Below are 55476 nucleotides of genomic sequence, written 5' to 3' on the forward strand. Positions count from 1 at the left end.
TGGGGTACCGGCCCGACAGGGTCGCCCAGGCCATGGCCTCGCGGCGCACCGACCTCATAGGCATGATCGTGCCGGACGCGCGGCAGCCCTTCTTCGCGGAGATGACGCACGCCGTCGAACAGGCCGCGTCCGAGCGCGGAAAGATGGTCCTCGTCGGCAACTCCGACTACGTGGAGGAGCGCGAGACCCACTATCTCCGCGCCTTCCTCGGCATGCGGGTCTCCGGCCTCATCCTCGTCAGCCACGGCCTGACCGACCAGGCGGCCGCCGAGATAGACGCGTGGGACGCCCGCGTGGTGCTCCTGCACGAGCGGCCCGAGGCCATCGACGACGTCGCGGTCGTCACGGACGACATCGGCGGCGCGCAGCTCGCCACCCGGCACCTGCTCGAGCACGGCCACGAGTTCGTCGCCTGTCTCGGCGGCATGGCCGAGACCCCGACCGTCGGCGACCCCGTCTCCGACCACGTCGAGGGCTGGCGGCGCGCGATGCGGGAGGCCGGGCGCTCGGTGGAGGGCCGGCTCTTCGAAGCGCCGTACAACCGCTACGACGCATATCAGGTCGGCCTGCGGCTGCTCGCCGGGCCCGACAGGCCCACCGCGATCTTCTGCTCCACGGACGACCAGGCCATCGGCATCCTGCGGGCGGCGCGGGAGCTGCGCATCGACGTGCCGGGCGAGCTGGCCGTCGCCGGCTTCGACGACGTCAAGGAGGCGGGCCTCACGGATCCGCCGCTGACGACGGTGGCGTCGGACCGGCCCGCGATGGCGCGCGCCGCGGTGGACCTCGTCCTGGACGACGGCCTGCGGGTCGCGGGGTCGCGGCGGGAGCGGCTGAAGCTGTTCCCCTCGCGGTTGGTCGTGCGGCAGTCCTGCGGCTGCAAGTAGCACCTCGCCGACAGGAGCCGTGCTCGTCCTTATATCGGGCATACGCACTTCTGCCGGGCTTCTCAGGACGTACTCAGGCAGCTCTCATCTACGGCCGCCAATCTCAGTGTCATGACCGAGACCTTCCGCCCCAGCGGCGAGTACCCCCAGCAGCAGTCGTCAGCGCCTGTGCACCACGGCGGTACGCCGGGAGCGTACGCACACGGCGCGTATCCGCCCCCGCCCGCTCACGCGCCGGAGGCACCTCAGGCACCGGACCCCCTGCACGCGCCGGCCCCCGCCCGGCGCCGCCGCGCGAGGGGCCCCGCTGCCCTCCTCGCGGCCGTCGCGATCGCGGCGGCGGCGGTGGGCGGCGGCACCGCGTACGGCGTGCAGACGCTCACCGACAGGAACAGCGGCTCCACCGCCACCAGCACGGACGTCGTGCCGACGAGCAAGAAGGGCACCGTCGCCGGAGTCGCCGAGGCGGTCAGCCCCAGCATCGTCGAGATCAGCGCCACGACCGGGCAGGGCAAGTCGACGGGCTCCGGTGTGATCACCACGAGCGACGGCGAGATCATCACCAACAACCACGTCATCGCGGGCGCCTCGTCGATCAAGGTGCGGACGAACGACGGCAAGACGTACGACGCCGAGGTCGTCGGCACCGACAGCAAGAAGGACCTGGCGCTCATCCAGCTGAAGGACGCCTCCGGGCTCAAGCCCGCGACCCTCGGCAATTCCGAGAACGTCAAGGTCGGCGACGAGGTCGTCGCCATCGGCTCCCCCGAGGGCCTGACCGGCACCGTCACCAGCGGCATCATCTCCGCGCTCGACCGCGACGTCACCGTCTCCACGGGCGACGGGCAGGAGCAGCCGCAGGACCCGCAGGGCGGCTGGCCGTTCGAGTTCGACGGGCGGGAGTTCAACGGCGACACCGGGTCGTCGAAGACCACGTACAAGGCGCTCCAGACCGACGCCTCGCTCAACCCCGGCAACTCCGGCGGCGCCCTCATCGACATGAACGGCAACATCATCGGCATCAACTCGGCGATGTACTCGCCCAGTTCGTCCGGCCAGGGCACGGGCGAGTCCGCGTCCGGCAGCGTCGGCCTCGGCTTCGCCATCCCGATCGACACGGTCAAGGACGACCTCGGCAAGCTGCGGTCCGGCTCGAAGACGTGACGGCAGCCGGACCACACGCCCGCGTGCGAGGCTGATACCGGCAGACCAGCAGTACCGGCCCCGTTCCGCCCCTGACCCGAGGAAGTCCGAAGCCCATGAGCCCCGCCGAAGGCGACCGCACCGGTGACCGCGAGCAGCTGCGCATCCTGATCGTGGACGACGAACCCGCCGTGCGGGAGGCGCTGCGGCGCAGTCTCGCCTTCGAGGGGTACGGCACGGAGGTCGCCGTCGACGGGGCCGACGCGCTGGAGAAGGCCGCGGCGTACCGTCCCGACCTGGTCGTGCTCGACATCCAGATGCCCCGCATGGACGGCCTCACCGCGGCGCGCAGGCTCCGCGCCACTGGCTCGACCACACCGATCCTGATGCTGACCGCGCGCGACACCGTCGGCGACCGCGTCACGGGACTCGACGCGGGCGCCGACGACTACCTGGTCAAGCCGTTCGAGCTGGACGAGCTCTTCGCCCGCATCCGCGCGCTGCTGCGCCGCAGTTCGTACGCGGCGGGGGCCGGGCAGGCCGCCGAGGGCGACACGCTCGCCTTCGCCGACCTGCGGATGGACCTCGCGACGCGCGAGGTCACGCGGGGCGGGCGGACGGTCGAGCTGACCCGCACGGAGTTCACCCTCCTGGAGATGTTCCTCGCCCACCCGCGCCAGGTCCTCACCCGCGAGCAGATCCTCAAGGCGGTCTGGGGCTTCGACTTCGAGCCGACGTCCAACTCCCTCGACGTGTACGTCATGTACTTGCGCCGCAAGACGGAGGCGGCCGGCGAGCCGCGCCTCGTGCACACGGTGCGGGGTGTCGGGTACGTGCTGCGGGGCGGCGAGTGAACAGGGTGCAGCGGCGCTTCCGGGGCCTTCCTCTGCGCTCGCGCTTGGCGTTGCTGGTGACGGTGGCGGTGGCTCTGGCGGTGGCGGCGGCGGCCGTCACCTGCTGGTTCGTGGTGCGCAACGCCCTCATGGACTCACTGGACGACGCACTGAGCAGCAATCGCCCCAAGCCGGGGGACGTGGTCCAGCGGATCGACATCGACCCGGTGGCCGGCGGGGCGCGGTGCCTGCGGGAGATCCCGGGCCGCGACAACCCGGATCTGTACAACCAGACGATCCAGGTCGTGGCCGAGAACGGCACGAACTGCATCATCCTCGGCCGCCAGTCGATCAAGGTCAGCGACGCGGACACCGAGGTCGCCGCCCGCGAGAGGTCGGCGACGTACCACAACACCACCGCGGCGAACGGCGAGAAGTACCGGGTCTACACCTACCCGCTGGACGACTACCCGCAGCTCTCGCTCGCCGTCTCCGTGGCCCGCCCGCTCAGCGAGATGGACGACACCCTCGACAACCTCGCCCTGATCCTGCTCGTCGTCGCCGGCATCGGCGTCCTCGGCGCCGGAGCCGCCGGGCTCTGGGTGGCGCGCACCGGGCTGCGCCCGGTCGACCGGCTCACCGAGGCCGTCGAGCACGTCGCCCGCACCGAGGACCTGAACCTCCGCATCCCGGTCGGCGGCGACGACGAGATCGCCCGCCTCTCGGAGTCCTTCAACTCCATGACCGCCTCACTGGCGTCCTCCCGCGACCTCCAGCAGCAGCTGATCGCCGACGCGGGCCACGAGCTGCGCACGCCGCTGACCTCCCTGCGGACCAACATCGAACTGCTCGCCCGCAGCGAGGAGACGGGCCGCGCCATCCCGCCCGACGACCGCAAGGCGCTCCTCGCCTCGGTCACCGCGCAGATGACCGAGCTGGCCGTCCTCATCGGCGACCTCCAGGAGCTGTCCCGCCCCGACACCGGGGCCGGCGGTGCCAAGGTCCAGGTCGTGGCCCTGCACGACGTCACCAGGACGGCCATCGAACGGGCCAGGCTGCGCGGCCCCGAGCTGACGATCACCGCGGAGCTCGCGCCCTGGTACGTGCGGGTGGAGCCGCCCGCCCTGGAGCGGGCCATCGTCAACATCCTGGACAACGCGGTGAAGTTCAGCCCGCGCGGCGGCACGGTGGAGGTCACCCTCGACCGCGGCCGGCTGACGGTGCGGGACCACGGCCCGGGCATCCCCGAGGACGAACTCCCGCACGTCTTCGACCGGTTCTGGCGCTCCCCGTCCGCGCGCTCCCTGCCGGGTTCGGGCCTCGGCCTGTCGATCGTGGCCCGTACGGTGCGGCAGTCGGGCGGCGAGGTGACGCTGACGGCGGCCGAGGGGGGCGGCACGGTGGCGACGGTGCAGCTGCCGGGAGCGGCGACTCCGCCGCCGGAGACTCCCACCACCTGAACGAGACGGAACGTCTTGCCGGACGCTCCGGAGTGCGCTACATTCTCGGGAGCAGGTGAGACGATACGTCTCGTCGCAGCGAACGGCGACCGTGTGTCGCCGCCCATGCCGCCGAGCAAAGAGGACCTACTTGTTCCCAGTCACCGCCCCCACCGCCGCCCCTGCCACTCCCGCCGTCTCCCAGCTCACCCTCACCGACATCACCAAGCGCTACGAGGACCGCATCGTCCTCGACCGCGTCTCGCTCACCGTCCGGCCCGGCGAGAAGGCGGGCGTCATCGGGGACAACGGAGCCGGCAAGTCCACGCTGCTGCGGCTCATCGCGGGGCAGGAGGAGCCCAACAACGGCAGCCTCACCGTCGTCGCCCCCGGCGGCGTCGGACACCTCGCACAGACCCTCGACCTGCCGGACACCGCGACCGTCGGCGACGCGATCGACCACGCCCTGGCCGAACTGCGGTCCCTGGAGCGGCGGATCAGGGCTGCCGAGGCCTCCCTGGAGGGCGCGGACCCGGCCGCGTACGACCGTTATGCCGCCCTGGTCGCCGAGTTCGAGGCGCGCGGCGGGCACGACGCGGACCGGCGGGTCGAGGTCGGCCTGCGCCGCCTCGGCGAACGCGGCCCGCTGGACCGCACCCGCCAGCTCGGCACGCTCTCCGGCGGCCGGCGCGCCCGCCTCGCCCTCGCCGGGACCCTCGCGGCCGCCCCGGAGCTGCTGCTCCTCGACGAGCCGACGAACGACCTCGACGACGAGGCCGTGCGCTGGCTGGAGGACCGGCTGCGCGCCCACCGCGGCACGCTGGTCGCCGTCACGCACGACAGGGCGTTCCTCGACCGCGTCATGACGACGGTCCTGGAGGTCGACGGCGACACGCGGACCGTACGCCGCTACGGCAACGGATACGCCGGGTTCCTGACCGCCAAGGCCGCCGAACGCGCCCGCCACGAGCGCGAGTACGAGGAGTGGCGCGCCGAGGTGGCCCGGCAGTCCGCGCTCGCCGAGTCCAACATCGGTCTGCTCTCCGCGATCCCCCGCAAGGCCCCGGCCGCGTTCAGCGGCGCCGGTGCCTTCCGTGCCAGGTCGCGGGCGCACGGCGCGATGAGCCGCATCCGCAGCGCACGGGAGCGGTTGCAGCGCCTCGCCGAGAACCCGGTGCCGCCGCCCCCGCGGCCCCTGCGCTTCACCGCGCGGGTCATGGGCGAGGCGTCGGGGGCGGTGGAACTGACCGACGTACGCGTGCCGGGACGCCTCACCGTCGACGGCACACTGCGGATCGGCGCGGGCGAGCGGCTGCTCGTCACCGGGCCCAACGGCGCGGGCAAGTCGACGCTGCTGCGGCTGCTCGCCGGGGAGCTGACGCCCGCGAGCGGGGAGGTCCGGCGGCCCGCGCGGGTCGGCCTGCTGCGGCAGGACAACTCCCTGTGGCAGGAGAGCCGTACGGCACTCGCCGTCTTCGGTGAGGAGCGCCGCGACGAGCTGCTCTCCCTCGGGCTCTTCCGCGAGGCGGACCTCGACCGGCCGGTGCGGGCCCTCTCGGTGGGCCTGCGCCGCCGCCTGGAACTCGCCGAACTCGTCTCCCGCCCGCTGGACCTGCTGCTCCTGGACGAGCCGACGAACCACCTCTCCCCCGCCCTGGTGGAGGACCTGGAGGCGGCGCTCGCCCGGTACCGGGGCACGCTGGTGATCGTCAGCCACGACCGACGGCTGCGGGACCGGTTCGAGGGCGGTGAACTGGCGCTGCGGGACGGCCGATTCGTGTCGTGAGGCCTTCGTGTACCAACGCCTTCGTGCCCTGACGCCTTCGTGCCCTAACCCCCGATGCCGATCCCGGCCCCCGCGATCCGCACCCGGATGCCCTCCTTCTCCACCGTCACGTCGCGCAGCGCCATCGACCCGGCCCCCGGCAGCTTCGGTAGCTGGAAGGCGAGGGTGAGGCGGTCGGCGAGGACGGGGCGGGTGAGCTGGGAGAGCCCGTTCAGGAGGGCGGGGTCGAGGCCCAGCTTCTTGAGGAGCTCGGGGTGGCCCATCGCCACGTCGATGAGGTTCAGGCCCATCACGTCGTTCACGAACCGCGGCGAGCCGGTGAGGTCGTTGAGCTTGGCATCGCTCTTCAGGGCGCCGCGCACCACCTTCTCCGGGACGCCGAGCCGCTCGACGATCGCCGGGACGGAGAGCAGCGCTTTCGCCTTCGCCGTCTCCTCGGCGACGCGGTCGGCGGAGCTCTTCGACAGGTGCAGGCCCTCCTTCTCGCGCGTACCGGGGCGGTAGGTCGCCAGGTCGCCGAGTTGCAGGCTCATGCCGCCGATGTCGGTGGAGATGCCGCGGTCGCCGTTGCGCTGGATGCGGGCGTCGGCGCGCACCTTCAGGTCGTGGCCCGCGACGGGCAGCGTGCCGCGCGCGAGGACCTGGTCGGTGCCACGGCCGGTGAACGTGACCTGGGAGGCGCCGAGTTCGCGGTTGAGGTCCTCGAAGGAGAGCAGCACCTCGCCGTCCATCTGCCCGATGGTGGCGCCCGTGATCGAGGTGGGCCCGTCGCCGTCGATGGTCACGTCCGACGCGGTCGCGGAGACCTTGGCGAGCGAGACCCGGTCGGCCGCGACGTCGGGGACGGTCACCTTCACCTTGTCCACGCGCTTGTCGAAGACCTGCGTGAGGAAGGGGAACCCTTCGATGTCGACCTCGGGGGCCGCGCTCAGGTTCAGCTGGTCCTTGAGCTTGTCCGCGGCCTCGTGCTCGGCGTAGAGCAGGGCCCAGCGGTCGCCGAGCGCGAGGAACGCGGTGGCGACGAGGACGGCGACCAGGGCCTTCGCGGCGAGCGGCAGACCGGCGAAGCGGTTGCGACGACGACGGCTGCGGTTACGGCTGCCGCGGCGGTGGTTGGGCGGAGTCCAGGGGACGTCCGCGTCAAGCCCGGCCTTGCCCTTGTCCTCGTCCTTGTCCTCGTCTTCGTGGAGGAACTCCTCCAGCGGGTTCGGCGCGAGGGCACCAAGTTCTTCATACGGGTTGGTGTACGAGGGGGCCGGCGGCGGAGTTTCCGAAGGTGGCGTGGCTATGCGGTGGGGGGAACGCATCGAGTGATCTCACCATACGTTCACACCCCACCCCAAGCCTTACACCCGGTAAGAACCGATATCGGTCAGTTCTTTAACGCGCTGTTTTCACTTCACTACGGTAATGCGGTCCGCCTTCGGCGGCGCGATCGGCTTGGCCGCCGAGGAGTTGGCGGCCAGATAGTCGTTGAACGCCTTCAGATCATCCGCGCCGACCAACGGCTTCGCGCCCTTGCCCAGCTCGGGGAGGCCGTCGCCGCCGCCCGCGAGGAAGGAGTTCAGGGCGACGCGGTAGGTGGCCGCCGGGTCGAGCGCCTTGCCGTTCAGCTTGATGGAGTCGGTGACGACGCGGTCGGCACCGGCCTTGGTCATGTCGAGGGTGTACGTCAGCCCCTCGGACACCTGAAGGATCTTCGGGGAAGCCTGGTTGGCCCCACTGACCTGCTGCTTCAGGGCGGTGACGAGCTGTGCGCCGGTCAGGTCGACCAGGTTGACGGTGTTGCTGAAGGGTTGCACGGTGAACGCCTCGCCGTACGTGACGACCCCATCCCCCTCACTGCCGCTCGCCTTGTGGACGAGGTCGGAGCGGATGCCGCCGGGGTTCATCAGCGCCAGGTCGGCCTCGGGGTCGAGCGACTTGGCGTGCGCCAGCTGCGCGTCGGCGATGAGGTCGCCGAGCGGGGACTCGGGGGTGGTGGCGCCGCGGCCCGGGATGTCGGCGGAGATGTAGCCGACCGCCTTGTTGGCGACGGGCGCGGCGAGCTTGTCCCAGCGCGAGATGAGCGACGTCATGTCGGGCGCCTTGGCCTGCTCACGGCTGACGACGTGGTTCGCCGACTTCACGCTCGTCCGCACGATGTCCTTGGTCCTGCGGTCGTACGTCAGCGTGGTGTCGGTGTAGAGCTTCCCGAAGGAGGACGCCGAGGTCACCATGCGGGGCTTGCCCGACGGGTCGGGGATCGTACAGACGTACGCGGCGTGCGTGTGCCCGGTGACGAGCGCGTCGACCTTGGGCGTGATGCCCTTGGCGATGGTGGTGATCGGCCCCGAGATCCCGTCACCGGCACCCGGTGAGTCACAGTCGTAGTTGTACGCCTGACTGGCCGGGGCGCCGCCCTCGTGGATGAGGGTGACGATGGACTTCACGCCCTGCTTGTCGAGGATCTTCGCGTACTTGTTGACGGTCTCGATCTCGTCGTGGAACTTCAGCCCCTTGACGCCGTCGGCGGAGACGATGTCCGGAGTGCCTTCCAGGGTCACTCCGATGAATCCCACCTTGACGCCCTTTTCCTTCCACACCCAGTAGGGCTTCAGGATGGGCTTGCCGGACTTCTCGTTCGTGACGTTGGCGGCGAGATAGGGGTAATCCGCGCCCTCGAACTGCTTCGGCTTCCCCTTCCGGTCCTTCTCGAAGCACCCGTCCTTGGGATGACAGCCGCCGTTCTGCATACGGGCCAGCTCCGCGGCCCCCTCATCGAACTCATGATTACCGACGCTGCTGACATCCAGGCCGAGCTTGTTCATCGCCTCGACGGTGGGCTCGTCGTGGAAGAGCCCGGAGAGCAGCGGGCTGCCGCCGATGAGGTCACCGGCGGCGGCGGTGACGCTGTAGGGGTGGCCCTTGCGGGCGGTACGCAACGACGTCGCGAGGTACTCGGCCCCGCCCGCGTCGATCTTCTTCTCGCTCCCGTCGGCCTGCTTCTCCGTGACCTGCCCGGAGGATCCCGCCGGAGGCTGCAAGTTCCCGTGGAAGTCGTTGAACGACAACAACTGCACGTCCACGGTCCGCTTCTTGCCGCCGTCCTTCCCGCCGTCCGCCGCCCCGTCCTGCCCCGCACTGGCGGGCAGCGACGCGGCAAGCGCGCCGACGGTGGCGAGCCCCGCCGCAACGGCGAGGACGCGAGTGGTACGGCGTCTGGGCCTTCGGTGCTTAGCTATGGCGGGCACGCGTTCCCCCGGGGAGGTGTGAGAAGAATGGGACCGCCCGCAGCCTAGAGTCAACGCGCGTAGCGCAACAGAGGGTTCCGGGTCACAGCCTGATTGCTGCTCGACCGATACTCGTCCGACGCTCGAGGGGCCGAGCACCGGGTGGCTTCAGCCGGCCCGGCGCGGGGTGGCTTCAGCCGGCCCGGCGCGGGGTGGCTTCAGCTGGCCCGGCACGGGGTCGTTTCAGCCTGTCCGGCACGGGGTGGTTTCAGCCTGTCCGGCGCTTGAGGACGAGCGCGGAGCGCGACAAACCACCCACCACCCGCGGGTGACGAGGCACGGCAGGGAATTCCAGTCCGTCCGGCGCTTGAGGACGAGCGCGGAGCGCGACAAACCACCCACCCGCCGGCAGGCGACAACCCAGCGCAAGCCAAGGATCAAGCCCGTCCGGCGCTTGAGGACGCGAGCGCGCAGCGCGATGCCCCACCCCAAAGGCGCCCCGCCAGAATACGCTCGGGTGTATGACTGACGACCGCCCCGCCGAGGCCTCCCCCACCCCCCTCCGCAAGATCGAGACCCTCACCGCCCTCACCCCGGCGCAGGCCGACGCCGTGCTCGGGCTGCTCGCCGAGGCCGCCCGTACGGACGGCCAGCAGGCGGTGTCCGAGCAGGGGCGGCTGCAGCTCCGGGGAGGCCCCCGCGACGGCGTCCGGCACCTGCTGCTCACCGTCGGCGACCAGCTCGTCGGGTACGCGCAGCTGGAGGACACCGACCCCGTGGAGGCGCCCGCCGCCGAACTCGTCGTACACCCCTCGCGGCGCGGGCACGGGCACGGCAGGGCGCTCGGCACGGCGCTGCTGCACGAGTCGGGCCGGCGCCTGCGCGTATGGGCGCACGGCGGACACTCCGCGGCCCGCCACCTGGCACAGGTGCTCGGACTCGCGCTCTTCCGCGAACTGCGCCAGATGCGCCGCCCCTTGACGGACCAGGACCCGGCCCAGCCCCAGCCCCAGATCCAGGACCAGTCCCAGACACCGCTGGACCTGTCCGAGCCGCCCCTCCCCGAGGGCATCACCGTGCGTACCTTCGTGCCGGGCCAGGACGACGCGGCCTGGCTCGCGGTGAACGCCGAGGCCTTCGCGCACCACCCCGAGCAGGGCTCCCTCACCCAGCGCGACCTGGACGACCGCAAGGCGCAGCCGTGGTTCGACCCGGCGGGGTTCTTCCTGGCGGTGCGGGAGAGCGACGGCGAGCTGGTCGGCTTCCACTGGACGAAGGTGCACGCGGAGGAGCGCCTCGGCGAGGTGTACGTCCTGGGCGTGCGCCCCGGCGCCCAGGGCGGCGGCCTCGGCAAGGCGCTGACCACGACGGGCCTGCGCCACCTCGCGCAGGCGGGCCTGCCGACCGCGATGCTGTACGTGGACGCGGACAACAAGGCGGCCGTCAGCGTCTACGAACGCCTCGGCTTCGTCACGTACGAGACGGACCTGATGTACCGCACGGAGACCTGACCGACACCCGACCAACAGGGCCGGACCGACGGAGTCACGGGGCGGCGTCGCTTGACGCCGCCCCTCTTTTGCACCACCCTTTCACTACTCAATTAGTGAAAGGGTGGTGCAAGGCAGTGGTCGAATACCGCATCGACCGGCGCAGCGGCGTCGCCACCTACCTCCAGATCGTCCAGCAGACCCACCAGGCCCTCCGCCTCGGCCTGCTGGAACCCGGCGACAAGCTGCCCACGGCCCGTGAGGTCGTCGAGGCCACGGCCATCAACCCGAACACGGTCCTGAAGGCCTACCGCGAGCTGGAGCGCGAAGGCCTGGTGGAGGCCCGCCGCGGCCTCGGCACCTTCGTCCGCCGCACGCTGGGCAGCGCGCCCGCCGACTCACCGCTGCGGGGGGAGCTCGTCGAGTGGACCGCGCGGGCCCGGGCGGCGGGGCTGGAGAAGGACGACGTGGCAGCGCTCTTCAGCGCCGTACTGGAAGAACAGTTCGACTCCCCGGACACGGCACCCGCAACACCCGCAGCACCCGCGACACCCGCAACACCCGCAGCACCCGCGACACCCGCAGCACCCGCAGCAACCAAGGGGGACCCCGCATGACCGACACCGCCATCGAGGCACACACCCTGTCCAGACGCTTCGGCCGCCGCCAGGCCCTGCGCGACTGCTCCTTCCGCCTGCCGGTCGGGCGGATCTGCGCGGTCGTCGGCCCCAACGGCGCCGGCAAGTCCACGCTGCTCTCCCTCGCGGCCGGCCTCGACCGGCCCGGCGGCGGCACGCTGACCGTGCTCGGCACCAGCCCCGCGAAGGCCCGCGCCCGCGTGGCGTACGTGGCCCAGGACAAGCCGCTCCACCCGCGGCTGACCATCACCGACACGCTGCGGCTCGGCGCCGAACTCAACCCGGGCCGCTGGGACATGGCCGTCGCCGAGCGCGTCCTCGCCGGAGGCGCCCTCGATCCGGGCGCCCGCGTCCGCACGCTCTCGGGCGGCCAGCGCACCCGCGTCGCGCTCGCCCTCGCCCTCGGCAAGCGCGCCGAACTGCTGCTCCTGGACGAGCCGATGGCCGACCTCGACCCGCTCGCCCGGCACCAGCTCATGGGCACGCTCATGGCTGAGGCCGCCGAACACGGCACGACTGTCGTCATGTCCTCCCACATCGTCGGCGAACTGGCCGACGCCTGCGACCACTTGCTCCTCGTGTCCGACGGGCGCATCCGGCTCGGCGGCGGCATCGACGACCTCGTCACCGCGCACGCCCTGGTGACGGGCGTCCGCCCGGCCGCCGACCTCGCCCCGCACACCGTCATCGAGTCCCGCGCCACCGGCCGCGGCCTGACGGCCCTGATCCGCCCCGAGGGCCCGGTCGACGACGGCTGGGACGTACAAGAGCCTTCCCTGGAGGAACTGTTGCTCGCCCATCTCCGGTCCCCGGACGCGCCGCCCCTGCTGACGCCGGGCACGACCGCCACGTCCCGGCCGGGGGTGGCGGCATGAGCCTGCTGACTCTGCGAGGCCCGCGCTGGGTGGACGTGCGCGTGCACCGCACCGCGCTCCTGAGCGCCGGTGCCTTCGTCGTCCTCGCGGTCGCCTACTCCGGCTGGCTGCGCTGGGCGGCCGGCGCCTATCCGGTCTCTGACGACAACTGCGTCGTGGGCGAAGCCTGCGACTCCTTCCTCGGCTTCGCCAGCGCCAAGGACCTGCTCGACGCCAGCATGGAGAGCGGGTCCATAGGCCTGCTCCTCGTCCCGCTGCTCATCGGCGCGTTCGTCGCGGGCCCGCTGGTGGCACGCGAGTTGGAGAGCGGCGTCCACAAGGTCTCCTGGACGCAGTCCGTCTCACCCGCGCGCTGGCTCGCCGCCAAGCTGAGCACGGCCGCCGCGCTCGCCGCGCTCGGGACGCTCGTCCTCCTGGTGGCGTTCCGGCTCGGGGCCTCCGACGTGCTCGGCGGCCGTTCGCCCCTCCACTGGGCCGACCGGGGCGTCTACGAGGCGATCGGCCCCGTCCTCGTCGCGTACTCCCTGTTCGCCGTGGCGCTCGGCACGCTCATCGGGTTCGCCGTACGCCGCACGCTGCTCGCGATGGCCGCCACCGGGGCCATCACCGGGCTCGTCCTGTGGAGCCTCGGCAACATCCGCTGGCACCTGGTGCCGGTGGACACCGTCACCGGGCCCGCCACCAAGGGCAACACCTGGCCCACCAGGTTCCCGTGGGGCTCCTTCAGCATGGACCAGGGAGTCACCAACGCCGCAGGCGACCGCTTCAACGAGCACGCGTGCCTCCCGAAGCCGTCCCCCGGCTTCTCCTGCCCCACCGACACGAAGATCACCGGCTGGTACATGGACTACCACCCCCGGTCCCACTTCTGGCACGTCCAGTTGATCGAGACCGGCATCGTCCTCGCCCTCGCCGCCATCGCCACGTACGCGGTCTTCCGCCTCCTGCGCCACCGCACGGCTTGAACCGCACGGCCTGAACCGTACGATCGACGAAGACCCCCGGCCCTGTAGACGCCCGGGGGTCTTCGGCCGATGTCCCGCACGTCATGTCGCCGTAACCACTGATTCAGACAGCCTTGCGACGCTCGCTCAATGACGCCCGCCGCGCCCGACCCCGCCCCGGAGAACGGGAGGCTCCGCCTCACTCCCGCGCTCTCCGACGCGCCCATCGTCGTGCCCGCGCGGAACAATGGATCCATGAGCCAGCAGAACACGCAGGGACGAGTCCAGCACGCCCAGCCTTCCGTGGGTTCCATCGCCGCGCACCGGCCCGCCACCATCGCCGCCACCGTCTCCGACCTGGACCCCGACATCGACGCGGATCTCGACGCGTACGACGAGGACGCCGCGGTCGGCCACGACGGCGCCGAGCTGCCGCAGGGGCGGTTCCTGGACCGTGAACGCAGCTGGCTCGCCTTCAACGAAAGAGTGCTTGAACTCGCCGAGGACCCGCACACCCCCCTCCTCGAACGGGCGAATTTCCTGGCGATCTTCGCCTCGAACCTGGACGAGTTCTTCATGGTCCGCGTCGCCGGCCTCAAGCGCCGCATCGCGACCGGCGTCGCCACCCGTTCGGCCTCGGGCCTGCAGCCCCGCGAGGTCCTCGACCTCATCTGGAACCGCTCCCGCGAGCTCATGGCCCGGCACGCCGCCTGCTACCAGGACGATGTCGCGCCCGGCCTCGCCGAGGAGGGCATCCAGCTGGTGCGCTGGCACGAGCTGACCGAGAAGGAGCAGTCCCGGCTCTTCACGCTGTTCCGGCAGCAGATCTTCCCCGTCCTGACCCCGCTGGCCGTGGACCCCGCGCACCCCTTCCCGTACATCTCGGGGCTCTCCCTGAACCTCGCCGTGGTCGTGCGCAACCCCGTCTCCGGCCACCAGCACTTCGCACGCGTGAAGGTCCCTCCGCTGCTCTCCCGCTTCCTGGAGGCCTCCCCGCAGCGGTACGTCCCCATAGAGGACGTCATCGCCGCGCCCGCGCACCTCCAGGAGCTCTTCCCGGGCATGGAGATCCAGGAGCACCACATGTTCCGGCTCACCAGGAACGAGGACCTGGAGGTCGAGGAGGACGACGCGGAGAACCTGCTCCAGGCCCTGGAGAAGGAGCTCATGCGGCGCCGCTTCGGGCCGCCCGTGCGCCTGGAGGTCGAGGAGACCATCGCTCCGAACGTCCTCAGCCTGCTGGTGCGCGAGCTGAAGATCAGCGAGGCCGAGGTCTACCCGCTGCCGGGACCGCTCGACCTCACCGGCCTCTTCAGCATCGCCAAGCTGGACCGGCCCGAGCTGAAGTACCCGAAGTTCGTGGCCGGCACCCACCGCGACCTCGCCGAGGTCGAGTCGGCGTCCGCCCCCGACATATTCGCCGCCCTTCGCGAACGCGACGTACTCCTGCACCACCCGTACGACTCGTTCTCCACGTCCGTGCAGGCCTTCCTGGAGCAGGCGGCGTCCGACCCCGACGTCCTCGCCATCAAGCAGACGCTGTACCGCACCTCGGGCGACTCCCCGATAGTGGACGCGCTGATCGACGCCGCCGAGTCCGGCAAGCAGGTCCTCGTCCTCGTCGAGATCAAGGCCCGCTTCGACGAGCAGGCCAACATCAAGTGGGCCCGCAAGCTGGAGGAGGCCGGCTGCCACGTGGTCTACGGCATCGTCGGCCTCAAGACCCACTGCAAGCTCTCCCTCGTCGTGCGCCAGGAGGGCGAGACCCTCATCCGCTACTCCCACGTGGGCACCGGCAACTACCACCCGAAGACCGCCCGCCTCTACGAGGACCTGGGCCTCCTCACCTCCAACGCGGAGGTCGGCGCGGACCTGTCCGACCTCTTCAACCGGCTCTCCGGCTACTCCCGCCGCGAGACCTTCCGCCGGCTGCTCGTGGCCCCCAAGTCCCTGCGCGACGGCCTCGTCTCCCGCATCAACAAGGAGACGCAGCACCACCGGGCGGGCCGCCCGGCCTACGTCCGCATCAAGGTCAACTCGATGGTCGACGAGGCGATCATCGACGCGCTCTACCGCGCGTCGCAGGCGGGCGTCGAGGTGGACGTGTGGGTGCGCGGCATCTGCGCGGTGCGCCCCGGCGTCGAGGGCCTCTCGGAGAACATTCGGGTACGTTCCGTCCTCGGCCGCTTCCTGGAACACTCCCGCGTCTTCGCCTTCGGCAACGGCGGCGAACCGGAGGTGTGGATCGGCAGCGCCGACATGATGCACCGCAATCTCGACCGCCGCATCGAGGCGCTGGTCCGGGTCCAGGACCCGGCGCACCGGGCGGCCCTCAGCCGGCTTCTGGAGACCGGCATGTCGGACACCACCGCCTCCTGGCACCTGGGCGCGGACGGCAACTGGACCCGCCACTCGGTGGACCCGGAAGGCCAGCCGCTGCGGAACGTGCAGGAGATGCTCATAGACGCCCGGAGGCGCCGGCGTGGCACAGCAACACCATGAGATGACGGGTACGAAGACGGCCACGGGCACGGGTATTGGCACCGGTGCCGGTGCCCGTGTCAGTGCCGCGGGCGATGCCCTCACGGCCTACCTGCAGGACCAGGCCACCGACTTCCTCCGCTCGCTGCGGCTGCACCGCGAGTCCACGACGGACGCGCAGGGTGCGGAGGAGTCCCTGGAGGCGGCCTGCGCCCTGCGCCGCGCGGCGCGCCGCATCGGCGCCACGCTGCACACGTTCCGCCCTCTCCTCGACCCGGACTGGGCCTCTTCCCTGCGCGCCGAACTGGCCTGGCTCTCCGGCACCTTGGCCCAGGAACACGCCTACGCCACCCGCCTGGACCGCCTCTCCACAGCCCTCCACCGCCTCTCGGGTCCACCACAACTCCCGCCGCCACCTTCACCGGTGGACAACCCCGAGCCCGCTGCCGCTGCGGCGGCTGGCACTGCCGCTCCCGCTGCGGCGACGCCCGGCGCTGCCGCTCCCGCTGTGGGCAGGCGTTCCGCACGGCGGAACGGGTGGGCACAGCCCACGGTGCCGGGTGCGATTGACGGAGGCAGTACCCCGCGAGGCCTGGCAGTAGGCGCAGCCAAAGCCGCCGCGCTACTGGAGCGGCAACTCACCCTCGCCAAGACCCGGGCCCACTCCACCACCCTCCAGGCCTTCGGCTCCTCCCGCTTCCACGCAGTGGCGGACAACGTGGCCGTACTGGCCAGCGAGGTCCCCCTCCGCGACGCCGCGAGGGACGACCTCCAGGCCCTCGCGGAACAGGCCAGGACCACCCTGACCGAAGCCGTCACCGCCCTCCCCCTCGGCCAGGCCGGCCACCCCTACAACGCGGGCGCCCTCTCCCACGGCCTCGCCCCCACGGACACCGCCCCGGACGCCCAGGACGCCCCGTGGCTGAAGGTCCGCTCCCTGCTGCGCCTGCACCGGTACGCCCAGGAAGTCCTGGGCCACCCGCACGCGGAGCCCCGTATCGCGGACGCGAGCCACGCCCTGAACGTCCACCGCGAGGCGGCGGCCGCGGCGGCCGCCGCGGCACACGCGGCGCGGACCCCGCGGATCGCCCCGGCCACGGCGTACGCCCTTGGCGTGCTCCACGCCGACCAGCGCCACGAGGTGGAGGCGGCACGTTTCGCCTTCCATCAGGCGTGGCTGCGCGAGGAGGCGAGGACCCGGTGACGTCCGACGAGAATCCGGTGCCGTACGAGGAGGGCCGGCCCGGCGAGGAGGTCGTCCACGCCGCCGGCTGCGTCCTGTGGCGGCCCGCCCCCACCGCACCGCACGGCATCGAACTCGCCCTGGTCCACCGCCCCAAGTGGTCGGACTGGTCCCACCCGAAGGGCAAGCTGAAGCACGGCGAGACGGCGGACGAGGCGGCCGTGCGGGAAGTCCTCGAAGAGACCGGCATGACGTGCGAGCTCGGCGCGGAGCTCCCCACGGCCCACTACAGGGACGCGCAGGGCCGCCCCAAGGAGGTCCGCTACTGGGCCGCCGAAGCGCGCTCCGGCACCTTCGTCCCCAACTCCGAGGTGTCGCACCTCCGGTGGCTGGACCCCGACGCGGCCCGCCGCCGCCTGACGCGCGAAAGAGACGCGGAACTCGTCACAGATCTGCTCGCGGCACTGACGAAGCGCTAGGCAGCCGTATCCCGCCGCTCGCGCAGAGCCCTGCAGAACTCCAGGCAGATCCAGACGCCCACGCCGGCGACGGTGAGCAGGACAGCCATGCCCAGAAGGAACGGGTAGATCATGCGCTGATCGTATCCGGCGCACTGGACCAGCCGTCTTCACCCTGCGTAGTCTGAGCGCTACTTTTTGTAACGCATCACCTAACCAGGCCGACCGCCGAGGTTCACCCGCCGTTCACTCGCGTCCATCGGCCGCTTCACTTGCCCTGCCTAATTTCGGCCTTACAACACGACGCAAGTCATCGCACGCCGCCAGCAAAGGGTCGGCGGCTCCCGGAAGGAAGACCCGAAAGTGAAGCTTCAGCGCAAGAACCGGCTCCGCGCCCTCTCCCTCGGCGCCCTCGCCGTCTCCGGCGCCCTGGCCCTCACGGCGTGCGGCTCCGACGACACGAGCTCGGGTGATGGCGGCAAGGAGACGAACGCCAACGCCAACATCAAGTGTGACGACGCCAAGGGCCAGCTCGCGGCCTCCGGCTCGTCCGCGCAGAAGAACGCGATCGACGCCTGGCGGAAGGTCTACACGACCAACTGCAAGGACGTGCAGCTGAACTACAACCCGACGGGCTCGGGCGCCGGCATCACCGCGTTCGTGCAGGGCCAGACCGCGTTCGCCGGTTCCGACTCGGCGCTGAAGCCCGAAGAGGTCGAGAAGTCGAAGAAGGTCTGCGAGGGCAGCCAGGCCATCAACCTGCCCATGGTGGGCGGCCCGATCGCCATCGGTTACAACGTCCCGGGCGTCGACAACCTGACCCTGGACGCCAAGACCCTGGCCGACATCTTCAACAACAAGATCAAGAGCTGGGACGACAAGGCGATCGAGAAGCTCAACCCCGACGTCAAGCTCCCCAGCACCAAGATCCAGGCCTTCCACCGCTCCGACGAGTCCGGCACCACGGACAACTTCACCAAGTACCTGAAGGGCGCCGCCCCGAGCGCCTGGCCGTACGAGCCGGGCAAGTCGTGGGAGCCCAAGGGCGGCCAGTCCGCGAACGGCTCCGCCGGTGTCGCGGGACAGGTCAAGCAGACCGCGGGCGCCATCTCGTACTTCGAGCTCTCCTACGCCGGTGAGGGCGTCAAGACCGTCGACCTGAAGACCGGGGCCAAGGAGCCGGTGAAGGCCACCGTCGACAACGCCTCCAAGGCCATCGCCGAGGCGAAGGTCATCGGCAAGGGCAAGGACCTCGCCCTGGAGCTGAACTACAAGCCGACCGCCGAGGGCGCCTACCCGATCACCCTGGTGACGTACGAGGTCGTCTGCGAGAAGGGCAACAAGGCGGAGACGCTCCCCGCCACCAAGTCCTTCCTGACCTACATCGCCAGCGAGGACGGCCAGAACGTCCTCAAGGAGAACGACTACGCGCCGATCCCGGCCGAGATCATCTCCAAGGTCCGCACCACCGTCGCGGGCCTGAGCTAGCTGAACCGAGTGCGGCCGGCCCCGCAAGGCCGGGCCGGCCGCACCGTCCGGTGCACCGCCGCCACGGAGCGCCTGCGACACCCGCACGGCGCCTCCGCAGACCGGAGAACCCCATGGACATACCAAGCAATACGACCGCACCCCCGCCCGTCGGCGACGCGAAGCCGACGGCCCCGGTGAGCAAGGCAGCCGCCCGCGGCGCCACCCGCCCCGGCGACAAGATCTTCCTCGGCCTCTCCCGGGGCTCCGGCATCGCGCTCCTCGTGATCATGGCCGCCATCGCGGCGTTCCTCACGTACCGCACGGTCCTCGCCCTCGCCGACAACACCGGCAACTTCCTCACCACCTTCGAGTGGGACCCGGCCGGCATGAGCACCGGGGGCAAGCCGTACTTCGGCATCGCCGTCCTGGTCTTCGGCACCGTGGTGAGCTCGGTCATCGCCCTCGCGATCGCGGTCCCCGTCGCCATCGGCATCGCGCTGTTCATCTCGCACTACGCGCCGCGCAGGCTCGCCTCCCCCATCGCGTACGTGATCGACCTGCTGGCCGCCGTACCCTCGATCGTGTACGGCCTGTGGGGCGCCCTCGTGGTCGCGCCCAACCTCACCGGCCTCTACAGCTGGCTCGACGACTACTTCGGCTGGACCGGGATCTTCGAGTACGAGGGCGGCGCCCCGCGCTCCCTGATGACCGTCGGCATCCTCCTCGCGATCATGATCCTGCCGATCATCACGAACGTGAGCCGCGAGGTCTTCCTCCAGGTCCCGAAGATGCACGAGGAGGCCGCGCTCGCCCTCGGCGCCACGCGCTGGGAGGTCATCCGCATGTCGGTGCTGCCCTTCGGCCGCTCCGGCATCATCTCCGCCTCGATGCTGGGCCTCGGCCGCGCGCTCGGCGAGACGATCGCCGTCGCCACCGTGCTCTCCCCGAACTTCGTCATCAACGCGTCCGTGCTCGACTACGGCGGCGGCACCTTCGCGCAGAACATCGCCAGCAAGTTCAACGAGGCCAGTGAGTACGGCCAGGACGCGCTCATCGCCTCCGGCCTGGTGCTCTTCGTCATCACCCTGCTGGTCAACGGCGCGGCCCGCCTGATCATCGCGCGCCGCAAGGAGTACTCGGGGGCCAACGCATGAGCACCACGACACCCACCCCGCCCGCGCCGCTCACCAAGCGGCCGTCCACCCTCAAGGCCGCGACACTGCCCCGCTGGTCACCGCTGGCCGTCGCCGCGGGATCGGCCGCCGTCGGCATCGGCATCGGCCTCGCGGCCGGCCTGGACAGCCGCATCCAGTGGGGCCTGATCGCCGCCGTCCTCTTCATCGTCGGGTCGTACGCACTCGCGGTCGCCGTCGAGGGCAGCCGACAGGCCAAGGACCGCCTCGCCACCTCGATGGTGTGGGTCATGTTCCTGCTCGCCGTCGTCCCGCTGGCCTCGCTGATCTACGAGACCGCGAAGCGCGGCATCAAGGTCTTCGACGTCTACTTCCTGACGCACTCCATGGGCGTCGTCGCCGACGAGGAGACGGGCGGCGGCATCTACCACGCGATCATCGGCAGCCTGGAGCAGGTGCTCCTGGCCTCCGTGATCGCCGTGCCGATCGGTCTGCTCACCGCGGTCTACCTCGTGGAGTACGGCCGCGGGAAGCTCGCCAAGACCGTCACGTTCTTCGTGGACGTCATGACCGGCATCCCGTCGATCGTCGCGGGCCTGTTCGTCCTCAGCTTCTGGATCCTGATCCTCGGCTTCGACTTCTCCGGCTGGGCCGGCGCCATGGCGCTCGCCATCCTGATGATGCCGGTGATCGTGCGCTCCACCGAGGAGATGCTCAAGCTCGTCCCGAACGAGCTGCGCGAGGCGTCGCTCGCCCTCGGCGTGCCGAAGTGGCGGACCATCCTCAAGGTCGTCCTGCCCACCGCGATCGGCGGCATCACCACGGGCGTCATGCTCTCGGTGGCCCGCATCGCCGGTGAGACCGCGCCGGTCCTGCTCCTGGTCTGGGTGACCCCCCTGATCAACACGAACCCGTTCGACGGGGCGCAGGGCTCGCTGCCGCTGTACATCTACCAGCAGTACGCGGCGGGCACCGACGCGTCGTACGACCGCGCCTGGGCCGCGGCCCTCGCCCTCATCGGCTTCATCATGATCCTCAACCTGGCGGCCCGCGGCGTAGCCCGCTGGAAGGCCCCCAAGACGGGCCGCTGAGCGGCCATATCAGCGACCTCTCCCGCAGAACTCCGAAAGAAGCAGTGATCCCCATGGCCAAGCGAATCGACGTATCGGGCCTCACCGCCTATTACGGCTCCCACAAGGCGATCGACGACATCTCCATGACCGTGGAGCCGCGCTCCGTGACGGCCTTCATCGGCCCGTCCGGCTGCGGCAAGTCCACGTTCCTGCGCACCCTGAACCGCATGCACGAGGTCACCCCCGGCGGCCGCGTCGAGGGCAAGGTGCTCCTGGACGACGAGGACCTGTACGGCAGCGGCGTCGACCCGGTGAACGTGCGCCGCACGGTCGGCATGGTCTTCCAGCGCCCGAACCCGTTCCCCACGATGTCGATCTTCGACAACGTCGCGGCGGGCCTGAAGCTCAACGGCTCGTACAAGAAGAACGAGCTGAACGACGTCGTCGAGAAGTCCCTCAAGGGCGCCAACCTCTGGAACGAGGTCAAGGACCGCCTCAACAAGCCCGGCTCGGGCCTCTCCGGCGGCCAGCAGCAGCGGCTGTGCATCGCGCGTGCCATCGCCGTCGAGCCCGACGTCCTCCTCATGGACGAGCCCTGCTCGGCCCTCGACCCGATCTCGACCCTCGCCATCGAGGACCTGATCGGCGAGCTGAAGGAGCGCTTCACGATCGTCATCGTGACGCACAACATGCAGCAGGCGGCCCGCGTCTCGGACCGCACCGCGTTCTTCAACCTGGCCGCCGTCGGCCAGCCCGGCAAGCTCGTCGAGATCGACGACACCGAGCGGATCTTCTCCAACCCGTCGGTGCAGGCGACCGAGGACTACATCTCGGGCCGCTTCGGCTAGGCCCCCCGACTCCCCGCGGTGCTGCATGGCGGTGCCACCGCAGGGACAACAAGAGAGGCCCGCCCCTGGCTCCCGGGGGCGGGCCTCTCCTATGTCTTCTTCGGGGCTACAGGAACGCGAGGTTCACGATCCAGAAGCTGACCGCCGCCACCAGCGCGGCCGCCGGCATCGTGATGAACCACCCCAGGATGATGTTCTTGGCGACACCCCACCGCACCGCGTTCACGCGCTTCGTCGCGCCCACACCCATGATCGCCGAAGTGATCACGTGCGTCGTCGAGATCGGCGCGTGGAACATGAACGCGGTGGTGAACATGATGCCCGCGCCGGTCGTCTCGGCGGCGAAGCCCTGCGGCGGGTCCAGCTCGATGATCTTGCGGCCGAGGGTCCGCATGATGCGCCAGCCGCCCGCGTACGTACCGGCGGAGAGCATCAGCGCACAGGCGATCTTGACCCAGATCGGGATGGGCGCGTCCGCGCTCTGCACGTCGGAGATGACGAGGGCCATCACCACGATGCCCATCGTCTTCTGGGCGTCCTGGAGGCCGTGGCCGAGCGCCATGCCCGCCGCGGAGACCGTCTGCGCGATGCGGAAGCCGCGCTTGGCCTTGTGCGGGTTGGACTTGCGGAACATCCACATGATCGCGCACATCACCAGATAACCGGCGACGAGGCCGACCACCGGCGACAGGAACATCGGGATGACGATCTTGTCGAGGACCCCGGACCAGATGACCCCGATCCCGCCGGCGAGCGCGGCGCCGACCATGCCGCCGAACAGCGCGTGCGACGAGGACGAGGGCAGTCCGAAGTACCAGGTGATGAGGTTCCACACGATCGCGCCGATGAGGGCCGCGAAGAGGATCCACATCCCCTTGTCGCCGTGCGGGGTCTCGATGATCCCCTCACTGACGGTCTTGGCGACGCCGCTGCCCATGAAGGCACCGGCGAGGTTCATCACCGCGGCCATGGCGAGCGCCGCGCGAGGCGTCAGCGCACGGGTGGAGACGGAGGTGGCGATGGCGTTCGCCGAGTCGTGAAAGCCGTTCGTATACGTGAAACCGAGCGCGACGCCGATCGTCACGATCAAAGCAAAGGTGTCCATGGCGAGGCCTCAGGACTCCTTGACCGCGATGGTCTCCACAGTGTTCGCCACGTGCTCGAAGGCGTCGGCGGCCTCTTCGAGGACGTCGACGATCTGCTTGAGCTTCAGCACCTCGATGGCGTCGTACTTGCCGTTGAAGAGCTGCGCGAGGAGCTTGCGGTGGATCTGGTCGGCCTGGTTCTCCAGGCGGTTGACCTCGATCCAGTACTCGGTGAGGTTCTCCATGGTCCGCAGGTTCGGCATGGCCTCCGCGGTGAGCTCGGCGGCCCGCGAGAGAACCTCGATCTGCTGCTCGACGCCCTTGGGAAGCTCCTCGACCTGGTACAGGACGACCAGGTCGACGGCCTCCTCCATGAAGTCCATGATGTCGTCGAGGGACGACGCGAGGTTGTAGATGTCCTCGCGGTCGAACGGCGTGATGAACGAGGAGTTCAGCTGGTGGAAGATCGCATGCGTCGCGTCGTCTCCCGCGTGTTCCGCGGCCCGCATACGCTCTGCGATCTCGGCTCGCGCGGAAGAGTCCGCTCCGAGCAGTTCCATGAGGAGCTTCGAGCCCGTGACGATGTTGTCCGCGGATGCGGCGAACATGTCGTAGAAGCTCGTCTCCCTGGGGGTCAGACGAAAGCGCACGTGGGGTCCTCGGGGTGCTTTGGATGCGGTCAGGCTGATGCTAGGCGCATCATCCGGCCACGGCTAACCGGCCGCCCCCCAGTGTCGCCCATCAGGCACAGTGATCAGCACACCCCCCGGGAAATCGGCTATCCTATACCCACCGGGGGTATACGGATCGGGTATATGGATCCCCCGACCGGAACCACCGAGCACAAGGAGGACGCGATGACGACCACCGAGGCGGCCGACGCGGCCGTGCCGACCCCGGGGGCGCCCGAAGCGCCCTCCGGCCACGAGGACCACGAGCACGGGGTGCACGGGTACCACAAGCAGAAGGACGAACACCTCAAGCGCCTGCGCCGCATCGAGGGCCAGATCCGCGGCCTGCAGCGCATGGTCGAGGAGGACGTCTACTGCATCGACATACTCACGCAGGTCTCGGCGAGCACGAAGGCCCTGCAGTCCTTCGCGCTCCAGCTCCTGGAGGAGCACCTGCGGCACTGCGTCGCCGACGCGGCGGTCAAGGGCGGCCAGGAGATCGACGCGAAGGTCGAAGAGGCCACGAAGGCGATCGCACGCATGATGCGCACCTAGGGTCTGGCCGGCCCCGGCCGTCCGGCCCCGCGCCGCCGAGGGCCCTCACGGGACCCTCAGCGGCGGGCGTCGTCGCCGGGGGCCCTGCCGCCCTCCCGCACGTCGGTGACGTTCAGGACCTCGTCGATCCGGTCGAAGCTCAGGCGCTCGGCCGCCGCGCTCGCCGCGATGATGAGTTCGCCGCACAGTTCGATCTCGGCGAGGGCGACGTGGTCCTGAACCGCCGTACCGCCACGCGTCGGAGCCACGTTCATCACCTCTTCCTGATGCCGACTTCCCAGGGTAGGGAGCGGTCCACGCACCGCGCATGGCACGGACGGACCATTTCCACCAGTCGTACGCGACTACTGCCCGGCAATCTTCCCGGCGAAGATGTCCTTGTCGGCCGGAAGTCGCACCTTCGCGGGTACCCCGAAGTCGTAGAGCAACGTGGTCGACGCCACGTTCGCCTCGGCCACGGTGAACTGCTGCCGCAGCTTCCGCACCCGCCCGCTGTCGTCCAGATAGACGTCGAACGGCACGCCCCCCTTGCTGAACCCTTTCGCCGCCGCGACCCCCAGCGCACCGCGCTGACCTGCGGAGGCGGCCCGGGCCGCGGCGCGCAGGTCCGCGACACCGCGGTAGTGCCGCACCTCGGTCCCACCGACCCGCTCCTGCCCCACGAACCCCACCTTCCGCGCCCCGCGCAGCAGTTCCGCCGCGGCGAGGGGATCCGTGGCGCCGCCGGTCACGAGATTGCCGTCGGAGAGCGAACGTGTCTCGATCCGCACCCACTTGTCGGCGGGCACCCCGGCCCCGCGGTTCTTCATGTAGAGCGCGCCCGCGGTCATCAGCTCGGTGATGGGCCGGTGCTCGTCGGCTCCCGCGGGATCGGGCGGCAGCACCACCTCGAACCGCCCGAGCTGCCGCCGGTAGTCGTAGACGCCCTTGCCGCGGATGGTGACGCGCGTACCGCCGCTGGCCATCTCCATGGACGTGTTCGCCTTCGAACTGCCCGCCCTGACCAGCGCGTCGGCGGACCGCCGCACCACGTCGCCGGGATCGCCCGCGCCGCTGCCGTCGGCCGCGGCGCCGAGGTTCGAACACCCGGCGGTGACGGCCATCAGTCCCATCACGGCGACCACGGCGGCCGCTCCGCCCGTGCGCCTGTGCCGCAGCACCATCGCCTGTGTACCCCCAAGCGTTTCCGCGCCTGACCGTTCCCCCGTCGTTCCGATAACGACCAGTACGTTGACCCGTCACGCGAGGTCGGTACGGTGACCGCGTGGCCGATCAGCAAGACCCCGCACCCCACCGCACGACGACGGTCGAGAAGGGGAGGTTCGTCGCGGCGCACTGCACCTGCGGCTGGCGCGGTCCGGCCCGGCGGGCCCGCAGCAAGGCCCGCACGGACGGGGCCGAACACGAGGCGGCTCCCTGAGAGCCCTCTGGTACGGAACCCAGGTGCCCCGCACACCGTCTCGTTCTCCGGGAAGCGACGGGAGGCGTCATGGAACGACGTACGTTCATCGGTACGACGGCGGCCACGCTGGCCGCCGCCACGGTCGCGGGCTGCAGCGGCGGCTCGGGCGGCGGGACGGGCGGCACGGCCTCCCGCAGCGGCAGCGGTGACGCCGCACGCGGCGCCGGCGACTCCGGCGGCACCCCCATCAGAACGTCCAGCGCCGCGGCCTCCGCCCCCGCCACCCTCAAGGCGCTCGCCCGCGACCTGGACGGCACCCTCGTCCAGCCCGGCGAGGCCAAGTGGGCGGCGGCCCGCCAGCTGTACAACACGCGCTACGACAACCTGAAGCCCACCGCGGTGGCGTACGTCGCGCACCCGGACGACATCCGTACCGCCCTCGCGTACGCCCGTGCGCACCGCACGCCCGTCGCGATACGCAACGGCGGCCACTCATACGCGGGTTGGTCCTCCGGCAACGGACGGCTGATCATCGACGTCTCGAAGCTGAGCAAGATACGGGCGAGCGGCGGCACGGCCACCATCGGCGGGGGCGCCAAGCTCATCGACGTCTACCGCTCGCTCGCCGCGAAGGGCGTCACCATACCGGCGGGCTCCTGCCCGACCGTCGGCATCTCCGGACTCACCCTCGGCGGCGGCCACGGCGTCGTCTCGCGAGCGTACGGCCTGACCTGCGACAGCCTCACCTCCGCGAAGATCGTCACGGCGGACGGCAAGGAGCTCACGGTCTCCAAGTCCGAGCACAAGGACCTGTTCTGGGCGCTGCGCGGCGCGGGCAACGGCAACTTCGGCATCGTCACCGAGCTCGGCTTCCGCACGCACGCCGCGCCCCAAGGCGTCTCCGCGTACATGACCTGGCCCTGGTCGAAGGCGGCGGCGGTCATCAAGGCCTGGCAGACGTGGGGCCCCGACCAGCCGGACGAGATCTGGTCGTCCGCCCATCTGGCGAACACCCCGGGCGGCACCCCGACCGTCTCCGTCGCCTGCTTCTCCCTCGGGACGTACGGCGAGCTGCAGAACGCCGTCGACCGCCTCGCCGACAAGATCGGCGCCCCCGCGCGCAGCGTCTCCCTCAAGCGGCGTACGTACGAGCAGGCGATGGAGGTGTACGCGGGCTGCTCGTCCTTCGCGACGGACGCCCAGTGCCACCTGCCCGGCACGACGCCGGGCCGCAGCCCGCAGGGGGCCCTCAACCGCGAGACGTACGCGGCGAGTTCCGACTTCTTCGACCGTTCCCTTTCGGCGGCGGGCATCCGCGCCCTGCTGTCGCAGATCGAGAACGTGACGGGCGCGAGCGCCGGCAGCATCGCGCTCACCGCGCTCGGCGGCGCGATCAACCGCGTCGACCCGACGGCGACGGCCTTCGTGCACCGCCGCTCGCGGATGCTGGCGCAGTACATCGCGTCGTGGCGCGCGGGGACATCGGGAACACCGGCACGCGCGTGGCTGAAAAAGGCGCACGGAGCGATGGGGCGGTACGCGTCCGGGGCGGCGTACCAGAACTACACGGACTCGACGCTGACGAACTGGCGCGAGGCGTACTACGGGGACGCGGCGCCGCGTCTGAAGAAGCTGAAGAAGCAGTACGACCCCGGGCGGTTCTTCGACTTCCCGCAGGCGCTGTAGCCCGCTGCGGGGCGGGCGCCGGGTCCGTGGTCCGGGTCCATGGGCCGGGTCCGTGGGCCGGGTCCGTGGTCCGGGCCTGTTCCCACCCGTTCGGCCCCACCAGCGCGCCCTCAGGTGGCCCGCCTCGCCGGACGGCGCTGCGCTGAGGGAATGACCCCTCTGCGCAGCACCTCGCGAATATCCACCGTGACGGCGACGGTGGCGACCGCTCTGGTCCTCGTCCTGGCGGCCCCGGCCACGGCCACGGCCGCCACACCCCCCGTACAGCGCACACACCCCGTACAGCATCCCCCGCACGTCACGGCCGAGGACGAGCATCCCGAGGCGGGCCCGCTGGCACTGGCTTCCGCGGCCGTGGTCGGGGCGGCGGCGGGCGTCGGGGTCTGGCTGCTGCGCCGCCGGGCACGGGACACGGACGACAGCTGAGGACGCCCGTAGAAGACGAGTGAGCGCTACGCGGCGAGGTCCCGCTCGTCCGGGTCCGCCGAGGCGGCGCCCGACGGCGACGCCGTCCCGTTCAGCGGCGCGGCGACGGGGCCGACTTTCCGGTCCCACACCAGCCGGCCCGCGCGCCCGGACGACCGCCCGATCATCTTGGCGAGCGGCGTGAGCAGCGCCATGGCGAGCGGCGAGAGGAGCAGGGCGACGGCGGTGCCGAGCGCGAAGCCGCCGACGACGTCGGTCGGGTAGTGCACGCCCATGAAGACGCGGCAGAAGCCTTCCAGGGCGGCGAGGCCGAGGCCGACGAGCCCGAACTTCCGGTTGGCGACGAAGAGTCCGGCGCCGACGGCCATGGCGAGCGTGGCGTGGTCGCTGACGAAGGAGTAGTCGTTCTTCCCGTCGACGAGGAGCTCGATGCCGCGGTGGTCACGGAAGGGGCGCGGCCGCTCCACGAAGCTCCGGATGGGGATGTTGACCAGGACGGCGATGCCGGCGGCGAGCGGCGCCCAGACGACGGCGGCGACCGACGACGCGGCCTCGTCGAGGGTGCCGCGCTTGCGCTGGCCCCACCAGCACCACACCACGAGAAGGACGAGGGCGAGCAACAAGCCGTACTCCCCGACGAACGCCAGGGCGCTGTCGAACCAGGACGGGGTGTCCTTCGCGAGGCCGTTGATGTCGTAGAGCAGGCTGACATCGGGGTTCGACCCGGTTTCATCGAGTCCAGCCATGGCGCTGCGGCCCCTTGTCTTCTAGCCCATGGACGCACCTTTCTGTGCGCCCTTTCCATCAACCCCCGTTGTCGGTCCAGTCAAGGGAACGCCCGCTCCCCTGTCCTACGTTCCACCCTCCACCGAAAGATCACTCAGACGTTACCGAAGAGAGATACATCGCCGCAGCTCAGGGGAGTGTTCTGACGGAGGGTTCAAGCCACATCACGCCACGCGCACGCGCCCGCGTACCCCCGCGCGGGGCGCCTCAGACCTCTGACCGCTTGGCCGGCACGGCCTCGGCCCCGTCCTCGGTGACACGAGTCGCGCCAAAATAGTCCGGGGTGTCGATGGGGTCGAACCGAATCACCGCACCGGGCCGCGGGGCGTTGATCATGTACCCCCCGCCCACATAGATCCCGACGTGCCGGATGGCCCGGGAATTGGTGAGGTCGTCGGAGAAGAAGACCAGGTCGCCGGGGAGCAGCTCGTCCCGCTTGGGGTGCGGTCCGGCGTTGTACTGGTCGTTGGCGACGCGGGGCAGGGTGATGTCGACGGAGCGGTAGGCGGCGAGGGTGAGGCCGGAGCAGTCGAACCGGCCGCCCTGGTCGGCGGTGCCGTTGCCACCCCACAGGTACGGGGTGCCGAGCTTCTTCTGCGCGTAGTAGATGGCCCCGGCGGCCTGCCGTGAGGGCTCGACGCGGCCCACGGGCCGGGCGAAGCTCTTCGACAGGTCGGTGATGGTCTTCACGTAGTTCTGGGTCTCGCGGTAGGGCGGCACGCCGCCGTACTTGATGACGGCGTACGCCCCCGCGTTGTACGCGGCGAGCATGTTCTTGGTCGGGTCCCCCGGGGCGTCCTTCACATACTTCGCGAGCTTGCAGTCGTACGAGGCGGCGGACGGGATGGCGTCCTGCGGGTCCCAGACGTCCCGGTCCCCGTCCTTGTCCCCGTCGAGCCCGTGCGCGGCCCAGGTGCCGGGGATGAACTGCGCTATCCCGTGGGCGTTGGCCGGGCTCTTGGCCCGCGGGTTGAACCCGCTCTCCTGATAGAGCTGCGCGGCGAGCAGCGCGGGGTTGATGGCCTTGCAGAGGTTGCCCCACTTCTGCACGAGGGGCTGATAGGTCGCGGGCACGGCGCCCTTGGCGAGCCCCACGGATCCGCCGCTCCCACCGCTCGCGATGCTCCCGGCCGCGATGTACGTCCCGACGACGAGCAGCGCGATGAAACTCAGGGCACCACCGATCCCGACGGACGCGACGAGCCACGCCTTACGCACCGTCAACCACCCCTCACCCGCCGGTAGTCCACCGGCGCTCAGTGTAGAGGCCGCGTACGACATCGAGAGGGGTCACCGCACGATCACCGCACAGTCACCGCACATCGGAGAGGGATCACTGGCAGCCGTTATGAACCCATATAGAACACCATTCGACGAACCTCCCATTGGAGCCGACCAGCACTCCATCGATAGCTTGGTTCACTCCAGCGAACCCTCCCCCCTCAGGAGCCGACCGTGAACCGCCGCCCCGCCCTGCTCGCAGCCGCCGCCCTGACCACGGCAGCGGCCCTGACGCTCTCCGCCTGCGGAGGAGGCGACGGAGGGTCCAAGGACAGCGAGAAGATCGCGGGAGCGGACTCGGACACGCAGAGAGACAAATCCCCGTCCCCGAAAGCCTCGGACGACGGGATCGACCGCCCGGAGATCAAGCTGCCGAAGGACGTGAAGAACGTCTTCGAGGGCGGGAAGACCGGGGATCCGAAGAAGGATGCGGTGCTTGCGGACAATGAGCGGTGGCTCGACGCCCTGATCGAGGCCACCGTCGTCGAGTCCGGCGATCACCCGGCGCTGAAGTTCTACGGGTCGGGCGAAGCCCTGTTGTCGGCGGCGGACTACATCCAAGGATTCCGAAAGAAGAACGCGAGCTTCATCGGGACGATTCGGTACTACGACCGTCAGGTCACCTTCCTGAAGGAGGGTGTCGCGGCGGTGACGTACTGCAAGGACGGCACCAAGACGTATCCCAAGGACTTGAAGACCGGCAAAGTGGACCGGTCGATCGAGGGCTCCGCGAGGGATTACGCATTCGTCAACTCTCGTGTGCAAAAGAATGACAAGGGTGTCTGGCAGACGGATTCGATCACGTCGATCACGGGGTCCAAGAAGTGCATCTCATGAGCGTGCGAACGAAGCAGTCGACCCGCTGGGTTGCCCCTGTCCTCGCCGCTGCTGTGGCTCTGATCCCTGGCACCGCGTACGCCGGAGGCGGCGACACGGTCGGCAATGGGGACGTCGGGAGCGAGCAGCAGTCCCAGGGCACCCGCCAGGGCAAGAACCTCGGCATCCAGACGAGGATCCAGACGAGAGTCGAAGGCAGCCCCCAGTCCGCGAAGACCGGCACGCTGACCCCCGCCAACAGCAACTGGGACCCGCCCGCCTGTTGGTACGAGCCCGCCTACACCCCGAAGCAGATCGAGGCCACGGTCAAGACGATCCGGAAGTTCAAGATGCTCGGGATCGGCGACCTCATCGGCGGGATCTTCGACTCGTACTTCAAGGACGGCAAGCCGTACAAGGACTACAACCTCGACAAGCAGGGCGAGGGAAAGTTCTGGGCGGCGGCCGTCGACGACAAGCGCAAGGACGAACCAGAGGCCAAGGCCTGTAACCGGCTGCCGTTCTGGGTGAAGGACGGCGAGACCCCGAAGGAACCCCTCGCGGTGACGCCGAGGATCCTCGCCGAGTACGCGTACGGCCAGCTCCCCGTCCCGGACACCGAGGTCGAGATGGCGCCGGAGGGCGAGACGAAGGTCAACCTGCCCACGTGGGCGTGGCTGGACAAGGCCAGGTTCAAGAAGATCTCGGTCACCGCGACCCTGCCCGGGACGGGCCTCTCCGCGACAACGACCGCCAAGCCGGTCTCCCTGAAGATCGACCCGGGCACGTCGGACGCCGAGACGTACCCCTCCTCCGGCGAGTGCCCGATCGAGGACGGCCGCATCGGCACGCCCCGGGCCAAGGGCACCCCGGCGGACACGGACCCGCCGTGCGGCGTGCGGTACCTGCGGTCCTCGCGCGACGGCTCGTACGAGCTGAAGGCCACCCTCACCTGGGAGGTCAGCTGGACGAGCACGAACGGCCAGGGCGACGACCTGCCTCCCGGCGAGTTCGGCACGACGCAGGACGTCGTCGTACGCGAGATCCAGTCCGTCAACCGCTGACCGCGCCACGACCACGCACAGAAGGCTGGAACGACACCATGAGCGACCTCCGTCTCGACGGCACGGTCTTCGAGAGCCTCAAGAAGACGTTCTCCTCCGTCAGCGACCGCATGGACGCCGCCCGCCGGACCCTCAAGAACACGGACGGCTCGGTCGTCGGCACGGGCAAACTCGCCGAGGACGTCCAGGAATTCGCCGATGAATGGGGCTACGGCGTCAAGCAGCTCGGCAAGCACACCCAGGGTGCCGTCAAGATGATCGACAAGATCGACGAGGAGTTCAGCAAACTGGACCAGGCCCTCGCCGAATCACTCAAGACGGCGAAGAAGAAGTCCGCGGAGAAGAGGGGCGGGGGCCACTGACGTGGGAACCAAGCGACCCGCGTTCCCCCACATAGGCTGGGACCCCACGCCGGGCGACGTCGAGGACACCCGTGAGCTCGCGAAGAAGCTGGGCGGACTCGCATCGGAACTCGGCACCGCGGTGCGGGACCTGGAGCGGATCGAGTGTGGCGCCTGGAAGGGCAAGGCCGCGCTCGCCTTCACCGAGTACATAGGTGAGGACGTCACCCCGCTCATCCGCAAGAGCCACCAGTCCTTCGACAAGGCATCGCGCGCCCTGCACCGCTGGGCGCGGGAACTCCAGGAATTCCAGAACGAGGCCGACCGCCTGGAGGTCCCGTACTCCTGGACTCCGAGGCCCACCTCGGGAAGTACCGCCACCTGCTCGATGTTGTGGAGGACACCGCCCTCAGCCCGGCGAAGTCACGGGACCTGATCCACAGCATCGCCCAAGACCTGTGAAGGGAACCCCCATGCCCACGCACCAGTGGCAGACCTCCTCCTACTGCCAGGAAGGCGACGCCTGCGTGAACGTCGCCAGCGACCCGACCGGCACGGTCGAACTCACCGAGAGCAGCGACCCCACGGGCGTGATACTCCGCACGACCCCCGAGGCCTTCGCCGCCCTTCTGCGGGACGCCAAGCGGGCGCGCGGGCGCTGAACGGACCCGCCTCACGCCCGAACCCCCCGCGCCCACGCCGGCCCCACCCAGAGAAGCGGACATGACCGAGACACCCCGCCCCGAGATCCCCGCCGACCTCGACTGGATCCGTGCCGCGCCCGAGGACGAACAGGGCCCCGGGCCCTGGATCGAGATCGCCTTCGGCAAGGACGACGCCGTCTACCTCCGGGAGACCAGCGACCCGGGCAACGTCGTCACGACCACGCGGAAGAAGTGGGACGCCTTCGTACTCGGCGTACAGGCGGGCGAGTTCGACCACTTCGTAGAGGGCGTAGGAGGCGTAGAAGGCGTAGAGGGCGGCACGGGCAGCTGAGTCGCCCGTGCCACCGGCCCCGCGCTACAGAGGCATCTCCCCTACGACCTCGCCCCCGCTCATCTCCCCCGTAGGGCGAAACCCGAGCCCGAGATAGAACCCCTCCGGCCCGCCCTCCCCCTGCGTCCACGTCACCGTCGCCACCGACTCCCCCCGCCGCCGCAACTCCTCGCACACAGCCTCCACGGCGAACCGCCCGTACCCCCGCCCCTGCCGCCCCGCCGCCACGTTCAACCGCCAGAGCCCGGAGCGGCGGCGGTCGCCGGGCAGCTCCGGGTTGAACTGGACGCCGAGGAAGGCCATGACGAAGCCCACCGGCTCATCCCCGTCGAGGATGAGCCTGGGCCAGGCGACATCCGGTGAGGCATAGGCCTCGGCCAGCGACTTGGCGACCGGGGAGACGAATTTCTCCTGGTCGGCTCGGACTTTGATCTGGACCGCGGCCTCGACGTTGTCGGGCGTGATCTTCTCCAGGCGGAGGCGGGACGTCGTCATCCGGGCACCCTAAACTCGGCCTGCCGACCCACTGTTACCGTCCGCCCATGTCTGACACAGGAAACCCCGCCGACCGCGAACTCGCCGCCGTCACCGCCGAAGACGTGACCACCGCCGTACGTCTCGCCGTCTCCACCCTCCGCAGCGCTCCCGCCGACGCCGACTGGAGCGCCAAGGCGGGCGGGCTCGACTGGGACTGCTGGGAGACGGTCGAGCACCTCGCCGACGACCTCTTCGCGTACGCCGCCCAACTCGGCCCGGAGCAGCCGCCACTGGACACCGAGGTGCCCTTCCTCTGGTACCGCCGCAGGGACGGCGGCCCCTCCAACGTCACCTTCGCCGACCGCGAGGCCGGCGTCGCGGGCCTGCTGCAGGTCGTGGAGTCGTGCGGCGCCCTGCTCACCGGCATGGTCGCGACCACGCCGCCGACGGCCCGCGCCCACCACGGCTGGGGCGTCTCCGACCCGGAGGGCTTCGCCGCGATGGGCATCGTGGAGACGCTGGTCCACACGTACGACATCACGGGCGGACTCGGCATCCGCGACGCCTGGAACCCGCCCGCGGGCCTCTGCACCCGCGTCCTGGACCGCCTCTTCCCCGACGCCCCGACGGACGACACGGAGCCGTGGCCCACCCTCCTGTGGGCGACAGGCCGCGGTGACCTGCCGGGCCGCCCCCGCCCGGCCAAGTGGCGCTGGTACAGCGCCCCGAAGAGCGAGCGCTGAGTCCCCGGTTCCGCTCGCGTGGCGTCCCATGACGGCGTTCCAGGGAATGGACATTTCCGCAGGTCAGGGGCGCTGGGAGCGTTCCAGCGTCCCTGATCGTCCGGCGCTCCTTGCCCCACCCCGAGGGCAACCGCTTCGCTGTTCACCAGGCCGGACGACACGGCCTCGTACGGCCCAGGCCGCACCGCACACCACGCCTCCACACCACACCTCACGGGGACCCCCATGAAGCACACGCACGCCACCAAGACGCTCCTCGCCGGCCTCGCGCTGATCAGCACCCTCGGCCTGAGCGCGTGCAACGGCGACGACACCGCCGGCTCGGGCACCGGGCCCGCGGACTCCGCGTCCAGCGCCCCGTCGGGCGGCGGCTCGGACCAGGGCACCGGCGGCGGCAGCAGCGGCGGCAATGGAAGCGGCGGCGAAGGCGAGGGCACTGCGGCCGGCACCGGTTCCGGCGCGAACGGCAAGGCCGGGATCTGCCGCAGCGACGAGCTGGAGGTGTCCGCCGTCGACAACTCCACCGACAAGACGGAAGGCGTCGTCACCGTCGTGTTCAAGAACGGCGGCGGCCGCGACTGCACCATCAACGGCTACGCGGGCGTCGACCTGAAGACGGCGTCGGGAGACACGCTGTCGGTGAACCGCAACGGCGAGAAGGCCAGCCCCTCGGTCATCAAGGACGGCGAGTCCGCCGCCTTCAACATCACGTTCCCGGCCAACAACAGCGGCGGCTCCGGCGTGCGCATCGCCAAGATCCTGGTGACGCCGCCGAACGAGACGAAGACCGTCACCATCTCCTGGCCCGCCGGTTCCCTCCCGGTGGACAACCCGGACGCCCCGTCCGGCGCGAAGCTGTCCATCAGCCCGGTCGGCAAGGTCAGCGACTCCCCGGCGGGCTGACCCGCCCCGTTCGACACCGCGTCTACGAGGCCGCTCGCTGCCAGGCCGCTCGCTGCCAGGCCACCTGCTACGAAGCCACCCGCTGCGGTACGACCCTGATCCCGAACTCGTACGACCCGATCGCCCGGGCCACGCCCATGAACAGCAGCGCGAAGTGTTCCTGCCCGCGCGCGGTCCCGATGCCTCCCAGGTCCAACTGGGAGGCATCGGGCCATCCCAGGTCGGCGAGGAGCCCCTTCGTCGTCGCCTTGGCGGCGTCGTCGTCGCCCGACAGGAAGATCGTGGCGGGCCCCTCCAGGCTCTCCGGGGCCGTCATCACGACGGAGTCCACGGTGGCGAGCGTCTTGACCACCCGCGCTTCCGGGAACGCCGCCTGGATCTCCTCGCCGAGGCTGTAGTTGGGGTGCGAGAGGTCCATGTTGTCGGTGAAGCCGACGCCGATGTCGACCAGCACCTTCCCGGCGAGATCGGCCGCGTCGATCTCCCTGAGCACGTCCACGGACGCGGTGCCGGGCGTGGCGTTGACCACCACCTCACCGTGCGCGCCCGCCTCACCGACCCCGACGACCGTGAACCCCTTCAGCTCGTCCGCCTCTCGCCGCTCCTCCGGCGAGCGGGACCCCAGTACGACGTCGTGCCCCGCCTTGCTCCAGCCGGCCCCCAGCGCACGGGCCACATGTCCGGTCCCCACAAGTCCGATTCTCATGCCCAGGACGCTAAGCGCCCGTGCCGGCGAGGGCATCGGTCCCGGGCTCCACTCCGCATGGACCCACCGACGTAGTCCAAAAGCCCGGGCAACGCTCGGCTCCTGCTGCTTCACGCGTGTGAATCCTGCCGAAGTCCCGGTCCCCGTCTGCCTCTGGCGTCACGATGGACGTCGAGCCCGGGACGACAGGGGACCGACCGAAGGCGGGGACAGCAGTGGCCGAGAAGCTCAGAGTCGACGCGGTCGAACTCGAACAGTTCATGAAGCTGCTCGACGGGTCCGTCACGTCGTTGAAGGGCCTGCGCGGCGCCCTGGCCGACGCGACGGTCGGGGGGCTGGGGACGGACGAGCTCGACAAGGCCTGTGAGGACTTCCAGGAGGACTGGAAGTACGGCGCGGAGCAGATCGGTGAACAGACGGAGGATCTCTCCAAAATCATCGAGCAGAACAAGAACGCCTTCATGGAAGTCGAAGAGGCGCTGACAAAAGCCATGAACAAGGCCGGGAAGACCAGGGACGACATCGTGGAGATCCCGAAGTGACGAGCGCCGCGAACTACCCGGACCTCGGCTTCGACCCCACCCCCGGCGACTGCGACACCGTAAAGGACTTACACAAGAAGCTGACCGGCTGCGTCACCGTCCTCCGTGACACCCGCAAGGTGGTCACCAAGCTGATGGACGGCAGTTACTGGGAAGGGGACGCGGCCGTAGCCTTCCGCGAGGCCATCGACGAGGGACCCCTCTCCTTGAACCTCAAGAACGCCGCCCGCTCCATCGAAAAGGCCGCAAAGCAGCTGGAGCGCTGGGAACGCGACCTCGACGACTTCCAGCGCCGCGCGAGGGAGCTGAACGGGAAGGCCAAGGACGCCCGGGAGGCCCTGAAGGCGGCGAAGGGTCACGCCGAGACCGCCGGCGCCGACCCCGACCTGGACAAGAAGGGCAAACATCAGGACGACGCGAAGAAGGCCCTGAAGCTCGCCGACGGAAAGGTCGAGGACGCACAGGCGGAGCTCGACCGGATTCTGGGCAGGGCGCGGAGTCTGCAGAGCGAGCACGAGGAGCGGTCGAAGTACCGCGCGGAAAAGATCCGCGACGCGACGGACAAGCTGGCACCGCATGAGCCGGGCTGGTTCGAGAAGGCGTGCGAGTGGGTCAAGGAGAATCTGCCGGACATTCTCAGTGCGGTGGCCGGGGTGCTCGCTTTGGCAGCGATCATCGCCACCGGTCCATTGGGGCTCGGGGTGGCGGCTGCGCTGATGCTGGCGGCGTCGGCCACGAGCGGTGTGGCGCTGGGACTCCGGTTCTCGGAGCCGACCGTGCGGGCGTCCTTGTGGGACGGGTTCACCAAGGGCGAGTTCGACTCCGACTTCTTCAGTAATCTCGTTTCGGTCGGAGCCGACGCCGTAGGAGTGGTGCCCGGACTCGGGGCCGTCGTGAAGGGTGGTCGCACTGCCACTCAAGCGGTGCGGGCAGGAACTGAGACCTTGAATCTCGGGCAGAAGCTGGCCACCTACGGCACACACACCCTGGATGCGGGCAAGGACATCGCCCAGCTGGGAAACCCTTTGATCAATGCATTCGTCACCAGCGACGTGGCAGCTACCAACGTGGCCGCCACTTCAGGAGCTCTCGGTGCGGGGACCGCCGGCTACGGGCTCATCGACGATGACGAAGGCAGGGCCGAGGCATCGACCAAGGTTGACGGAGGGCGTCTACTGCTCGACGTGCCGGGCATTCCGACCATTGCACGTTTCGCCTTCTCTTAACCCTTCCCTGGAGAAAGAAGCGCCCCCATGAACCCTGCCGACCACCCCACTGCGTGGCAGCATCCGCCGACCCGTCGCGCCTGGTTCCTGCTCATGGTCAAGAACGTGGCCGGACTCATCGGATGGATCGGCGTCTGGATCGCCCTCCTCGGGCTCTCCACCGAGAGTGACTGGGTGCTATGGATCTTTATCCCTTACACCATCTACGGCAGTTGGCGACTGTTCGTCCAGGTATTCGGCTACTTCCCCATCGCCATGCGCAAGCTCCGCGTCTTGCGCACATATCCGTGGCAGGTGCTCCAAGGAGTTCCGCACGGCCTGGACACCTATCCCGATATTCAGGGTGATCAGTACGGTTGGTTCAAGTTCCCCAACCCCGCCCACCGCGAGCAGCAACTCCCACTCGTCATCTCCAACCACCTCAGGGTGGGCTGGTGGCACCGCCGGATGGCACCCCGCGCCAAGCAGGAACTGAAGGCCCAGATCGAGACGATCTGGTTCGCCGGTGACCCCCGCATGATCGGCATCCTCGCCGCGCCGACACCGAGCGGTCAGGCGCCCCGCCGCTTCAAGCTCCTCAGGCAGCGTCTTGCCGGCGCCGAGCACGCCCTCACCACCGAGTGGGGTGCCACCCCCGAGGACGTGCACCTCGGCCGTCAGGCCGGATTCGCCCCCTACGTCGACCCGCGCAGGCCGAAGGCGAAGACCCTGTGACCATCAGGTTCATTCTCGACGAGTCGGCGCACAACCCTGAAGCCGACATGTGGTTCGCCCAGCCCGAGGGCTTCACCACGATCCCCTTCCGTACGTTGCTGAATCCGCCGGGCTCCCCGGGAGCCGAGGCTCTGCGCGAGGCACTCGCCCCCGTCCTGGACTCCCTCAACGACGACCTCGCCCGCCAGCGGTTCCTGGCTCACCTCGGGCAGGGGCAGCACCTGCTGGCCGCCCTGGCCGAGGTAGGCACCACCCGGTGCGCCATCGGCCTGCACCGCGACGACATCTCCGCCCCCGGCGAGGCCAGCGAGGCCGGTGGCGAGTTTCTGTTCTCCCTCTTCACCGTGTCGTGGCGGGACATCGCCCCCGCCGCCCCCACCGTCACCGCCGCCCGAGCCGTCGCGGGTGCCGAGGGCCACAAGCACATCGCGTACCTCGAACTGCCCTGCGGCCCGGCGTCCTTCAGCGAGACCGTCCGCACCCCGAACGCCGACTCCGGCCTCCCCCAGGACCCCGTGCTCCAAGTCTTCGCCCATCTCCCGCACCCGGACGGCAAGCGCCTGGTGGTACTGACGCTCGGCACCACCGCCGTACGTCGGCGCGCCGAGTACCGGAGCCTGCTGCACCAGATCGCCGAGAACGTCAGCTTCGAGGACCCCCTCCTCGAAATGAAGGCACTCGCCGGAGCGGACGGTGGCAGTCGGCCCCCGCGCGGTTGACGGGTGTCCGACTTTCCCCGACCGTGAGGGAATTGGGCGCAATACATCGCCCTGCATGCGGCGGCTGGGGGGAGCCGAAGATGCAACCTGGGGATCAGTACGACGCGGTACCGGGCGACGACGCCGGAGTGGCCGGCGCCCCGCGCGGGGACTCGGAGGGAGCACCGCCGGGAGGGCAGTTCGGGCCTCCGCCCGAGATCCCGCCGAACCCGCCGACCCCGCCGCCTTCTCCTCCCACAATCCCCCTGCCGCCTCTCCCCGCAGGGCCACCCCCAGTCGCAACCCCAGCCTCAGCCCCACCACCAGCACCCCCCAACCCCCTCCACCCCCTCTCCACAGCCCTCCTCAACCTCAGCGGTCTCGGTCTCGGGTACGTCCTGTTGCGGCGGTGGCTGCCGGCCGCGGTCTGCTGGGCCGCGACCGGCGTGCTGCTGTTCATGGCGCTGCCCGCCGACGTGGACGGCGTCCCCGGCGGCGTCGTGATCGGGTACGTGGTCTTCCTGGTGATCGTGGCGGTCGACGGGGCCCGGCGTGCCGTGCGCGAAGGCGCGGCCGGGTACGGCAGGAGGCCACTGCGGGCGCCCCTCGCCCTCGGGCTGGGCGTCGTCCTGCTGGCCGTGCCCGCCGGTGGCGCCTTCGCGTACGAGGCCGCGCAGGACGAGGCGGTCGAGGAGATGCTGCTCGACCGCCTCAACAGCGCCGACCGCATCGTCGCGGGCCTCGACGGCCGCCCCTTCGGCGGCGCGACGGAGGAGCAGTACAGGAGAGCCCTCGGGATCTATCGCGGTCTCGCCGAGGACCACGGGGGATCGCGGGCCGCGGAACGCCTGCCCGACAGCCTCGACGCGTACTACAAATCCGTCGCCGCCCCCTACGCCGCCGAGCGGTACTGCGACGCCGTCACCCCCCTCAAGCACCTGCGGACCGTCCCCGGCACCCTCGGTACCGCCGGCAAGGACCGTCTCGGGACCCTCGCCGGCTGGCCCGACGACCCCCTCGCCACCTCGCTGTACGAGTGCGGCGCCGCCGCGCTCGGCAAGGCCGAAGCGAACGACCCGTTGAGCGAACTCCTCCGTACGTTCCCCGAGTCAGACCAGGCCGCGAAGGTCGAGCCCGCCCTGCGCGCCGCTATCGACACCCGGTCGGCCGCGCTCAAGGGAACCGATCCCTGCGCCGACGTCGCCGCGCTCCGCGCCCTCGGTGCGACCGCCGACGCCCTGCCCGGCGACGAAGTCGACGCCGGGCCGCTGCGCGCCGCCACCGACCGCGCCGTGGAACGCGGCGTCTACGCCTGCGGTGTGGACGAGTTCAAGGACGCCGACTTCGCGCAGGCCGCCAAGACCCTGAACGACTTCGCCCGGCAGTACCCCGGCAACGCCAAGCGGGACCGCGCCAAGGACATCGCCGTCCGCGCGGAGATCGCCGTCGAGCGCCCGAGCGCGGGCCGCGGCCTGCCCCCGGCCCGCTCATCCGGCGGCGGCACGGTCGAGCTGGTCGTCGCCAACCTCGGCCCCGGCGATCTCGAAGTCCTCTACACCGGCCCCACCACCGGCACTGTCAAGCTCAAGGACTGCCCGTCGTGCCGCGTCTACGCCACCAAGTCCCAGGGCGACGCGGCCTGCCGGGCCGGCGTCGGGAAGTACCCCAAGACCACGCTCCGGCTGCCCGCAGGCGAGTACCACTTCCTCTACAAGCGGGCCACCGTACGCAATCGAGCCGACGGTGCGAAGCTCAGCACCGCCTACCGCTACACCGACTGCTCCTTCGTGACCCGCGGCACCGCCGGGCTCGGGCTTACTTAACACCTGGTCAGGGGCACGCCGGGCCGTCATTGCCCGGCGTCGTACCGCGTGATACACAGAGTCACCAGACCTCGCGTCCGAGGAACCGTACGAAGTCGGCCAACGAATGGCGCCAAGGCGACATGCGCTGGCCCGATTGTCGGCGACAATGAGCTGTCCTCTGCACCGAGGTGGGCAGAGGTGGCAGAACAACCCACTAGGGGCGGTGAGTTACACATGCTTATGGCAGCCGAAAAGGGCGATATCACCACCATCATCGGCGGGATCGCCCCCGACTGGGGTCCCTTCGGGAGCCTGGGCAACGAGGCACGCGTGATGATCGAGGTCGTGATGGCGATCGCCATCCTCCTCTGTCTCGGCATTGCGATCTGGGGCGCGGCGAAGCAGCGCATCGGCGCGACGGCGCTGCGCGACACGTTCAGCGCCGAGCAGGGCAAGGGCCTGATCATCGCGGGTCTGACCGGCGTCTTCATCATCGGATCGCTGGGCACACTGTTCACGATCGTCTACGGCATGGCGGTCTAGCGGTCCCACGCTCCGGCCTCCGCCGTTCCCTCCCACGTCCCCTCCCCCACGTCCCCCTTCTCCCCCACCCGTCCCTCTCTCCCTGTCCCCCTTCTCCCCCACCCGTCCGTCGTGCCCACCGGCTGAGGTAGCAACTCCCTGATGTCGAGTCACCACACCGCGCCCGCGCGGGAACCAGCAGGGCTACCGTCATACGTGTCCTACGTGACGGTCCAGCGAGAGGTTGAGGGGGCGTACTCGGCATGAGCCTCGACGACGAGCGGGACGACGGCCTCTTCGGCGGCTCGGGAGAGACCCGGACACGGCTTCCCGAGGGGGAGGGCGGGGGCGACGACGTCTACGGGGCGCGCAGGTCCACCCGTCCGGGGCGGACGTCCCCGCGCAGCCTCGTCACGGTCGTGGGCGTCGTGGTCCTCCTGATCGCGGCGATCGCCTTCGCGAACCGGGGAGGGGACGAGACGTCTTCGACGGGCACGGACGCGAAGAAGCCGGACGCGGCGGCGACCGCCCCTACGGGGGAGAAGCCGGTCGGGGACAAGAGCGGGGGGATCCCTTCGGGGTTCGCCCGTGACGAGCAGGGGGCGCAGAGCGCCGCGTCCAACTACGCGGTGTCCCTGGTCTCGGCCGACATCCTCAAACCCGATCGCCGGGCCGAGATCGTCAAACAGCTCTTCGTCACCGACAAGGTGAGTGAGCTGCAGGGCAAGTTCGACAAGACATATTCCAAGGAGTTCCTGGGCAAGATCGGCCTGGATGACAAGGGCAACGCCGCGCCCGGCCACACGTATGTATCCCGCACCGTGCCCGTGGGCACGAAGACGACGGCGTATTCGAATAGCGCGGCGACCGTCGCGGTCTGGTGCACGGGCGCCTTCGGCACAGCCGGCCAGGACACGACCAACCCGGTCAGCAACGACTGGTTCACGCTGACCCTCAAGCTGCGTTGGGCCGACGGCGACTGGAAGGTCGAGAGCTTCCAGTCGAAGGACGGCCCCGCTCCCGTGAACGGCGACAACAAGGTCTCCACCGCCGACGAGATCGCCAAGGCCGTCCAGGAGTACGGAGGGTTCACGTATGCCCGCTAGTCGTCAGGCACTGAAGCTCACCGCCGCTGTCTCGGCCGTCCAGGTCACGGTGGTCCTGCTGGCCTCACGTGCTTACGCCGCCCCCGACCCGGAGGACGAGCGGTGTGACCTCATCGTCGGACCCGCCAAGAGGTACTGCGAAAAAGGCCAGAAAGCCGAAGAAGACGGCGGCGACAGCAAATACCCCGCCGATAGCCCCTTCGGCGACTCCCCCGACCCCCTGAGCTCCCTGGCCAAGGGCTGTGCCGAAGCCGCGTCCTGGACCGTCGACAAGCTGTCCGACGCCGTGAAGGAGACGGCGAACGTCGACTTCACGAACCCCACGTTCCTCCAGCAGTACGCCGTCGTGTTCGCCGCGTCGACCATCCTGACGCTGCTCCTGTGGCTGCTCGCCGTCGCCAAGCGGGCCGTGCGCGGCGTGCCGTTGACCACCGCGATCTCCGAGGCCATCGGGTTCCTGTGGCTCACCGTGCTCGCCTCCGCCTTCACGCCCCTGATCCTGTACACCGTCGTCTCGGCGACGGACGGCGTCACGGACGTGATCGCGAAGGCGACGGGCGGTGAGACGGACACCTTCTTCGGGAACTTCTCCGGTGCGCTGAAGAAGGGCGAGGACATCGGCGGCGGCCCGATCATGCTGATCGTCGTCTCGCTCGTGTCGATCCTCGCCGCGGGCGTCCTCTGGCTCGAGCTCGTGATCAGGGCGGCGCTCCTCTACGTAGGAGCGCTCCTCGGCACCGTCGTGTACGCCGGCCTCGTCGACAAGAACCTGTGGTCCCACGTCCGCCGCTGGGCGGGCATCATGATCGCGGTGATCCTGGTCAAACCGATCATCGTCATCGTGCTCGGGCTCGCCGGGGCGCTCTCCGCCGACGACGGGCCCGACTCCTTCTCCGCGGTCGTCTCCGGGCTGTCGATCATCCTGCTCGCCATCTTCGCGAGCGCCATGATCTACCGCTTCGTCCCGGGCTTCGGCGACGAGATCGCGGGCTCCCGCAACAACCGCATCATGCGCGGCGCCGAGAACAAGGCCGCCGCCGTGATCAGCTCCCCCGCCTCCCTCGTCTCGCAGGGCATCAAGACCCACAGTGCCCGCGGCAACGGAAACGGCGGAGGCGGAGCGGGAGGCAACAGCCAGGCGCGGCCCGCCAACCCCGCCAGCAGCGGCGTTGCCGCCCACAGCAGCCGCGGCTCCGGCCACGGCGGCGGTTCCTCGAACGGCGGCGGATCCGTCCCCTCCGCCGCCCCCGCGCCACGCAGCAGCAGCGCGACGAACACGCCGCACGCGGGCAACCGCGGCGGGTCCCGCAACATCAGCAACAGCAGTACCAACCGCACGGGAGGTGAAGGGCGTTGACGACCCAGTCCCACGTGTCCCAGCCGGTCGCGCCCCGCCGCACATATCTGATCGGCCGCGCCCGGCCGAACGCGATCGTCGGCAAGAACCGCGAGACGGGGGAGATCGCCCTCATCATCGTGGGGGCGTTCCTCGGCATGATGTGCGGACTCCTCGTCCCCGTCCTCTCCCTGCGCATCGTGCTGCTCACCGGCCTCCCGATGCTCGCCATCGCGGCGGTGTACGTCCCGTACAAGGGCCGGACGTTCTACAAGTGGTTCGAGATCAACCGCAGTTACAAGCGCTCCCTGAAGCGCGGCACCGCCTACCGCTCCGGCGCGCCCGAGGCGGGCATCCGGCTGGACGGCAGGGAGGTCGAGGTCGGGCCGCCGCCCGGCATCGGCCGCATCAGCTGGCTGGCCGCGCCCTTCGGCCCCGACGAGATCGCCGTGCTGCTCCACGCGGACCGGCGCACCGTCACCGCCGCCATCGAGATCGAGGGCCCCGGCGTGGGCCTGCGCGACTCCGAGGACCAGGAGGCCCTCGTCGACCGGTTCGGGACGCTGCTCAAGCACGTCGCGAACGGCGACGGGTTCGTCACCCGCCTCCAGATGCTCGCCCGTACGCTGCCCGCCGACCCGGACGCCCACGCCAAGGACGTCAGCCAGCGCGGCGACGACCGTGCGCTGCCCTGGCTCAAGCAGTCGTACGACCAGCTGCAGTCGATGGTGTCGACCAGCAGCGAGCAGCACCGCGCCTACCTCGTCGCCTGCATGCACTACTCCCGCGACCTGGCCGCCGAGGCGCAGGCGATGGCCCGCGCGGCCCGCCCGGTCGGCGGCAGGAAGCTCGACAAGGACGCCGGTCTCGCCGTCGTCATGGCCCGCGAGCTGACCGACATCTGCTCGCGGCTCCAGGAGGCCGACATCCGGGTCAGGCAGCCGCTCGGCCAGGGCCGGCTCGCTTCCCTCGTGCACTCCATGTACGACCCCGACCACCCCATCGACCACATCCAGGCGATGACGAAGCGCAACGCCTGGCCCGCCGAGCTCGACGCCATGGAGGCCACCTACCTCCAGGCGAAGACCCGCGAGTCCTCCACCCGCGCCCCCTGGTGCCACGCCACGGCCTGGGTGAAGGAGTGGCCGATGACGCCCGTCGGCGTCAACTTCCTCGCACCGCTGCTCGTCCACACCCCGGACGTCATCCGCACGGTGGCCGTGACGATGGACCTCGAACCCACCGAGGTCGCCATCGAGCGGATGCTGACCGAGAAGACCAACGACGAGGCCGAGGCCAGCCGCCAGGCCAAGATGAACCGCACGGTCGACCCCCGCGACATCGCCTCGCACTCCCGCCTCGACCAGCGCGGCGAGGACCTGGCGAGCGGCGCGGCGGGCGTGAACCTCGTCGGGTACATCACGGTCTCGTCCCGTTCCCCGGAGGCACTGGCGCGCGACAAGCGCACCATCCGCGCCTCCGCCGGCAAGTCGTATCTCAAGCTGGAGTGGTGCGACCGCGAGCACCACAGGGCCTTCGTCAACACGCTGCCGTTCGCGACCGGCATCCGACGCTAGAGCGCATAAGTGCGAGCGCGCAATTGCGCTAGACGGTATCGACGTAGAGGCAGGCTGTTGTGATGCGGGATCCGCTGACCGTCCTCACGGACGCCTTCACCTCCTTCCTCTTCGGGAAGGTGGAGACGACCAGGCTTCCGGTGCGCACGTCGACGGGGCAGGCCCAGGCGGTCTACCTCCCGACGGCCGCGCCGGGTCTCGGCGACTCGGGCGTGATCATCGGGCGTGAGGTGTACTCCGGCAAGGGGTACATCTACGACCCCTTCCAGCTGTACGGGCAGCAGCTGCCGGCTCCGCACTGGCTGGTGCTCGGCGAGTCCGGCAACGGCAAGTCGGCGCTGGAGAAGACGTACGTCCTGCGGCAGCTGCGCTTCAAGGACCGCCAGGTCGTCGTCCTCGACGCGCAGGGCGAGGACGGCGTCGGCGAGTGGAACCTCATCGCGCAGGAGCTGGGGATAACTCCCATCCGGCTCGACCCGACGGCCGCCCTCGACATGGGCATCCGGCTGAACCCGCTCGACCCGGCGATCACGACCACGGGTCAGCTCGCGCTGCTCAGGACCATCATCGAGGTCGCGATGGGGCACGGGCTCGACGAGCGGTCGGGCTTCGCGCTCAAGGTCGCGCACGCGTACGTGAACGAGACGATCGTCGACCGGCAGCCGGTCCTCACCGACATCGTCGAGCAGCTGCGCCACCCGGAGCCGGAGTCCGCCGAGGCCATGAACGTCGCCATAGACGACGTACGGGCCTGGGGCCTGGACGTGGCGCTGGTCCTCGACCGGCTGGTCGACGGTGACCTGCGGGGCATGTTCGACGGCCCGACGACGGTCGGCGTCGACCTCGACGCGCCCCTGACCGTCTTCGACCTCTCCCACATCGACCGGAACTCCATCGCCATGCCGATCCTGATGGCGATCGTCGGCGTCTGGCTCGAACATACGTGGATCCGGCCCGACCGCAAGAAGCGCATCTTCCTGGTGGAGGAGGCGTGGCACATCATCAACTCGCCCTTCGTGGCGCAGCTGTTCCAGCGGCTGCTGAAGTTCGGGCGGCGGCTCGGTCTGTCGTTCGTGGCAGTGGTGCACCACCTGAGCGACGTGGTGGACGGCGCGGCGGCGAAGGAGGCCGCGGCGATCCTGAAGATGGCCTCCACGCGGACCATCTACGCCCAGAAGGCCGACGAGGCGCGGGCGACGGGCCGGGTCCTCGGGCTGCCCAGGTGGGCGGTGGAGATCATCCCCACCCTCACCCCGGGCATCGCGGTCTGGGACGTCAACGGCAACGTCCAGGTCGTCAAACACCTGATCACCGAGACGGAACGGCCGCTGGTCTTCACCGACCGCGCCATGACCGAATCGTCGGCCGATCTCTCCGACGACACACCGGCCGACGACGCGCTGCGGGCGGCCGAGCTGGAGGCGGAGCAGCGGGCGGCGTACATGGAGCAGCATGCGGGATGAGTGGGAGGACCGTCGCAGACGCCCCGAACGGGGTGTTCCGGACGGCCTGTTGGTGGGCTTCCTCGGGCTGCTGATCGGCGCCACGGTGCTCGTGTGGTCGGCCACGAACCTCGCGGGCCGCTTCGCGCACGGCTCCTGGCCGGAGGGCGTCTCCTTCGGCCATACGCCTCCGGCGGTACGCCATCTGATCGGTGACCCCCAGGACGTCGCGGGCGCCTGGCCCGAGACCCCACCGGACCAGCTCTCGGGCTACGGCCTGCTCTGGGGCCTGTTCATCGGCCAGCTGCTGGTCCTCATCGTGCTGACCGTCTTCGTGCTGGGGACGGTGACGCGGTGGCGGGCGGTACGGAGGGCGCAGCGGGGGGCGGCGGGGGCGGCGGCCGGGCCGGGTGCCGGGCCGGATGCCGGGCCGGATGCCGGGCCGGATGCCGGAGGCGCGGAGCCGGAGGTAGAGAGGGCGGGTGGGTGGGAAACCCGCGCCGGAGGCGCGGAACACAGCACCCCGGTCCCGGGCGCGACAAACAACACCCCGACGCCGGGCGCGGTGAACAGCACCCCGGCCCCGGGCGCCGAGCACGAGGCACCCCGCGCCGGAGGCGCGGAGAACATCGCCCCGGTGCCTCCGGTGACGCCCCCCGTCCCCACCCCCCGTACCCCCCTGATCCTGGGCAGCCCCACGACCCGCCGCCCCCTCGCCGTGCAGGCCGTCCGGGATGCCGAGGGCGCGGCCCTGGTCCTGACCTCCGACCCCACCCTGTGGGCCGAGACGAAGGACGCCCGGGCCAAGCTCGGGCCCGTCCTGCTCTACGACCCCTCCCACCTCTGCGACACCCCGGCCCGCCTCCACTGGTCCCCCCTCTCCGGCTGCCGGGACAAGGCGACGGCGAACGACCGCGCCACCGCGCTCCTCGCCCCGATAAGACCGGCCGCGAAGCTGGACGCCGCCGTCGCGGACACGGCTCAGACGCTGATGCGCAGCTTCCTGCACGCCGCCGCGGTGGCCGACAAGCCGATGAAGCTCGTGCACCGCTGGGCGCAGGGCACGCAGGTCCAGGAGGCGGTACGCATCCTCCGTACCCACCCCAAGGCCGCGTCCGGCACCGCCGGTGAGCTGGAGGCCGCCCTCACCGCGCACCCCGAACGCCGCGACATCGCCCAGGAGTTGACCGCCCGGGCCCTCTCCGCGCTCTTCACCGTCCATTTGCGCGAATCCTGCACACCAAACCGAACTGATGCGCTCTCGCTGGATTCCTTCGTCGATGAAGGGGGCACGCTTTTTGTGGTGGGTGAGGCGATCGAGGATCCCAAGTCCCGCCAGGGCCCGGGTGCCATGCCCCTGTTGACGGCACTCGCCTCCAGCGTGGTCGAGCACGGCCGGCGCATGGCCGCACGGTCATCCTCCGGTCGGCTCGACCCACCAATGACGCTCGTCCTGGACGACGTCGCCGCGGTGGCTCCGCTGCCCCAGCTGCCGGAGCTGCTCTCCACCGGGGCGGACCGGGGTCTGCCGACCCTGGCCCTGCTCCGGTCGCGGGAGCAGGGCAGAGCGCGCTGGCCGGACAGCGAGCTGCCGGTCCAGTAGGCCGCCCGTCACGGGCGCCTCACCGCTTCCCGCCGTCCACATCGAGCGTCGTCCCCGTGGTGAACGAGTTCTCCATCAGGTACGCCGCCGCGTGCGCGACCTCCTCCGCCGTGCCGGGGCGCCCCACCGGCAGGCGTCCCGCGATCTCCTCGCGGTAGGCGCGGTGTTCGGCGGGGCTCATCAGGTGGGCGTGCGTGTCGGTGGGGCCGGGCGCGACCGCGTTGACGCGGAGCGGCGCGAGCTCCATGGCGAGGGACTTCACGGCGGCCTCGACCGCTCCGTTGACGGCGGCGAAGGCGAAGTAACCCGGGTCGGCCTTCCGGTAGAGGTACCCGGAGACGAGCGTGACCGACCCCGACCTCGACCCCGAATCCGACCCCGGCTTCGGCCCCGGACCGGAATCCGCCGCCGCCCGCCCCCGCGGCATGTACGGCAGCGCCGCCCGCAGGCACCGGTACTGCCCCCACCACTTCACCTCGAAGAACTGCCGGATCTCAGCCTCGGTGAGCTCTTCGAAGGGCGCGACGACGCTGCCGGACGCGCAGGTGAAGAGGTGGTCGATGGTGCCGACCGACGCCATGACCTCCTCGACCGCGTCGCCGTCGGTGACATCGAGCGCGCGGAACTCGGCCTCCGCACCGGTCAGTTTGGCGATGCGCTCGGCGTGCGGGCGCACCACGTCCGCGCTGCGGTCGGTGAGGACGACGCGCGCGCCGCGCCGCGCGACGAGTTCGGCAGTGGCAAGGCCGATACCGCTGCCCGCCCCGGTGATGACGACGGTGCTTCCGGCGAGATCCATAGGAACCACGCTCCCTTACTTCCTTTGATTCCCAAGCCCATGCGGGCTCCTGCTCGCAAGTCTCACAGCGAGAAACCACTCCAACCTGGGAAATGGCGGTGCATAATCGTGCGATGCACGATGACGCACAGGGTCCGGAAGCCGGCTGCCGGTGCACCGACACCGCTCGGGCCCCCTGCGCCGAGGGGCTGAGCCGCTACCGGGCCGCCGTGGTCAAGGGCTGCCTGCCGCGGGGGACGGCGCCCCACTGCCTCGTACACCTCGGTCTGCTGACGCCACCGCCGGACGACCCGGACGTCGTCGTGCCCGTGTCGCCCAACGTCGCGGAGTCCGAACTGCTCCAGCCCGTGCGGGAGTTGCTCGACGCACAGCAGGACCGGCTGCGCTCGATCAGTGCCGGCTTCTCGCCGGTCCACGCGATCTACCGGGCCGCCCGGCGTGAGTCCCAGGACTGGCTGACGGTCGTCGACGGCGCGGACGCCGTCCCCGTACTTTTGGAGCAGGCCGTGCGGGGCTGCCGCTCGGAGCTCATGGCCGTCCAGCCGGCCGGCGGGGTCCCGGTCCCGGCCGGCGTCACGCATCGCGCCCTCTTCCCGCACGCGGCCCGTACGCACGCCGCGCAGCGGCGGCGGATCCAGGACATCGAGCGAGCGGGCGGCAGCGTGCGCACCCTGCAGCAACTGACCGGCCGCCTGCTCCTGTGCGACCGCAGCGTCGCCTACCTCGTCGACCAGGGCGTCGTGGAGATCCGGCAGCCCGCCGTCGTCGCGCACCTCGCCGCGGTCTTCGACGACACGTGGGAGCGGGCCAGGCCGGTCGCCGAGCCGGCCGCCTCCCGCGCACGGGAGCCGCTGATCGTCGACGAGGTCCGCCGCGCGGTCATGAAGCTGCTGGTCTCGGGCCTCACGGACGACGCGATCGCACGCCGCCTCGGGGTGTCGCGGCGTACGGTGGCGGGCCATGTGGCCGCGCTGGCCCGGGACTTGGGCTCACAGTCCCGGGCACAGCTCGGCTACCTCATCGCCCGCGCGGAACCCGACCTTTAGGAGCGCCCTGGATCCACGAGAGGTTCCCTGGATCCACGGGAGGTCCCCTGGATCCAGCAGAGGTCCCCTGGATCCACTAGGAGCCCTCCACTCCGTACAACCGCAGGAAGATCTCCACGCCGTCCCCCACGATCTCCTCGATCTCGGCCTTCTCCAGCGGCAGCGCGCCGAAGTACGACTCGGCGGTCACGCCGCCGCCCACCATGAGCGCGAAGTGCCGTGCCGCCTTGCGGGCGTTCGTCTCGTCGACGGCGATCTTCCCCTGCCGCCCCAGCTCCAGCATCCAGCGCGCCAGCGCCTCCTGGGACGCCCGGGGCCCGACCCGCTGCCACTCCTCCAGGACGTCCGCGGGCAGCCGCCCGCCCTCCGGGATGATCTGGCGTACGACGGAGAAGTGCCCGGGGTGCGCCTCGCTCTGGCCGACCCAGTCGCGGGCGAGGTCGAGGAGGTCCTCCTCGATGTCGCGGACCTTGCGCAGATGCCGCTCGAAGAGGGCCTCCGTCGCCGCCGTCACCGACTCCGCGCTCTCCAGCAGGACGGCGCGGAAGAGACCTTCCTTGTCGCCGAAGTGGTTGTAGATCGTGCGCGTGGAGACGCCGGCCTCGGCGGCGATGGCGTCGATGCTCGCGCGCGTGTAGCCCTCGCGGCCGAAGACGGTCCGGGCGCCGCTCGTAATGGCCCGGCGCTTCTCCAGCATCCCTTTGCGCAGGGGCTTCTGCTCCCCCGGGCCCTGTTCCGTACCGCTCGCCATCTCACCTCTCCAAGAAAAATTACAATGACCGTTGTAATAACTACAACGTACGTTGTACTTTACTCGCATGCCCACCGCGACCGCCCCGCAGGCCCCGCACCCGCGCCCCGATGGCAGGGGCCGCCCCGCCCTGACCCTTCTCGTCGTCCTCCTCGGCATGTTCACGCTGCCGATGGCGATGTCCGGCACCACCGTGGCCCTGCCCCGCATCGGCTCCGACCTCGACGCGTCGGGCGCGGCTCTCCAGTGGGTGGTCGTCGGGTACTTCCTCGCCGCCTCCTCCGTCATGCTCGTCGCCGGCTCGCTCGGCGACATCTTCGGCCGCCGCCGCGTCCTCACCGCGGGCGCCGCCCTCTACTCGGCCGGCACCCTGGCCTCCGCCTCCGCCCACCACATCCTGCTCCTGGACGCCGCCCGCCTGCTCTCGGGCGTGGGCGCGGCGGGCGTCATGGCGAGCGGCGGCTCCCTGCTCGCCGCCACGTTCACCGGGCCCGCGCGGACCAGGGTGTTCGCCGCCCTCGGCACCACGGCGGGCGTCGGCCTCGCCATCGGCCCCACCTTCTCCGGCTGGCTGGTGGACGGTCTCGGCTGGCGCACCACGTTCCTCGCCTTCGCCGCCGCGGGCGCCCTCATCCTCACCGGTACCCGCTTCCTCGCCGAGTCCCGCGCCGACGCCCCGCCGCGCGTCGACAAGGCGGGCGCAGCGACCTTCATCGGCGGCCTCTCCCTGACCCTGTTCGCCGTCACGCAGGGCTCCAAGTCCGGCTGGTCGTCCGGGAGTACGCTGCTGCCGCTCGCCGTGGGCCTGGCGCTCCTGGCCGCCTTCGTACGCGTCGAGAAGCGCCTCGCAGCGACCGGCGGGCAGCCCGTCCTCGACCTCTCCCTGGCCCGCGACCCCGCGTTCCTCGGCTGGTCCCTCGGCTCCTTCGGGCTCGGCGCGGGCACCACCGGCATCCTCGTCTTCCTGCCCACCTACCTCCAGGGCACCAGCGGCACCTCGGCGCGCGAGGCGGGCCTGGTCCTGCTCCTGATGACCGTGCCCGTCCTCGCCCTGCCCCCGCTCGGCGCCCGCCTGGTCAACCGCGGCGCCCCCGCCCGTCACCTGCTCGTCCTCTCCCTGCTCCTGATCGCCGCGGGCAACGCCTGGCTGACCACTCTCCACCCCGGCATCTCCACGGCCGCGCTCGCCGGACCCCTGCTGACCGTCGGCGTCGGCCAGGGCCTGTCCCTCGGCATCATCGACGCCCAGGCGCTCGGCATGGTCGAGCCCGCGAAGGTCGGCATGGCATCGGGCTTCCTGAACACCGTCCGGGGCGGCACCGGCGCCGTCATGCTCACCCTCTTCGGCGCGCTGCTGCTCGCCCTGGTGGAGTCCCGGCTCGGGTCGGCGGAGCTCGCGGGGCGCGTCACGGCCGGCGCGGGAGGTCACGCCGGCCCGTTCACCGAGGCCTGGCGGATCACCCTGTGGGCCGTGGCGGGCTTCGTCGCCGGACTCGCGCTCCTGGTCCGCCAGTTGCTGCGACCGCGTACGACGGAAGCGGAAAGCCTGGCCCGCACGTCACCTGGCCTGCCCGAGGCCACTGCGGCCCAGGCGCGCTGAAGCACCCCGGCACCCCCCCCCCGGCACCCCCGCGTTCGAACCCCCATCCCCATCACGTCAAGGAGTACCCCATGTCCAACGCTCCCCTCCGCCTCGCTGTCATCGTCGGCTCCACCCGTGACGGCCGCTTCGGGCCCACCGTCGGCGCCTGGTTCACCGCCCTCGCCGGACGGCACACCGGCTTCACCCTGGACGTCATCGACGTCGCCGACCTGGAGCTGCCGTCGGCCCACCCGGACTGGGGCACCGAGCGCACCCCCGCCCTCACCGCCCTCGCCGAGCGGGTCGACGCCGCCGACGCGTACGTGGTGATCACCCCGGAGTACAACCACAGCTTCCCTGCGGCCCTGAAGCACTTCATCGACCTGCACCGCACCGAGTGGGAGGCCAAGCCGGTCGCCTTCGTCTCGTACGGTGGCCACGGCGGGGGCCTGCGGGCCGTGGAGCAGCTCCGCCTCGTCTTCGCCGAGCTGCACTGCGCGACCATCCGCGAGGTCGTCAGCTTCCACAACGCCTGGGACCACTTCGAGGAGGGCGGCCCGGCGTACGCGGAGTACGGCCCGGTCGGCGCCGCCAAGGTGATGCTGGACCAGCTGGCCTGGTGGGCCAAGGCCCTGCGGACGGCCCGCACGGAGAACCCCTACTAGGTCCTGTCCTGCGTCGCGTGCCCCTCAAGGCCGCGTCAGCACCAGCTCGAACTCCCGCGAAGAGGGGTCGCCCGGCACCGGGACGACCCCTCCGCTGCGTACGAAACCGAACCGCCGGTAGAAGGCCTGCGCCCGCGGATTGTCCTCATGGACATACAGCCGCACCCGGTCGACCCCTTCCAGCGACCACGCCCACCCGACAGCCGCCTCGAACAGCGCGTCCGTCACCCCGCGCCCGCGCCCCCGGTGCTCGGGCCGCACGAAGACCGCCACAAGATGTGCCTGCCGCCGCTCGACCGACCCGCCGAAGACGTCGTCCGCCCCGGCCTCCTCGACCAGCACGGTCACCGAGCCCGCCCATTCGCCGTGCGGCCCCTCCGCCACGAACTGCCGCACGCGCTCCCCGCGCGCGGCGCCCGCCGCCCGCTCCTGCCAGAACGCGTCCGGTTTCGCTGCGGCGTCCTCGTACGTCTCCAGAAAGGCGACCGGGGCCGCCGGGTCCCGCAGCGCCGCCAGCCGCAACTCCCTGACCTGCGGCCACTCTTCGGCACGGACGGCTCGTACGACGTACACGCACTCCTGTTCCATGCGGTGATCCTAAGACGGCGGTCCCGCGGCCCCGCTGCCCCGGGGTTCCCTCGGGGTCGCCGTCGTACCCGGGTACTACCCCCGGCCCGCTCTCCCCGCCCCCGGTCCGACGATCCGCGCCCCCGCGAACGGCAGCATCGAAGACATGATCAGGGCATACGGACTCACCAAACACTATGGCGGCAGGCCCGCCAAGAAGGCCGTCGACGACCTCAGCTTCGAGGTCCACCCGGGCACCGTCACCGGCTTCCTCGGCCCCAACGGCGCGGGCAAGTCCACCACCATGCGGATGCTCCTCGGCCTCGACACCCCTACCCGCGGCCACGCCACCATCGGCGACCGCGCCTACGCCGCCCACCCCGCGCCCCTTCACGAAGTGGGCGCCCTCCTCGAAGCACGCTCCGTCCACCCGGGCCGCTCCGCCCACCACCACCTCATGGCGCTCGCCCACACCCACTCCATCCCGAAGAGCCGCGTCGACACCGTCCTGGAGCTGGCCGGAATCCACGAAGTCGCCCGCAAGCGCGTCAAGGGCTTCTCGCTCGGCATGGGCCAGCGCCTGGGCATCGCGGCGGCCCTCCTCGGCGACCCGGCCACGGTCATCCTCGACGAGCCGGTCAACGGCCTCGACCCCGAGGGCGTCCTGTGGATCCGCACCCTCCTCAAGTCCCTTGCCGCCGAAGGCCGTACGGTCCTCGTCTCCTCCCACCTGATGAGCGAGATGGCGCTGACCGCCGAGCACCTCGTCATCATCGGCCGCGGCAGGCTCCTCGCCGACACCACCGTCGAACGCTTCGTACGCGAGTCGGGCACCGGTGCCGTCAAGGTCGTCAGCCCCGACGCCGGCCGGCTGGCCGAACTGCTCGCGGGCCCGGGCGTGCGGATCTCCGCCGACGCGCCCGGCGCCCTCGACGTACGCGGCACGGACGCCGAACACATCGGCCGCACCGCCGCCGCGCACGGCGTCCCTCTCTTCGAACTCACCCCGCAGGCCGCCTCGTTGGAGCAGGCCTTCATGGACCTCACCCGGGACTCGGTCGAATACGTCACCCCGACGGACCCGGGTCCACATGCCTCCCGTCGACCGGAAGGAGCGGCGGCATGAGCGCCCTCACCGCAAAAGGAATCGTCCGCTCCGAGTGGCACAAGCTGTGGACGCTCCGCTCCACCTGGATCACGCTGCTCACCGGGTGCGCCCTCGTCATCGCCGTCGGCGTCACGATGGGCGCCACCTATGACGGTGACGACGCCGAGATCGACACCGTCGTGTTCACCCTCTTCGGCACCCAGCTCTCCCAGATCTGTCTCGCCGTCCTCGGCATCCTCGTCACGGCGGGCGAGTACTCGACGGGCCTGATTCGCGCATCGCTCGCGGCCGTCCCGAGCCGCCTGCCGGTCCTGTGGTCCAAGGCCGGCCTCTTCACGGCCGTCGCGTTCACGGTGTGCTTCGTGACGAACGTCGTCACGTTCCTGCTCGCTCAGATCTGGCTCTCCGGCACCGACAAGGAGCTCGCCCTCACCGACTCCGGCGTGTTCGGCGCCCTCGCGTCCAGCGCCGCGGCCCTCACCCTGCTCAGCCTCGTCGCACTCGGCCTCGGCGCCCTGTTCCGCTCGGTGCCCGGCGCGATCGGCGCGTTCGTCGG

Annotated in this window: 56 protein-coding genes and 1 pseudogene (2 of these 57 running past the window's edge); 44 read left to right on the plus strand and 13 right to left on the minus strand. The window is 70.5% G+C overall.

The features are described from left to right. The 5 genes from ACZ7LU_RS39335 to abc-f all read left to right on the plus strand — a co-directional run. On the plus strand, positions 1 to 887 hold the 3' portion of the coding sequence (locus tag ACZ7LU_RS39335) for a LacI family DNA-binding transcriptional regulator (protein ID WP_398302765.1). The gene continues 136 nt to the left of window position 1, outside the view; the window shows 887 of its 1023 coding nt (coding positions 137-1023); its start codon lies off the left edge, out of view; it ends in the stop codon at positions 885 to 887. Positions 888 to 998: 111 nt separating this feature from the next. Next, positions 999 to 2051 (plus strand): S1C family serine protease, encoded by a 1053-nt coding sequence (locus ACZ7LU_RS39340; RefSeq protein WP_398302763.1) that lies wholly within the window; start codon positions 999 to 1001, stop codon positions 2049 to 2051. Positions 2052 to 2146: 95 nt separating this feature from the next. Next, complete coding sequence (locus tag ACZ7LU_RS39345) at positions 2147 to 2884, plus strand: response regulator transcription factor (RefSeq protein WP_398302761.1); 738 nt, start codon at positions 2147 to 2149, stop codon at positions 2882 to 2884. Further along, the gene (locus tag ACZ7LU_RS39350; RefSeq protein ID WP_471919580.1) at positions 2881 to 4323 is read left to right on the plus strand and encodes a sensor histidine kinase; all 1443 of its coding nucleotides are present in this window, start codon (positions 2881 to 2883) and stop codon (positions 4321 to 4323) included. Before ACZ7LU_RS39345 ends, ACZ7LU_RS39350 begins: the two co-directional genes overlap by 4 nt. A gap of 130 nt (positions 4324 to 4453) precedes the next feature. Next, the gene (gene abc-f / locus ACZ7LU_RS39355; RefSeq protein ID WP_471919581.1) at positions 4454 to 6088 is read left to right on the plus strand and encodes a ribosomal protection-like ABC-F family protein; all 1635 of its coding nucleotides are present in this window, start codon (positions 4454 to 4456) and stop codon (positions 6086 to 6088) included. 44 nt (positions 6089 to 6132) lie between these two features. Here abc-f and ACZ7LU_RS39360 read toward each other — a convergent pair whose 3' ends face one another. Both ACZ7LU_RS39360 and ACZ7LU_RS39365 read right to left on the minus strand, forming a co-directional pair. Continuing rightward, complete coding sequence (locus ACZ7LU_RS39360; protein ID WP_471919582.1) at positions 6133 to 7395, minus strand: LmeA family phospholipid-binding protein; 1263 nt, start codon at positions 7393 to 7395, stop codon at positions 6133 to 6135. A gap of 87 nt (positions 7396 to 7482) precedes the next feature. After that, complete coding sequence (locus tag ACZ7LU_RS39365) at positions 7483 to 9321, minus strand: bifunctional metallophosphatase/5'-nucleotidase (RefSeq protein ID WP_471919583.1); 1839 nt, start codon at positions 9319 to 9321, stop codon at positions 7483 to 7485. A gap of 500 nt (positions 9322 to 9821) precedes the next feature. On the opposite strand from ACZ7LU_RS39365, the gene mshD reads away from it, so the two are divergent. The 11 genes from mshD to pstB all read left to right on the plus strand — a co-directional run bounded on the left by mshD (position 9822) and on the right by pstB (position 21893). After that, positions 9822 to 10811: a mycothiol synthase gene (gene mshD, locus ACZ7LU_RS39370; RefSeq protein ID WP_471919584.1), complete on the plus strand. Its 990-nt coding sequence runs from the start codon at positions 9822 to 9824 to the stop codon at positions 10809 to 10811. A gap of 116 nt (positions 10812 to 10927) precedes the next feature. After that, positions 10928 to 11407, plus strand: a complete 480-nt coding sequence (locus ACZ7LU_RS39375; protein ID WP_471919585.1) for a GntR family transcriptional regulator — start codon at positions 10928 to 10930, stop codon at positions 11405 to 11407. Then, entirely contained in the window at positions 11404 to 12303 is a 900-nt protein-coding gene (locus ACZ7LU_RS39380; RefSeq protein WP_471919586.1) for an ABC transporter ATP-binding protein, read from the plus strand. The genes ACZ7LU_RS39375 and ACZ7LU_RS39380 overlap by 4 nt, the downstream gene beginning before the upstream one ends. Then, positions 12300 to 13268 carry an ABC transporter permease gene (locus ACZ7LU_RS39385; protein ID WP_471919587.1) on the plus strand — a complete coding sequence of 323 codons (969 nt, stop codon included), beginning with the start codon at positions 12300 to 12302 and terminating at the stop codon, positions 13266 to 13268. Before ACZ7LU_RS39380 ends, ACZ7LU_RS39385 begins: the two co-directional genes overlap by 4 nt. Before the next feature lie 234 nt (positions 13269 to 13502). Further along, positions 13503 to 15749 (plus strand): RNA degradosome polyphosphate kinase, encoded by a 2247-nt coding sequence (locus ACZ7LU_RS39390; RefSeq protein ID WP_398302744.1) that lies wholly within the window; start codon positions 13503 to 13505, stop codon positions 15747 to 15749. Then, a complete protein-coding gene (locus tag ACZ7LU_RS39395; protein WP_471919588.1) occupies positions 15730 to 16932 on the plus strand; it encodes a CHAD domain-containing protein in 1203 nt (400 codons plus the stop codon). The genes ACZ7LU_RS39390 and ACZ7LU_RS39395 overlap by 20 nt, the downstream gene beginning before the upstream one ends. Further along, positions 16929 to 17390, plus strand: coding sequence for an NUDIX hydrolase (locus ACZ7LU_RS39400; protein ID WP_471919589.1), 462 nt, complete (start codon positions 16929 to 16931; stop codon positions 17388 to 17390). The genes ACZ7LU_RS39395 and ACZ7LU_RS39400 overlap by 4 nt, the downstream gene beginning before the upstream one ends. A gap of 342 nt (positions 17391 to 17732) precedes the next feature. Then, a complete protein-coding gene (pstS, locus tag ACZ7LU_RS39405) occupies positions 17733 to 18857 on the plus strand; it encodes a phosphate ABC transporter substrate-binding protein PstS (protein WP_468305453.1) in 1125 nt (374 codons plus the stop codon). A gap of 113 nt (positions 18858 to 18970) precedes the next feature. After that, positions 18971 to 19993, plus strand: a complete 1023-nt coding sequence (pstC, locus tag ACZ7LU_RS39410; protein ID WP_398302736.1) for a phosphate ABC transporter permease subunit PstC — start codon at positions 18971 to 18973, stop codon at positions 19991 to 19993. Next, positions 19990 to 21063, plus strand: coding sequence for a phosphate ABC transporter permease PstA (gene pstA, locus ACZ7LU_RS39415; protein ID WP_468305456.1), 1074 nt, complete (start codon positions 19990 to 19992; stop codon positions 21061 to 21063). The genes pstC and pstA overlap by 4 nt, the downstream gene beginning before the upstream one ends. 53 nt (positions 21064 to 21116) lie before the next feature. Next, positions 21117 to 21893, plus strand: coding sequence for a phosphate ABC transporter ATP-binding protein PstB (pstB, locus tag ACZ7LU_RS39420; protein ID WP_398302733.1), 777 nt, complete (start codon positions 21117 to 21119; stop codon positions 21891 to 21893). 106 nt (positions 21894 to 21999) lie between these two features. Here the strand turns inward: pstB and ACZ7LU_RS39425 are convergent, their stop codons facing one another. Continuing rightward, positions 22000 to 22998 carry an anion permease gene (locus tag ACZ7LU_RS39425; RefSeq protein ID WP_398302732.1) on the minus strand — a complete coding sequence of 333 codons (999 nt, stop codon included), beginning with the start codon at positions 22996 to 22998 and terminating at the stop codon, positions 22000 to 22002. A gap of 9 nt (positions 22999 to 23007) precedes the next feature. Beyond that, entirely contained in the window at positions 23008 to 23628 is a 621-nt protein-coding gene (locus ACZ7LU_RS39430; protein WP_030784908.1) for a DUF47 domain-containing protein, read from the minus strand. Positions 23629 to 23835: 207 nt separating this feature from the next. Here ACZ7LU_RS39430 and ACZ7LU_RS39435 point away from each other — a divergent pair, with 207 nt between their 5' ends. Continuing rightward, positions 23836 to 24204 (plus strand): metal-sensitive transcriptional regulator, encoded by a 369-nt coding sequence (locus tag ACZ7LU_RS39435; RefSeq protein WP_398303720.1) that lies wholly within the window; start codon positions 23836 to 23838, stop codon positions 24202 to 24204. 56 nt (positions 24205 to 24260) lie between these two features. Here ACZ7LU_RS39435 and ACZ7LU_RS39440 read toward each other — a convergent pair whose 3' ends face one another. After that, positions 24261 to 24458 carry a hypothetical protein gene (locus tag ACZ7LU_RS39440; protein ID WP_398302731.1) on the minus strand — a complete coding sequence of 66 codons (198 nt, stop codon included), beginning with the start codon at positions 24456 to 24458 and terminating at the stop codon, positions 24261 to 24263. A gap of 90 nt (positions 24459 to 24548) precedes the next feature. Further along, complete coding sequence (locus ACZ7LU_RS39445; RefSeq protein ID WP_471919590.1) at positions 24549 to 25367, minus strand: SCO4651 family lipoprotein; 819 nt, start codon at positions 25365 to 25367, stop codon at positions 24549 to 24551. Between the two features lie 101 nt (positions 25368 to 25468). Between ACZ7LU_RS39445 and ACZ7LU_RS39450 the strand changes: the two genes are divergently transcribed. The 3 genes from ACZ7LU_RS39450 to ACZ7LU_RS39460 all read left to right on the plus strand — a co-directional run bounded on the left by ACZ7LU_RS39450 (position 25469) and on the right by ACZ7LU_RS39460 (position 27718). Continuing rightward, positions 25469 to 25624 carry a hypothetical protein gene (locus ACZ7LU_RS39450; RefSeq protein ID WP_398302727.1) on the plus strand — a complete coding sequence of 52 codons (156 nt, stop codon included), beginning with the start codon at positions 25469 to 25471 and terminating at the stop codon, positions 25622 to 25624. Positions 25625 to 25693: 69 nt separating this feature from the next. Beyond that, on the plus strand, positions 25694 to 27292 hold the full coding sequence (locus ACZ7LU_RS39455; RefSeq protein WP_470975381.1) for an FAD-binding oxidoreductase: 1599 nt from the start codon (positions 25694 to 25696) through the stop codon (positions 27290 to 27292). 150 nt (positions 27293 to 27442) lie between these two features. Beyond that, positions 27443 to 27718 (plus strand): hypothetical protein, encoded by a 276-nt coding sequence (locus ACZ7LU_RS39460; protein ID WP_471919591.1) that lies wholly within the window; start codon positions 27443 to 27445, stop codon positions 27716 to 27718. Between the two features lie 26 nt (positions 27719 to 27744). On the opposite strand, the gene ACZ7LU_RS39465 is transcribed toward ACZ7LU_RS39460, so the two are convergent. Both ACZ7LU_RS39465 and ACZ7LU_RS39470 read right to left on the minus strand, forming a co-directional pair. After that, positions 27745 to 28464: a phosphatase PAP2 family protein gene (locus ACZ7LU_RS39465; RefSeq protein ID WP_398302722.1), complete on the minus strand. Its 720-nt coding sequence runs from the start codon at positions 28462 to 28464 to the stop codon at positions 27745 to 27747. Between the two features lie 247 nt (positions 28465 to 28711). Further along, on the minus strand, positions 28712 to 29722 hold the full coding sequence (locus tag ACZ7LU_RS39470) for an NlpC/P60 family protein (RefSeq protein WP_471919622.1): 1011 nt from the start codon (positions 29720 to 29722) through the stop codon (positions 28712 to 28714). A gap of 237 nt (positions 29723 to 29959) precedes the next feature. Here ACZ7LU_RS39470 and ACZ7LU_RS39475 point away from each other — a divergent pair, with 237 nt between their 5' ends. The 6 genes and pseudogenes from ACZ7LU_RS39475 (at position 29960) to ACZ7LU_RS39500 (ending at position 33002) form a co-directional block, all read left to right on the plus strand. After that, entirely contained in the window at positions 29960 to 30622 is a 663-nt protein-coding gene (locus ACZ7LU_RS39475) for a hypothetical protein (protein ID WP_471919592.1), read from the plus strand. Beyond that, positions 30619 to 31665, plus strand: coding sequence for a hypothetical protein (locus ACZ7LU_RS39480; protein ID WP_471919593.1), 1047 nt, complete (start codon positions 30619 to 30621; stop codon positions 31663 to 31665). Before ACZ7LU_RS39475 ends, ACZ7LU_RS39480 begins: the two co-directional genes overlap by 4 nt. A gap of 38 nt (positions 31666 to 31703) precedes the next feature. Then, positions 31704 to 32027: a hypothetical protein gene (locus tag ACZ7LU_RS39485; protein WP_398302716.1), complete on the plus strand. Its 324-nt coding sequence runs from the start codon at positions 31704 to 31706 to the stop codon at positions 32025 to 32027. A 1-nt stretch (position 32028) separates the two neighbouring features. Continuing rightward, positions 32029 to 32340: pseudogene (locus ACZ7LU_RS39490) on the plus strand (putative T7SS-secreted protein); the annotation flags it as partial. Between the two features lie 139 nt (positions 32341 to 32479). Next, positions 32480 to 32668 carry a DUF397 domain-containing protein gene (locus ACZ7LU_RS39495; protein WP_471919594.1) on the plus strand — a complete coding sequence of 63 codons (189 nt, stop codon included), beginning with the start codon at positions 32480 to 32482 and terminating at the stop codon, positions 32666 to 32668. Positions 32669 to 32729: 61 nt separating this feature from the next. Then, positions 32730 to 33002: a DUF397 domain-containing protein gene (locus ACZ7LU_RS39500; RefSeq protein WP_471919595.1), complete on the plus strand. Its 273-nt coding sequence runs from the start codon at positions 32730 to 32732 to the stop codon at positions 33000 to 33002. Positions 33003 to 33026: 24 nt separating this feature from the next. On the opposite strand, the gene ACZ7LU_RS39505 is transcribed toward ACZ7LU_RS39500, so the two are convergent. Further along, a complete protein-coding gene (locus ACZ7LU_RS39505; protein WP_471117675.1) occupies positions 33027 to 33497 on the minus strand; it encodes a GNAT family N-acetyltransferase in 471 nt (156 codons plus the stop codon). A 47-nt stretch (positions 33498 to 33544) separates the two neighbouring features. Here ACZ7LU_RS39505 and ACZ7LU_RS39510 point away from each other — a divergent pair, with 47 nt between their 5' ends. Beyond that, the gene (locus tag ACZ7LU_RS39510; RefSeq protein ID WP_471919596.1) at positions 33545 to 34222 is read left to right on the plus strand and encodes a hypothetical protein; all 678 of its coding nucleotides are present in this window, start codon (positions 33545 to 33547) and stop codon (positions 34220 to 34222) included. Positions 34223 to 34447: 225 nt separating this feature from the next. Beyond that, entirely contained in the window at positions 34448 to 35125 is a 678-nt protein-coding gene (locus ACZ7LU_RS39515; protein ID WP_471919597.1) for a DUF4232 domain-containing protein, read from the plus strand. A 67-nt stretch (positions 35126 to 35192) separates the two neighbouring features. Here ACZ7LU_RS39515 and ACZ7LU_RS39520 read toward each other — a convergent pair whose 3' ends face one another. After that, a complete protein-coding gene (locus tag ACZ7LU_RS39520; RefSeq protein WP_471919598.1) occupies positions 35193 to 35831 on the minus strand; it encodes an NADPH-dependent F420 reductase in 639 nt (212 codons plus the stop codon). 164 nt (positions 35832 to 35995) lie between these two features. On the opposite strand from ACZ7LU_RS39520, the gene ACZ7LU_RS39525 reads away from it, so the two are divergent. The 11 genes from ACZ7LU_RS39525 to ACZ7LU_RS39575 all read left to right on the plus strand — a co-directional run bounded on the left by ACZ7LU_RS39525 (position 35996) and on the right by ACZ7LU_RS39575 (position 48402). Then, positions 35996 to 36373, plus strand: coding sequence for a hypothetical protein (locus ACZ7LU_RS39525; protein ID WP_468086698.1), 378 nt, complete (start codon positions 35996 to 35998; stop codon positions 36371 to 36373). After that, a complete protein-coding gene (locus tag ACZ7LU_RS39530) occupies positions 36370 to 37599 on the plus strand; it encodes a PspA/IM30 family protein (RefSeq protein WP_471919599.1) in 1230 nt (409 codons plus the stop codon). Before ACZ7LU_RS39525 ends, ACZ7LU_RS39530 begins: the two co-directional genes overlap by 4 nt. Before the next feature lie 27 nt (positions 37600 to 37626). After that, the gene (locus tag ACZ7LU_RS39535) at positions 37627 to 38313 is read left to right on the plus strand and encodes a hypothetical protein (RefSeq protein ID WP_471149915.1); all 687 of its coding nucleotides are present in this window, start codon (positions 37627 to 37629) and stop codon (positions 38311 to 38313) included. After that, on the plus strand, positions 38310 to 39032 hold the full coding sequence (locus ACZ7LU_RS39540; RefSeq protein WP_471919600.1) for a hypothetical protein: 723 nt from the start codon (positions 38310 to 38312) through the stop codon (positions 39030 to 39032). The genes ACZ7LU_RS39535 and ACZ7LU_RS39540 overlap by 4 nt, the downstream gene beginning before the upstream one ends. A gap of 380 nt (positions 39033 to 39412) precedes the next feature. Beyond that, positions 39413 to 40834 carry a hypothetical protein gene (locus ACZ7LU_RS39545; protein ID WP_471919601.1) on the plus strand — a complete coding sequence of 474 codons (1422 nt, stop codon included), beginning with the start codon at positions 39413 to 39415 and terminating at the stop codon, positions 40832 to 40834. 216 nt (positions 40835 to 41050) lie between these two features. After that, positions 41051 to 41359, plus strand: coding sequence for a hypothetical protein (locus ACZ7LU_RS39550; protein WP_055570172.1), 309 nt, complete (start codon positions 41051 to 41053; stop codon positions 41357 to 41359). Between the two features lie 242 nt (positions 41360 to 41601). Further along, complete coding sequence (locus ACZ7LU_RS39555; protein ID WP_471919602.1) at positions 41602 to 42444, plus strand: DUF8175 domain-containg protein; 843 nt, start codon at positions 41602 to 41604, stop codon at positions 42442 to 42444. Beyond that, positions 42434 to 43801 carry a hypothetical protein gene (locus ACZ7LU_RS39560; protein ID WP_471919603.1) on the plus strand — a complete coding sequence of 456 codons (1368 nt, stop codon included), beginning with the start codon at positions 42434 to 42436 and terminating at the stop codon, positions 43799 to 43801. Before ACZ7LU_RS39555 ends, ACZ7LU_RS39560 begins: the two co-directional genes overlap by 11 nt. After that, entirely contained in the window at positions 43798 to 45357 is a 1560-nt protein-coding gene (locus tag ACZ7LU_RS39565; protein WP_398302683.1) for an SCO6880 family protein, read from the plus strand. The genes ACZ7LU_RS39560 and ACZ7LU_RS39565 overlap by 4 nt, the downstream gene beginning before the upstream one ends. A gap of 62 nt (positions 45358 to 45419) precedes the next feature. Beyond that, positions 45420 to 46820, plus strand: a complete 1401-nt coding sequence (locus ACZ7LU_RS39570; RefSeq protein WP_362993989.1) for an ATP-binding protein — start codon at positions 45420 to 45422, stop codon at positions 46818 to 46820. Next, entirely contained in the window at positions 46810 to 48402 is a 1593-nt protein-coding gene (locus tag ACZ7LU_RS39575) for a type IV secretory system conjugative DNA transfer family protein (RefSeq protein WP_471919604.1), read from the plus strand. The genes ACZ7LU_RS39570 and ACZ7LU_RS39575 overlap by 11 nt, the downstream gene beginning before the upstream one ends. A 19-nt stretch (positions 48403 to 48421) precedes the next feature. Here ACZ7LU_RS39575 and ACZ7LU_RS39580 read toward each other — a convergent pair whose 3' ends face one another. Continuing rightward, positions 48422 to 49201 carry an SDR family NAD(P)-dependent oxidoreductase gene (locus ACZ7LU_RS39580; RefSeq protein WP_471919605.1) on the minus strand — a complete coding sequence of 260 codons (780 nt, stop codon included), beginning with the start codon at positions 49199 to 49201 and terminating at the stop codon, positions 48422 to 48424. A 113-nt stretch (positions 49202 to 49314) separates the two neighbouring features. Between ACZ7LU_RS39580 and ACZ7LU_RS39585 the strand changes: the two genes are divergently transcribed. Next, positions 49315 to 50247, plus strand: a complete 933-nt coding sequence (locus tag ACZ7LU_RS39585) for a helix-turn-helix transcriptional regulator (RefSeq protein WP_471919606.1) — start codon at positions 49315 to 49317, stop codon at positions 50245 to 50247. A gap of 76 nt (positions 50248 to 50323) precedes the next feature. Here the strand turns inward: ACZ7LU_RS39585 and ACZ7LU_RS39590 are convergent, their stop codons facing one another. Beyond that, a complete protein-coding gene (locus ACZ7LU_RS39590; RefSeq protein WP_471919607.1) occupies positions 50324 to 50998 on the minus strand; it encodes a TetR/AcrR family transcriptional regulator in 675 nt (224 codons plus the stop codon). A gap of 67 nt (positions 50999 to 51065) precedes the next feature. Between ACZ7LU_RS39590 and ACZ7LU_RS39595 the strand changes: the two genes are divergently transcribed. Together ACZ7LU_RS39595 and ACZ7LU_RS39600 are read left to right on the plus strand one after the other, a co-directional pair. Beyond that, positions 51066 to 52598, plus strand: a complete 1533-nt coding sequence (locus tag ACZ7LU_RS39595; protein ID WP_471919608.1) for an MFS transporter — start codon at positions 51066 to 51068, stop codon at positions 52596 to 52598. A 71-nt stretch (positions 52599 to 52669) separates the two neighbouring features. After that, positions 52670 to 53245: an NADPH-dependent FMN reductase gene (locus ACZ7LU_RS39600; protein ID WP_471919609.1), complete on the plus strand. Its 576-nt coding sequence runs from the start codon at positions 52670 to 52672 to the stop codon at positions 53243 to 53245. Positions 53246 to 53269: 24 nt separating this feature from the next. Here ACZ7LU_RS39600 and ACZ7LU_RS39605 read toward each other — a convergent pair whose 3' ends face one another. Continuing rightward, the gene (locus ACZ7LU_RS39605) at positions 53270 to 53833 is read right to left on the minus strand and encodes a GNAT family N-acetyltransferase (RefSeq protein ID WP_468086677.1); all 564 of its coding nucleotides are present in this window, start codon (positions 53831 to 53833) and stop codon (positions 53270 to 53272) included. A 145-nt stretch (positions 53834 to 53978) separates the two neighbouring features. Here ACZ7LU_RS39605 and ACZ7LU_RS39610 point away from each other — a divergent pair, with 145 nt between their 5' ends. Both ACZ7LU_RS39610 and ACZ7LU_RS39615 read left to right on the plus strand, forming a co-directional pair. Further along, on the plus strand, positions 53979 to 54938 hold the full coding sequence (locus ACZ7LU_RS39610) for an ATP-binding cassette domain-containing protein (protein WP_471919610.1): 960 nt from the start codon (positions 53979 to 53981) through the stop codon (positions 54936 to 54938). Beyond that, positions 54935 to 55476, plus strand: partial view of an ABC transporter permease gene (locus ACZ7LU_RS39615; protein ID WP_471919611.1) — the 5' portion only. Its footprint extends 217 nt past the window's final position; the window shows 542 of its 759 coding nt (coding positions 1-542); the start codon lies at positions 54935 to 54937; its stop codon lies off the right edge, out of view. The genes ACZ7LU_RS39610 and ACZ7LU_RS39615 overlap by 4 nt, the downstream gene beginning before the upstream one ends.

Source organism: Streptomyces sp. NPDC039462, from assembly GCF_055639375.1.

What these genes read in the sequence shown, in the direction of transcription:
- ACZ7LU_RS39600 (WP_471919609.1), top strand. Translation starts at nt 52,670, where the DNA reads ATGTCCAACGCTCCCCTCCGCCTCGCTGTCATCGTCGGCTCCACCCGT.
- ACZ7LU_RS39485 (WP_398302716.1), top strand. Translation starts at nt 31,704, where the DNA reads ATGAGCGACCTCCGTCTCGACGGCACGGTCTTCGAGAGCCTCAAGAAG.
- ACZ7LU_RS39605 (WP_468086677.1), bottom strand. Translation starts at nt 53,833, where the DNA reads ATGGAACAGGAGTGCGTGTACGTCGTACGAGCCGTCCGTGCCGAAGAG.
- ACZ7LU_RS39555 (WP_471919602.1), top strand. Translation starts at nt 41,602, where the DNA reads ATGAGCCTCGACGACGAGCGGGACGACGGCCTCTTCGGCGGCTCGGGA.
- pstC (WP_398302736.1), top strand. Translation starts at nt 18,971, where the DNA reads ATGGACATACCAAGCAATACGACCGCACCCCCGCCCGTCGGCGACGCG.
- ACZ7LU_RS39585 (WP_471919606.1), top strand. Translation starts at nt 49,315, where the DNA reads ATGCACGATGACGCACAGGGTCCGGAAGCCGGCTGCCGGTGCACCGAC.
- ACZ7LU_RS39610 (WP_471919610.1), top strand. Translation starts at nt 53,979, where the DNA reads ATGATCAGGGCATACGGACTCACCAAACACTATGGCGGCAGGCCCGCC.
- ACZ7LU_RS39445 (WP_471919590.1), bottom strand. Translation starts at nt 25,367, where the DNA reads ATGGTGCTGCGGCACAGGCGCACGGGCGGAGCGGCCGCCGTGGTCGCC.
- ACZ7LU_RS39580 (WP_471919605.1), bottom strand. Translation starts at nt 49,201, where the DNA reads ATGGATCTCGCCGGAAGCACCGTCGTCATCACCGGGGCGGGCAGCGGT.
- ACZ7LU_RS39385 (WP_471919587.1), top strand. Translation starts at nt 12,300, where the DNA reads ATGAGCCTGCTGACTCTGCGAGGCCCGCGCTGGGTGGACGTGCGCGTG.
- ACZ7LU_RS39525 (WP_468086698.1), top strand. Translation starts at nt 35,996, where the DNA reads ATGGACGTCGAGCCCGGGACGACAGGGGACCGACCGAAGGCGGGGACA.
- pstA (WP_468305456.1), top strand. Translation starts at nt 19,990, where the DNA reads ATGAGCACCACGACACCCACCCCGCCCGCGCCGCTCACCAAGCGGCCG.
- ACZ7LU_RS39340 (WP_398302763.1), top strand. Translation starts at nt 999, where the DNA reads ATGACCGAGACCTTCCGCCCCAGCGGCGAGTACCCCCAGCAGCAGTCG.
- pstB (WP_398302733.1), top strand. Translation starts at nt 21,117, where the DNA reads ATGGCCAAGCGAATCGACGTATCGGGCCTCACCGCCTATTACGGCTCC.
- ACZ7LU_RS39480 (WP_471919593.1), top strand. Translation starts at nt 30,619, where the DNA reads ATGAGCGTGCGAACGAAGCAGTCGACCCGCTGGGTTGCCCCTGTCCTC.
- ACZ7LU_RS39425 (WP_398302732.1), bottom strand. Translation starts at nt 22,998, where the DNA reads ATGGACACCTTTGCTTTGATCGTGACGATCGGCGTCGCGCTCGGTTTC.
- ACZ7LU_RS39535 (WP_471149915.1), top strand. Translation starts at nt 37,627, where the DNA reads ATGAACCCTGCCGACCACCCCACTGCGTGGCAGCATCCGCCGACCCGT.
- ACZ7LU_RS39495 (WP_471919594.1), top strand. Translation starts at nt 32,480, where the DNA reads ATGCCCACGCACCAGTGGCAGACCTCCTCCTACTGCCAGGAAGGCGAC.
- ACZ7LU_RS39465 (WP_398302722.1), bottom strand. Translation starts at nt 28,464, where the DNA reads ATGGCTGGACTCGATGAAACCGGGTCGAACCCCGATGTCAGCCTGCTC.
- ACZ7LU_RS39345 (WP_398302761.1), top strand. Translation starts at nt 2,147, where the DNA reads ATGAGCCCCGCCGAAGGCGACCGCACCGGTGACCGCGAGCAGCTGCGC.
- ACZ7LU_RS39460 (WP_471919591.1), top strand. Translation starts at nt 27,443, where the DNA reads ATGACCCCTCTGCGCAGCACCTCGCGAATATCCACCGTGACGGCGACG.
- ACZ7LU_RS39360 (WP_471919582.1), bottom strand. Translation starts at nt 7,395, where the DNA reads ATGCGTTCCCCCCACCGCATAGCCACGCCACCTTCGGAAACTCCGCCG.
- ACZ7LU_RS39515 (WP_471919597.1), top strand. Translation starts at nt 34,448, where the DNA reads ATGAAGCACACGCACGCCACCAAGACGCTCCTCGCCGGCCTCGCGCTG.
- ACZ7LU_RS39520 (WP_471919598.1), bottom strand. Translation starts at nt 35,831, where the DNA reads ATGAGAATCGGACTTGTGGGGACCGGACATGTGGCCCGTGCGCTGGGG.
- ACZ7LU_RS39505 (WP_471117675.1), bottom strand. Translation starts at nt 33,497, where the DNA reads ATGACGACGTCCCGCCTCCGCCTGGAGAAGATCACGCCCGACAACGTC.
- ACZ7LU_RS39560 (WP_471919603.1), top strand. Translation starts at nt 42,434, where the DNA reads ATGCCCGCTAGTCGTCAGGCACTGAAGCTCACCGCCGCTGTCTCGGCC.
- ACZ7LU_RS39390 (WP_398302744.1), top strand. Translation starts at nt 13,503, where the DNA reads ATGAGCCAGCAGAACACGCAGGGACGAGTCCAGCACGCCCAGCCTTCC.
- ACZ7LU_RS39380 (WP_471919586.1), top strand. Translation starts at nt 11,404, where the DNA reads ATGACCGACACCGCCATCGAGGCACACACCCTGTCCAGACGCTTCGGC.
- ACZ7LU_RS39570 (WP_362993989.1), top strand. Translation starts at nt 45,420, where the DNA reads ATGCGGGATCCGCTGACCGTCCTCACGGACGCCTTCACCTCCTTCCTC.
- ACZ7LU_RS39435 (WP_398303720.1), top strand. Translation starts at nt 23,836, where the DNA reads ATGACGACCACCGAGGCGGCCGACGCGGCCGTGCCGACCCCGGGGGCG.
- mshD (WP_471919584.1), top strand. Translation starts at nt 9,822, where the DNA reads ATGACTGACGACCGCCCCGCCGAGGCCTCCCCCACCCCCCTCCGCAAG.
- ACZ7LU_RS39550 (WP_055570172.1), top strand. Translation starts at nt 41,051, where the DNA reads ATGCTTATGGCAGCCGAAAAGGGCGATATCACCACCATCATCGGCGGG.
- ACZ7LU_RS39440 (WP_398302731.1), bottom strand. Translation starts at nt 24,458, where the DNA reads ATGAACGTGGCTCCGACGCGTGGCGGTACGGCGGTTCAGGACCACGTC.
- ACZ7LU_RS39590 (WP_471919607.1), bottom strand. Translation starts at nt 50,998, where the DNA reads ATGGCGAGCGGTACGGAACAGGGCCCGGGGGAGCAGAAGCCCCTGCGC.
- ACZ7LU_RS39455 (WP_470975381.1), top strand. Translation starts at nt 25,694, where the DNA reads ATGGAACGACGTACGTTCATCGGTACGACGGCGGCCACGCTGGCCGCC.
- ACZ7LU_RS39510 (WP_471919596.1), top strand. Translation starts at nt 33,545, where the DNA reads ATGTCTGACACAGGAAACCCCGCCGACCGCGAACTCGCCGCCGTCACC.
- ACZ7LU_RS39575 (WP_471919604.1), top strand. Translation starts at nt 46,810, where the DNA reads ATGCGGGATGAGTGGGAGGACCGTCGCAGACGCCCCGAACGGGGTGTT.
- ACZ7LU_RS39500 (WP_471919595.1), top strand. Translation starts at nt 32,730, where the DNA reads ATGACCGAGACACCCCGCCCCGAGATCCCCGCCGACCTCGACTGGATC.
- ACZ7LU_RS39595 (WP_471919608.1), top strand. Translation starts at nt 51,066, where the DNA reads ATGCCCACCGCGACCGCCCCGCAGGCCCCGCACCCGCGCCCCGATGGC.